The 48,560-nt window shown below is 58.2% G+C and carries 46 protein-coding genes and 1 pseudogene; 11 read left to right on the top strand and 36 right to left on the bottom strand.

Annotated elements, in window-relative coordinates:
- Positions 1 to 110 precede the first annotated feature (110 nt).
- From HY308_06920 to HY308_07000, 17 genes are all read right to left on the bottom strand, one after another.
- Entirely contained in the window at positions 111 to 248 is a 138-nt protein-coding gene (locus tag HY308_06920) for a hypothetical protein (GenBank protein MBI3898013.1), read from the bottom strand.
- Positions 249 to 892: 644 nt separating this feature from the next.
- Positions 893 to 2,767, bottom strand: a complete 1,875-nt coding sequence (locus HY308_06925) for a discoidin domain-containing protein (protein ID MBI3898014.1) — start codon at positions 2,765 to 2,767, stop codon at positions 893 to 895.
- Between the two features lie 384 nt (positions 2,768 to 3,151).
- Positions 3,152 to 3,727: a hypothetical protein gene (locus HY308_06930; GenBank protein ID MBI3898015.1), complete on the bottom strand. Its 576-nt coding sequence runs from the start codon at positions 3,725 to 3,727 to the stop codon at positions 3,152 to 3,154.
- Entirely contained in the window at positions 3,720 to 4,517 is a 798-nt protein-coding gene (locus HY308_06935) for a DUF692 domain-containing protein (GenBank protein ID MBI3898016.1), read from the bottom strand. The genes HY308_06930 and HY308_06935 overlap by 8 nt, the downstream gene beginning before the upstream one ends.
- Complete coding sequence (locus HY308_06940; protein MBI3898017.1) at positions 4,505 to 5,128, bottom strand: hypothetical protein; 624 nt, start codon at positions 5,126 to 5,128, stop codon at positions 4,505 to 4,507. Before HY308_06940 ends, HY308_06935 begins: the two co-directional genes overlap by 13 nt.
- Positions 5,107 to 5,847, bottom strand: coding sequence for a hypothetical protein (locus tag HY308_06945; protein ID MBI3898018.1), 741 nt, complete (start codon positions 5,845 to 5,847; stop codon positions 5,107 to 5,109). The genes HY308_06940 and HY308_06945 overlap by 22 nt, the downstream gene beginning before the upstream one ends.
- A gap of 214 nt (positions 5,848 to 6,061) precedes the next feature.
- Positions 6,062 to 6,847 carry a DUF4349 domain-containing protein gene (locus tag HY308_06950; protein ID MBI3898019.1) on the bottom strand — a complete coding sequence of 262 codons (786 nt, stop codon included), beginning with the start codon at positions 6,845 to 6,847 and terminating at the stop codon, positions 6,062 to 6,064.
- 225 nt (positions 6,848 to 7,072) lie between these two features.
- Positions 7,073 to 8,059: an SGNH/GDSL hydrolase family protein gene (locus HY308_06955; GenBank protein MBI3898020.1), complete on the bottom strand. Its 987-nt coding sequence runs from the start codon at positions 8,057 to 8,059 to the stop codon at positions 7,073 to 7,075.
- A gap of 49 nt (positions 8,060 to 8,108) precedes the next feature.
- The gene (locus HY308_06960) at positions 8,109 to 8,684 is read right to left on the bottom strand and encodes a DUF2959 domain-containing protein (protein ID MBI3898021.1); all 576 of its coding nucleotides are present in this window, start codon (positions 8,682 to 8,684) and stop codon (positions 8,109 to 8,111) included.
- An 80-nt stretch (positions 8,685 to 8,764) separates the two neighbouring features.
- A complete protein-coding gene (locus HY308_06965; GenBank protein MBI3898022.1) occupies positions 8,765 to 9,178 on the bottom strand; it encodes a DUF937 domain-containing protein in 414 nt (137 codons plus the stop codon).
- 163 nt (positions 9,179 to 9,341) lie between these two features.
- Complete coding sequence (locus HY308_06970; protein ID MBI3898023.1) at positions 9,342 to 9,509, bottom strand: hypothetical protein; 168 nt, start codon at positions 9,507 to 9,509, stop codon at positions 9,342 to 9,344.
- Complete coding sequence (locus tag HY308_06975) at positions 9,485 to 9,967, bottom strand: thermonuclease family protein (GenBank protein MBI3898024.1); 483 nt, start codon at positions 9,965 to 9,967, stop codon at positions 9,485 to 9,487. Before HY308_06975 ends, HY308_06970 begins: the two co-directional genes overlap by 25 nt.
- Positions 9,964 to 10,749 (bottom strand): DUF3014 domain-containing protein, encoded by a 786-nt coding sequence (locus tag HY308_06980; GenBank protein MBI3898025.1) that lies wholly within the window; start codon positions 10,747 to 10,749, stop codon positions 9,964 to 9,966. The genes HY308_06975 and HY308_06980 overlap by 4 nt, the downstream gene beginning before the upstream one ends.
- 146 nt (positions 10,750 to 10,895) lie before the next feature.
- Positions 10,896 to 11,114, bottom strand: a complete 219-nt coding sequence (locus HY308_06985; protein MBI3898026.1) for a response regulator — start codon at positions 11,112 to 11,114, stop codon at positions 10,896 to 10,898.
- Positions 11,115 to 11,459: 345 nt separating this feature from the next.
- On the bottom strand, positions 11,460 to 12,353 hold the full coding sequence (locus HY308_06990) for a GAF domain-containing protein (GenBank protein MBI3898027.1): 894 nt from the start codon (positions 12,351 to 12,353) through the stop codon (positions 11,460 to 11,462).
- A gap of 381 nt (positions 12,354 to 12,734) precedes the next feature.
- A complete protein-coding gene (locus tag HY308_06995) occupies positions 12,735 to 13,160 on the bottom strand; it encodes a hemin receptor (protein ID MBI3898028.1) in 426 nt (141 codons plus the stop codon).
- 440 nt (positions 13,161 to 13,600) lie between these two features.
- On the bottom strand, positions 13,601 to 14,437 hold the full coding sequence (locus tag HY308_07000; GenBank protein MBI3898029.1) for a hypothetical protein: 837 nt from the start codon (positions 14,435 to 14,437) through the stop codon (positions 13,601 to 13,603).
- Positions 14,438 to 14,546: 109 nt separating this feature from the next.
- On the opposite strand from HY308_07000, the gene HY308_07005 reads away from it, so the two are divergent.
- Positions 14,547 to 15,992 carry a DUF4139 domain-containing protein gene (locus HY308_07005; protein MBI3898030.1) on the top strand — a complete coding sequence of 482 codons (1,446 nt, stop codon included), beginning with the start codon at positions 14,547 to 14,549 and terminating at the stop codon, positions 15,990 to 15,992.
- A gap of 253 nt (positions 15,993 to 16,245) precedes the next feature.
- Here HY308_07005 and HY308_07010 read toward each other — a convergent pair whose 3' ends face one another.
- From HY308_07010 to hemG, 4 genes are all read right to left on the bottom strand, one after another.
- The gene (locus HY308_07010; protein ID MBI3898031.1) at positions 16,246 to 19,188 is read right to left on the bottom strand and encodes an EAL domain-containing protein; all 2,943 of its coding nucleotides are present in this window, start codon (positions 19,186 to 19,188) and stop codon (positions 16,246 to 16,248) included.
- A gap of 248 nt (positions 19,189 to 19,436) precedes the next feature.
- Positions 19,437 to 19,691 carry a SemiSWEET transporter gene (locus HY308_07015; GenBank protein MBI3898032.1) on the bottom strand — a complete coding sequence of 85 codons (255 nt, stop codon included), beginning with the start codon at positions 19,689 to 19,691 and terminating at the stop codon, positions 19,437 to 19,439.
- A gap of 10 nt (positions 19,692 to 19,701) precedes the next feature.
- Positions 19,702 to 20,778 carry a quinolinate synthase NadA gene (gene nadA, locus HY308_07020; GenBank protein ID MBI3898033.1) on the bottom strand — a complete coding sequence of 359 codons (1,077 nt, stop codon included), beginning with the start codon at positions 20,776 to 20,778 and terminating at the stop codon, positions 19,702 to 19,704.
- Between the two features lie 70 nt (positions 20,779 to 20,848).
- Positions 20,849 to 22,171: a protoporphyrinogen oxidase gene (gene hemG / locus HY308_07025; GenBank protein ID MBI3898034.1), complete on the bottom strand. Its 1,323-nt coding sequence runs from the start codon at positions 22,169 to 22,171 to the stop codon at positions 20,849 to 20,851.
- A gap of 219 nt (positions 22,172 to 22,390) precedes the next feature.
- Here hemG and HY308_07030 point away from each other — a divergent pair, with 219 nt between their 5' ends.
- Positions 22,391 to 22,975: a glycine zipper 2TM domain-containing protein gene (locus HY308_07030; protein MBI3898035.1), complete on the top strand. Its 585-nt coding sequence runs from the start codon at positions 22,391 to 22,393 to the stop codon at positions 22,973 to 22,975.
- Positions 22,976 to 23,759: 784 nt separating this feature from the next.
- On the opposite strand, the gene HY308_07035 is transcribed toward HY308_07030, so the two are convergent.
- Both HY308_07035 and HY308_07040 read right to left on the bottom strand, forming a co-directional pair.
- On the bottom strand, positions 23,760 to 25,925 hold the full coding sequence (locus HY308_07035) for an amylo-alpha-1,6-glucosidase (protein MBI3898036.1): 2,166 nt from the start codon (positions 25,923 to 25,925) through the stop codon (positions 23,760 to 23,762).
- Positions 25,925 to 26,974 (bottom strand): glycosyltransferase family 4 protein, encoded by a 1,050-nt coding sequence (locus HY308_07040; GenBank protein MBI3898037.1) that lies wholly within the window; start codon positions 26,972 to 26,974, stop codon positions 25,925 to 25,927. Before HY308_07040 ends, HY308_07035 begins: the two co-directional genes overlap by 1 nt.
- A gap of 156 nt (positions 26,975 to 27,130) precedes the next feature.
- Here HY308_07040 and HY308_07045 point away from each other — a divergent pair, with 156 nt between their 5' ends.
- Together HY308_07045 and HY308_07050 are read left to right on the top strand one after the other, a co-directional pair.
- The gene (locus tag HY308_07045) at positions 27,131 to 27,925 is read left to right on the top strand and encodes a M48 family metallopeptidase (protein MBI3898038.1); all 795 of its coding nucleotides are present in this window, start codon (positions 27,131 to 27,133) and stop codon (positions 27,923 to 27,925) included.
- A gap of 79 nt (positions 27,926 to 28,004) precedes the next feature.
- Positions 28,005 to 29,198 carry a fatty acid desaturase gene (locus HY308_07050; protein MBI3898039.1) on the top strand — a complete coding sequence of 398 codons (1,194 nt, stop codon included), beginning with the start codon at positions 28,005 to 28,007 and terminating at the stop codon, positions 29,196 to 29,198.
- A gap of 91 nt (positions 29,199 to 29,289) precedes the next feature.
- Here HY308_07050 and HY308_07055 read toward each other — a convergent pair whose 3' ends face one another.
- On the bottom strand, positions 29,290 to 29,718 hold the full coding sequence (locus tag HY308_07055) for a universal stress protein (protein ID MBI3898040.1): 429 nt from the start codon (positions 29,716 to 29,718) through the stop codon (positions 29,290 to 29,292).
- Positions 29,719 to 29,728: 10 nt separating this feature from the next.
- The gene (locus HY308_07060) at positions 29,729 to 30,460 is read right to left on the bottom strand and encodes a TerC family protein (protein ID MBI3898041.1); all 732 of its coding nucleotides are present in this window, start codon (positions 30,458 to 30,460) and stop codon (positions 29,729 to 29,731) included.
- Between the two features lie 129 nt (positions 30,461 to 30,589).
- Between HY308_07060 and HY308_07065 the strand changes: the two genes are divergently transcribed.
- The 4 genes from HY308_07065 (at position 30,590) to HY308_07080 (ending at position 33,856) form a co-directional block, all read left to right on the top strand.
- Positions 30,590 to 30,736 (top strand): hypothetical protein, encoded by a 147-nt coding sequence (locus HY308_07065; protein ID MBI3898042.1) that lies wholly within the window; start codon positions 30,590 to 30,592, stop codon positions 30,734 to 30,736.
- A 158-nt stretch (positions 30,737 to 30,894) separates the two neighbouring features.
- The gene (locus HY308_07070; GenBank protein MBI3898043.1) at positions 30,895 to 31,512 is read left to right on the top strand and encodes a hypothetical protein; all 618 of its coding nucleotides are present in this window, start codon (positions 30,895 to 30,897) and stop codon (positions 31,510 to 31,512) included.
- Between the two features lie 380 nt (positions 31,513 to 31,892).
- Complete coding sequence (locus HY308_07075; GenBank protein ID MBI3898044.1) at positions 31,893 to 32,342, top strand: peroxiredoxin; 450 nt, start codon at positions 31,893 to 31,895, stop codon at positions 32,340 to 32,342.
- A 122-nt stretch (positions 32,343 to 32,464) separates the two neighbouring features.
- A complete protein-coding gene (locus HY308_07080; GenBank protein ID MBI3898045.1) occupies positions 32,465 to 33,856 on the top strand; it encodes a PhoH family protein in 1,392 nt (463 codons plus the stop codon).
- A 14-nt stretch (positions 33,857 to 33,870) separates the two neighbouring features.
- On the opposite strand, the gene rimI is transcribed toward HY308_07080, so the two are convergent.
- The 11 genes and pseudogenes from rimI to HY308_07135 form a co-directional block, all read right to left on the bottom strand.
- Positions 33,871 to 34,374, bottom strand: a complete 504-nt coding sequence (gene rimI / locus HY308_07085; GenBank protein ID MBI3898046.1) for a ribosomal protein S18-alanine N-acetyltransferase — start codon at positions 34,372 to 34,374, stop codon at positions 33,871 to 33,873.
- On the bottom strand, positions 34,371 to 35,084 hold the full coding sequence (locus HY308_07090; protein MBI3898047.1) for a hypothetical protein: 714 nt from the start codon (positions 35,082 to 35,084) through the stop codon (positions 34,371 to 34,373). The genes rimI and HY308_07090 overlap by 4 nt, the downstream gene beginning before the upstream one ends.
- 648 nt (positions 35,085 to 35,732) lie before the next feature.
- Positions 35,733 to 36,128, bottom strand: a pseudogene (locus HY308_07095) (uracil-DNA glycosylase).
- A 116-nt stretch (positions 36,129 to 36,244) separates the two neighbouring features.
- Positions 36,245 to 37,792, bottom strand: coding sequence for a 2-isopropylmalate synthase (locus HY308_07100; protein MBI3898048.1), 1,548 nt, complete (start codon positions 37,790 to 37,792; stop codon positions 36,245 to 36,247).
- 441 nt (positions 37,793 to 38,233) lie between these two features.
- The gene (gene pssA, locus HY308_07105) at positions 38,234 to 39,034 is read right to left on the bottom strand and encodes a CDP-diacylglycerol--serine O-phosphatidyltransferase (GenBank protein ID MBI3898049.1); all 801 of its coding nucleotides are present in this window, start codon (positions 39,032 to 39,034) and stop codon (positions 38,234 to 38,236) included.
- Between the two features lie 19 nt (positions 39,035 to 39,053).
- Positions 39,054 to 39,701, bottom strand: a complete 648-nt coding sequence (locus HY308_07110; protein ID MBI3898050.1) for a phosphatidylserine decarboxylase — start codon at positions 39,699 to 39,701, stop codon at positions 39,054 to 39,056.
- A 16-nt stretch (positions 39,702 to 39,717) separates the two neighbouring features.
- On the bottom strand, positions 39,718 to 40,734 hold the full coding sequence (gene ilvC / locus HY308_07115; GenBank protein MBI3898051.1) for a ketol-acid reductoisomerase: 1,017 nt from the start codon (positions 40,732 to 40,734) through the stop codon (positions 39,718 to 39,720).
- Between the two features lie 137 nt (positions 40,735 to 40,871).
- Positions 40,872 to 41,408, bottom strand: coding sequence for an acetolactate synthase small subunit (gene ilvN / locus HY308_07120; GenBank protein ID MBI3898052.1), 537 nt, complete (start codon positions 41,406 to 41,408; stop codon positions 40,872 to 40,874).
- A complete protein-coding gene (locus HY308_07125) occupies positions 41,408 to 43,138 on the bottom strand; it encodes an acetolactate synthase 3 catalytic subunit (protein MBI3898053.1) in 1,731 nt (576 codons plus the stop codon). Before HY308_07125 ends, ilvN begins: the two co-directional genes overlap by 1 nt.
- A 187-nt stretch (positions 43,139 to 43,325) precedes the next feature.
- Positions 43,326 to 44,720 (bottom strand): cysteine--tRNA ligase, encoded by a 1,395-nt coding sequence (locus tag HY308_07130; protein MBI3898054.1) that lies wholly within the window; start codon positions 44,718 to 44,720, stop codon positions 43,326 to 43,328.
- A gap of 165 nt (positions 44,721 to 44,885) precedes the next feature.
- Positions 44,886 to 46,301 (bottom strand): glutamate--tRNA ligase, encoded by a 1,416-nt coding sequence (locus tag HY308_07135; protein MBI3898055.1) that lies wholly within the window; start codon positions 46,299 to 46,301, stop codon positions 44,886 to 44,888.
- A gap of 150 nt (positions 46,302 to 46,451) precedes the next feature.
- Between HY308_07135 and HY308_07140 the strand changes: the two genes are divergently transcribed.
- The 3 genes from HY308_07140 (at position 46,452) to HY308_07150 (ending at position 48,408) form a co-directional block, all read left to right on the top strand.
- Positions 46,452 to 46,952: a peptidyl-prolyl cis-trans isomerase gene (locus HY308_07140; protein MBI3898056.1), complete on the top strand. Its 501-nt coding sequence runs from the start codon at positions 46,452 to 46,454 to the stop codon at positions 46,950 to 46,952.
- 15 nt (positions 46,953 to 46,967) lie between these two features.
- Complete coding sequence (locus HY308_07145) at positions 46,968 to 47,699, top strand: UDP-2,3-diacylglucosamine diphosphatase (GenBank protein MBI3898057.1); 732 nt, start codon at positions 46,968 to 46,970, stop codon at positions 47,697 to 47,699.
- 259 nt (positions 47,700 to 47,958) lie between these two features.
- Positions 47,959 to 48,408 carry a hypothetical protein gene (locus HY308_07150; GenBank protein MBI3898058.1) on the top strand — a complete coding sequence of 150 codons (450 nt, stop codon included), beginning with the start codon at positions 47,959 to 47,961 and terminating at the stop codon, positions 48,406 to 48,408.
- The last annotated feature ends 152 nt before the right edge of the window (positions 48,409 to 48,560 follow it).

Here is a 48,560-nt window from a genome sequence, read left to right on the forward strand (position 1 = left end):
ACAAGAACGCGTTGCGACGACGGCGGCGCCCCTGTCGGATCCACCGTTCTAGGAAAATACCTCGTGCCGGTTTCTGTTTCCGACGAATTCGCTCAGGCGCTTGCCAGCATTTAGGCGCGGATTTGGACCGCCACTAACACGGCGTCGTAGATGAGCGTGGGCGGCGGTGCGGGAACGAACGCGTGGTACCCTTCCGGTGTTCGTACAACCGCTCCGGCGTCGCGGCAAACAAATGCTTTGGGGTCCATGTGCGGCGATCCCTCTTTTAAAGGTTTTTTAAAAGCTGTTTTAGCTTTTAAAGATATTAACAGTATTTTTTAAAAGCGTTAAACGGTCGAATACCCTATTCCGCTGAGCGCCCGGCTTCTGCTATGCAACTAGTGTCCCGAGCCGAATGACACTTACTTAAAGCAAAAACCGAGATGCATCAGTCGCCACTCACTCCCCTCAAGGGGGGTGAGTCGGAGCTTTCGCAAGTGTCCAGTGGACACTTGCGCCGCCGAACGGGCGCACGTGATTTTCGTGCGCATGGGTGGGAACAGCTGGGGTGGGGGTAGATTTTTTTATAGCGATCGCAACCCACCCCCATCCTGTCCTTCCCCCTGAAGGGGAAGGGACCTGCTAATAAGCTCGGGGTATGTCAGTTAGTTTTAGTAACATAGTCGAGTTAAGTAAGTGCCATTCTGTTCCGAGTCGTTAATTCGTTTATTAAATGTGGGGTGCGCCCTGCGCACCGATCGACAGAAAACGGTGCGCAGGGCGCACCCTACATGCATAGATGTCTTCAATGAATTAATGGCTCGGGATACTAGCTCGACGCCGCTTCCCTCTCCCCTAGCCCCTCTCCCGCTCGCGGGAGAGGGGAATACTGCTGTAGGGTTTCAACAGACGGTTATTGCAATTGGCTCGCCAAACTCTTCGTGACGCTTGTGCTCGTGGTGATGCTGTTCGTGCTCACAGCGAAGGCGCCCGGCGTTAGGCTGCCGTTCGGCGCAGCAGTCTGAACACTCGACGTAGAGGTCTGTACAACGGGGGCAGTTGCGGCACTGCTGGTAGTAGCGGTAGTAGCGACCGTGTTAACACTCGCCGTGCTACTCGCGGCAGTAACAATCTTTACCTCCGTCAGGCTGTTCCACAAGTTCAGGTTATTGCCGTTACCTACGATGCGTACATAACGTGCGGCTTGGTCGGGAACGTCGAATCGTTGGAAGCCGAGGCTCGTGCCGTTGCTTTGGCCGGTAAACACTTTCGTCTGCTGTCCGGCGGCGTTAGTGAGATAGATTTCAAACGATGCCCGGCGTTCGTTGCCTTTGAAAAAAGCCAAGTCAACGGCTTGGACGGTTTGCGATTGTCCGAGATCGTATTCAATCCATTGGCCACGTCCGTAGGCGGACCAACGAGAGTTGGGGTCAAGGCTGCCGTCTAGGGTGTTCGGCGCGACGTAGATACTATCAGCGGCGCTGGCGCGGGCGGTGATTTGGCTGGGGGTTTCGCCGCCGCCGCTGCCGCCATCGCTCGCAATGGGTGCCCACCAGTTACCGGAGATGAACAGCATCGACAGTAAATTGATGGAGTCGTCGTAGTAGCTGTCTTTCTGGGTGACCATCACGTCCCAGCCGCGGTTGACGAAGGTTTGGTGGTTACCGGTGGCGACGGTGGCCGCGGCAATGAACGGAGCGGTAAACGCCATGCTGGAATAACCCACCATCGGTGAACCGTTCAAACGGTAGCCGGCGAGGATGCCTGACGGTTGTTGGTTGGTGGTGTTTTCGAGCCAGCCAATGACTTTAGTCATGGCGGCTTTCGCTTCGGGGCGCTGGAAGTGGGCGGCATCCATGGCAATGCGCAATGGATAGCGACAGGAGTTCCAGGAGTAGTCGTCGTCGGTGGCGGCTTCGAGAAAGTTCGGTGGTGCCGGGCGTGGCGTGGAGCCGATAACGAAGTCGGAGATTAAGCCGGTACCGGGCGAGTAAGTACGAGTGAAGCTGTCGATCATGCTGTAGACGGTCGTGGCGGTATCGTTCCAGAACGGATCTTTCGTTGCCTCGAAGTAGGCGTGCATGTGGCCGGTCATCCAATCAGAAGGACGCGTGGCCCATTGGTCTGTGCTCCAGTCGCCGAGCATGGTGCGTTTGGAACTGGTGTGAACGTCGCTGCCTTTGAGGCCGAGATTGATGATGCGTTTTGCTTCGTTGAGATAGTTGATCTTGCCGGCGGAGCCCCATTGGTAGTGCGCGAGCAATAGCGCGTAAGCGATGTCCATGTCGCCGTCGGTGGCGGAGTCGGAATCGGCGCTGGTGCTTTCGCTTTGATCGATGATCCACGACATTAAATTGCGATTGATCGTCGACCGGTGCTTGTCGTACATGTTGTACATGCCGTCGAAGTATTGCTGCGCTTGCGCATCTTTCCCGCCCATCAGCGCGAACAGGATCATGCCGTAGCCGTGCGCTTCCGACGTGGTGATCTCATTGCCGGTGCCACCGGTGCCGGTCATGGCGACGTAGTAGCCGCCGCCGGGTGTTGCGCCATTAGAAGACTTGACGTATTTCTGCTTCCAGTAGCCGTAGTAGCTGGCAACGGCCGTGTTCATTTGCGTTTGGGTAACGTGGCTGGGTTTGATTTTGCCGACGTAGTTGCGTTGTTGTGGGAACGGTCGGTTGGCGGCGTAAGCGTTACCGACGTTCATCACGAACGATAGACACAACGCGAGTGCCACGGTTAACGGCGCTCGCGATTTCCCTTTTGGTGTATTCCAGACACGCATTGTCTTTTTTCCTTTTTTGAAAACGGACTCGCCGGCAGAATTTCCAAATGACGACGGGGTTCGGTCAGCGGATTTAACGAACAAATCGACGCGGTGTTCCCATGCCATGCAACGGGATTAACCCAAGACGGCAATAGGCGCAGCGAGAGGTTTGGAAGAATGAGCAAGCGGTCGAGATGGCGGAACGAACAGCGGACGTCAAAAATTCTTTGATCGAAACGCTCGATGGTCTCATTGTTGTTCCTCCCTTCTTTGTTTATCGATCCCGTGACCACCGAGATCGTCGACAGGCCGTGAACCTACGGATTACGAATGGCGATGGCAATGACACACTGACTACCGCTGGCACATGTAGGATAAGCGGCGGCGCAATGGCGCCTCGCGTTAAAGGGATGACTTATTGCAGGGTGATCGAGTCGATAACCGAGACACCATCGGCGCGAGATAGAAAATCACTTGGTTTAGTTTGCCGCCGCCGGAACGCCAGAGAATTTGAATCGCCGGGCACGAGCCGGTGCGGATCTCGGTGTGACGGCTGAAGTGAATGGAGAAGCGGCGGTTCTCGAAAGTGAACTGCAGGCGATGGTATTCGGGGAGATAGAGCGTGCCGCGGACGTGGTCGACTAGATAGCGGCCGAAGGTAACGGCGTCTTCTCGATGGCGAGTGTGGTTTTGGGGCCAGAAGGTTTGGGCGTAAGCGAAGAACAGCGACTCGGCGCGATCGGCTAATTGCCTGAAGGTTTTCGGGAGGAAGCGCCGCACCTCGCACAAGCGTTTGCGAACGAGTGTCTCGGCTTGGGCGTCGAGATGTTCCGGTGCGAGTGCGAGGAAAGCCGGCTTGTCGGATTCGCGAATCGACATCTGCCGCGTGCATTCGTCGCGGTCGCGGCGGAATAGATCGCGTAAGTCGCGGTCGGTGAGCAGCTTAGCGAGGGCGGTGGTGAAATCAATCTCAGGCATGAGCCGGCTCTAGCATGGCCTGGAGCAATTCCAAGTCGGCGGCAAATTCAACGGGCGACGGGAAGTGGTGGTCGCGCTCGACGATCACTGCCTGCACTGGCGCATAGTCGAGGACGTTGGCGATCAGCACCAGTAGGTCTTCTTGAATGGCTTCGGCGTGCAGGTCTTCCCAGCGGCCGTTGTGCTTCGAGTAGCCGACGACGTGCAGCTGCACGATGCGTTTCGGATCGATCTCGTGCAGCCATTGCTCGGGATCGAAGTTGTGGTTGCGGGCGTTGATATAAAGATTGGTTACATCCAGCAACAATCCGCAACCGGAACGGTCGCACAACCGATTCAGGAACTCGGTCTCGGGCATCGTTCCGTCGAGCCGCAAGTGCGAGGTGATGTTCTCGAGGATCAGCGGCTTGTTGCAACGCTCCAGCAACTCACGCGCATGGTCGGCGAAGATGGCCAACGTTTCTTCTGTTGGCAGGACGGGATTGAGATGGCCGAGGTCGACATCGGCAGTGCGTGTGAAGGCGACGTGCTCGCTGATCCATAACGGATCGGCTGCCTTAACGACACGTACAAACTGGGCCAACGTTTCGGCATCGAGTGGGCCGGGTGTGCCCAACGATAGTCCCAGGCCATGCACGAACAACGGATAGTCGCGGCGCAATTCCTTGAGGCGCTCCTCGCCGGCGTCGAAAAAATGCTCGGCGGTGATTTCCAGGCAACTGATCTGCGCAGGACGCGTATCGATCCAGCGCGCCAGCTCACGCCGATAACCGATGCCTAGCCGCCGCATCCGCCGCACCCCCCTCCGCAGCTACTGCTGCCGCAGCCGCCGCCACAACCGCCACTCGAATTGCCGTTGCTCGAATTCCAATTGCGGGAAATTTCGGTACGTGCCGTCAAAAAGAAAAAACCAAAGACCATGAGAACAAACAAACCGAAAAATTTGCTCATACCCTGCGAGAGCCCGTAGAGCAGGCGTTCGACGCCGATGCCTTCGAAGATCAGCAACGACAGATAATTGGGCACATCGCCTTCGCCGAAAAAGCGGAGCAGATAAGTACCCAGGAAAGAAAGCAGGAGTGCAAAAAAGTAGAACACGAGGAATTCGGGTCCGTCAAATCCCGTCTGCACGCGATAGGCAGACAACAACACGAGTACCGTCAACAATAGTCCACACACCCAGAACACGGTCTGACTAGGCGCCGCTATCGTTTCCGCGAAAGCAGCCGTTGCCGACTTTGTATCGGTTTTGAACGGAAGCGCGTTGCGAAATTCGAAGTCGCGTCTGCAACGTGGGCAACGCAGTTGATCCCAAGGCGCAGGCTTGCCAATCGTGCGTTGCTGCGCCAGACACGCCGGGCAACGGACGATGGTTCCGGCTAATGTGTCGGTCGTGGCCATTTGACCTCCATCCATTGCACGGCGCTATCGAGCAGACGGAACAGGCGGGAATGAAAATTCTCTATCTCGTCCGCTGAAAGCCGATGCGAATCCTGCTTCAGCTTCAACAGGTCATGCAATACCGACGCATCTACACCGAGATGCTGTTCTAGCGGGGCAATACGCGCATCGAAGTCGTTAGCGACCTCGATCCCTGAAAGCCGTAAGAGCTCGGACAGGTCGGTAAATATTTTAGCGATGAGACCTAACAGAAACTGCGGATAACGACGGCGGTCGTTGCCCGACACGACGAAGAAATGCACGCAGCGCAAGCGCAAGTTCCGCAGCGATTGCTCGCAGAGAAAACGCAAGATGTCTTGGCTCACGTTGATACCGTCGAACGGATCGACGCCGGCAAGAACGCGATAGTGGCGTTTGATGCTACGAAATTTTATCGGGAAGCACTCGACGGTTCGCTCCATTCCGCGACGTCCGACAATGAATGGACTAACGACGACCTTTCCGCGAACCGCTGCCGCAATCGCCGAATGCGCTTCTGGCGTGGATTCGTTCAGGACCAATAACAAATTAATGTCGGAAACTTTCGGAACGATGTCGCCACGCACTGCGCTGCCGTATAGCACACAGGAATAGAGATTTTCGCCGAGCCCTTGCGTGAGGGCGGCGGTCACCTGTTCGATCGCAGTCTGATAGTACGAAGGGACATTAGCGACTTCCACGGCGTGTGATCCTCCAAATGTTTGTTATGCGCGCCCGACCTACCGTTGTCGTTAAATTATGGTAACAGTTGCATTTTAGTACAGCGTAGTGAACCGCGCGCGAATATGAGGTAAGGCTGGAAACAACTGAAGGGAAATACCCCCTCCCTAACCCGCCCCCCGCTAACGCAGGGACGGGAATGCAAAAAATGGCGACGGCCATCGGCTCAATCAATCATATTTTTTTGCGACGCCAAAGCTTACGAACTATCACAACGAATATTAAAAGTATGATTGACCATGGCAGAATATAAGCGAGGGCCCAGACGGTGCTGGATATTCCGTTCGATAGATCGCCGGAAAAATCTGCAACGGCATTTGCAATCGGCGACCAAAATGAACGATTGATATGGGTGCCGATAGAGATTGTCAGAACCTCAAGGTTTACGCGCTCCAGCAGATAAACGCTTTGCCCCGCGGCTTGCTCAATCTCGGATTGGACAGTCGCCAGCTCCTTGGAAACCTTAATCAGTGCATCGACGTCGTTATTCGCTTTTTGCTCGAGCTTCATCAACCGCAGCTGGTATTGCTTGAGCATCTCCAGGCGTTTGTTGTTGTCGGTGATCGGTAGCGCCAAATCTTCAACGTGCGTTGCCTGATTGATCAGCTCGCCGCCGGCAGAAACGATGCCAATGATATTTTTGATGCCAGCCGGTTTCGCTTGAATCTTTATTTGTGCCGAGATACTGCGACCTGTTGTTAGATTTGAATCAAGCAATGTGCAACCGTTCGGCTTGTCGGCCTTGCACGTGGAAATTATTTTTTCGTAGAGGCTACTTGTGCCGTCTTCCGTTGTATCGACGGAGATGGAATGTTCATACGCCAGATATTTGTTTCTAGCGCCATCTGCCTCGGCGGCAACGGGACTCTCGGCAAAGCGTCCTGCTTGCGGGTTGGCTTCTTTGCCGCTGCAGCCGATCAACGTCGAAAATACAATTAAGAGAATGAATACGGGTTTCATTTTTATAACTCCCTTCTTGTAAGTATATGGGGACGTAATTTAGTACAAAAAGCGGGTGACAGGTTTAGCACCAGCATATGCCGGCGACTAGGGCGAATTATTTCTTATTTTCGCGCTCTCGGCGCTTGAGGATCGGTAGTTAAATTGAAATGCCCCCGCCCTAACCCTCCCCCGCTGTGCGAGGGAGGGAATGCTATTTATATTCTTTCAGCGGCGTGGGCAGCATCATTTTCGGAAATGGTGGTGCCTTAGTGCGTGGTGATGGTCTGGTAGTACCTCTTCGACTTGATCGGCCAACACGGCATGGCCGGCGCGCGTTGGGTGGATGCCGTCCCAGAATAAAAATTGATCGGGTTGGTCGCAGACGGGGTCGGCCGTTGTGCCGGGCGTGATGCACGGCGCTGCGACCTCGGTGAAGCCGTAGGCGTCGGGATGGGCAACGGCGTCGTTCAATATCGCGTACACATCTAATTTGTGAATCGTAATCGGGAAATGGGTTTCTAGTTGCGCCAACGTGTTGGCCAGCGCGTCGTTGAAAGCCACCGACATCGATTGCGCGGCCGCTTGCACGGGCGGGCTTTCTAGGCGGATGGCGGGCGTCAGCGCTAGGTTGGGTACGTTCGGGACTAGAAATTCGCGGGCGCCGGCGGATGTGAGGATGAGGATATTATTAGTGATCGCCTCGATCGCGTCGCCGATGATGTCGGTGCTGCTGGCGCCGGACGGATCGGTCGCGAGCGCGGCGATGGCATCGCGCGCGTCGTTGGCGCCGATGTACACAACGTAGAGCGAGTCGGCGCTGGCGGTGCCGGAATGGCCGGCCAAGAATGACAATACCTGCGACGACAAATCGAACGGATCGCCGGGACGGGCGCGGCCGGCGCCGGTGGCGTAGTTGGTGAATTTACCAGGGGCGCGCAACGCTGGGCCGACCGTGTTTTCCAGATTGACGTCCTTAGCGTATTGCTCGATCCAGGTTTCGCCGTTGCTAAAGTGATGACCGCCGATGGCGTAGGGTGCGCTCGGGATCAGGTCGTACGGCGGCACCGAAACTTCGTGGAGCACGACAAACGCATTTCCCGGGTCGGATAGGCTGTCGCCGAAGACGACCAGGCGGTCGAAGCGATCGTTCGCGTAAGCAGTGGTGGAAAAAACTAATGCAGAGAAGACTAAAGCAACTAACGCCTGGTACCGATGAGTACGATTTTTCATGGCGGTGCTCCTCCAAGTTGAGCATTTTTGTTAGTACAGTCAGGGACTTCTAACTCTTATCTGCCTCCATCTCCTTAATGAAGGTGTCTGCTTCGTTGATCGAGCGATTCATATCCGTCACTAAAGCGCCGATGTCCGATTCGATTTTCGCGCGCTCGTTGCGGAGCGAGGCAATGGCGCGGGCGTTGAGGTTGTGCTTTAGCACCAGGTAGCGATCGCGGTACGCGGCGAGTACCGGATCGAGCTTCTTCTCGGCGCGCTTCATGACGGTAATGAGTTTTTGATAGCGGCTACGCGTCGCTTCCAGCTGGCGTTCGCTGGAGTGGCGCAGGTCGGGATTCGAATATTGTTTGAGCTCTTTATTCCACTCGTCGAACAAATCACCCGCCACCCGTTCGACGTCGGCGACGCGCTTACGCACGGCGTCGGCATGCTCCTCGCTGTCTTCGTAAGCCTTCTTCAGTTTGTTGTACTGCTGCTCCAACTGGCCGCCGGAGAAATTAGTGACGCTGATGAACTGGGCGAGCGCCGATTCGAATTGTTGCTTCGCTTGTTGCTGCGATTTACGCGCGTCGTCGACACGATCGATAAGAATGTCGCGCTTCTCGTAGCCGAGTTTCTCCATCGCGCCGTAATAGGCTTGTTGGCAGCCAATGGTTATCAGCGCGGCGGCAATGAGCGCGGCGCACGCGATGTTGCGCGCGTTCAATGGCGGAGGAAACGACTGACGAGTTGCGCTAGCGCGTCGTTGGCTTTGTCGCTTTCCGGGAGCTTGCTGTCGGGCGTTAGCTTGTCGACCAGCTGCAGCAACACGTTTGCCAGACCGCGCGAGGCGTCGGGTTCGGACAGGCCGGCGGCGTTAGCGATTTGCCGTAGGCGATCTTCGCCGAGCACGGTCTGCAACTCTTGTGGTGAGATCGGCCGATTTTCGCCGGCGGAAATCCACGAAGCGATGGTGTCGCCGTGGCCCTGCTTGTTGAACAGCTGCGCCAGGCCGCTCAAGCCGCCGACGTTGTCACTGGTGATCAAATGCGCGGCGGCACCGATCAAGCTGTTCTGTTCTCTGTCGCCGGTCAGCTGGCCGATGATGCCTTTGCCGATGCTGTCGAAGAAACTCATACGCTGCCTCCTAATGCGAACCCGCTAGCGTCAGGACGAGTTGTGTTTTTTGGATGCTAGGGTATCAGGTAAGTTCGCAGCGGCGCTTCGGGGTTTGCTCGCATAACCAAACAAACAACAGGGTATTGTCCACCCGCCTCCTGCGGGAAATGCCACCTACCGTCTAACCACAAGTGCGCACACGACGCCCATATTCGCGCACCGGCATGCCGCTGGAATTCAGCTCGCGCACCCTGCGCCGGCGCCGGAAACCGTACGACAGCGGCGGGTCCTGATGAAAAGCGATGGTGAAGAAATAAATTCCCGTCAACGACGCTTGTGATATTTCCACGGCGGCACCGGTGCCGGATCCTGCCACAGGCCGATCTGTTTGGTGCGTGCCGACTCTTCGGCTTCTTGATAAGCGCGCTGATCATCGGCCGACAACTCCGATTGATTCGGCTCGGAATACCAAGCGCGGCCGGTATACAACTGGTGCATACCGAGATCGCGGCTACCAGCCAGCACCTTGCCGATGATCCGGTTGTTGTGGTCGCGCTTTTGCCATTGGACGGCGACTGTTTGGCCGACGGCGAGCAGCCCTAAGGATCGGCGCGATGCATCGCTGAATGCCTGACCGCGCTTCGGCGCCTCGATGCCGGCGAGTCGCACGCGAACTTGGCCGTGTGTCGAGTCGTCTTGCACGACCAAGATATCGCCGTCGGTGACGCGAACAACCGTGCCGGCGAAATTAGCGGCATAGCTGCTCGCTGACAGCAGCAGTAGAAGAAAGCTGGCGGTGAGTTTCATCGGCTTAGCGAAGTGATCTCGCGGCGGATCTCCTGTAACTTCGCCTTAACGCGGGCGGCATTATCGCTGCCCATGCGGAGCATAATCTTCTTGCCGGCCGAGAGTCCTTCGAGCTTGGGATCGGCGAATTCGTAAAACACCTTGGGCTGCACGAGCTTTACCGGTTGTTTGACATCGGGCGCGGCCAACAGATCGTCGATCACTTCGACCACGCGATCGTTGAAGTAGCGCTTCGGATCACCCAGGTTTTTGTACTCTTCCTGAAACAACGGATAGAAATACACATACGCCGCGATCAGCTTCTTGGTATCGACCGATTCCGCCAGCTGGATATAGGCGCTATAGCGTCGATAATTTTCCGGGCTGAGAGTGATGCCGCTGTCGCGCTTACCGCTAACGACGAATTTACCCTCGGCCGGCTTCGCCAAGTAGTAACGCTGCGGCACACTCTCGTGCGTCAGGTTGTCGATCGTTACGACAAATCGGCGGACGATACTGTCGAGATACACGAAGCGGGCGAGCGAATTTTTATCGACAAAGCCGGCCAGCGTTTCCTGCACGGCAGCGTCGCTTTCCATCAACGGCGGCAACGGCTTGGCCTGCTCGGGCTCGGCGGTTTTGATCGGATAACGAATCGGCGGCGCGGGCGCCGGCGCGGGTGCAGCGGCTGGCAGTGCCGGCGGCGGCGCGGCTCGCTGCTCGCCATGGATCCAGTAGTAATACAAACCGGCGCAGGCGCCGATCAAGACGATGACGAGAATAGCCGGCACAAATTTCTTCATCGTCGCATCGCCGCCGCGATTCGGCTCGCGATACAACAGCGACTCGTCACTCAAGCTTTCCTTCTTTGTCGGTTGCTCGGTCATGTGCCCCCTCCGAAAATCTGTTTCACCTATCTTTGTATATTAAAGAATCGCGCGCGCCAGGGTCACGACGTCGCCGGCTCACGCGCGGCGGCTTGCGCCAGTACCTCTTCGAGAATGCGCGGGTCCACCGGCTTAACCAGATGGTAGTCGAAGCCAGCCTCGCTGGCACGACGATGATCTTCTTTTTGGCCCCAGCCGGATAACGCGATGACCACGATTTCTTGCGGTGCCGATTCCTGGCGGATTCGACGCACCACTTCGTAACCATCCATATCCGGCATACCAGACGGTCAGCCAGATATGCCCGCCCTCATCGGTGAACTTGGCGGCGTTATTCAAGAGATTCGCTAACACCTGCACCAGCCGTACCGGATCTGCCTCCAGTAGCAACGGCTCGGACGGCAACGCGATATGCAACTGCTGGCGTTGCGCATCGATTAGCGGACGACTTACCTCGACCGCATGTTGCACGATCGCTGCCACCACCGTCTGCGCTTTGCGCAAATCGATCTTGCCCTCGGTAATGCGCGAGACATCGAGCAGGTCGTCCACTAACCGTACCAAGTGGTCTACCTGCCGCTCCATCAACGATTGCAATTCCCGGGTGTCGCCAGCAACACCGCCTTTTAAGCGCAGGACATACAGCGAATTGCGGATCGGCGTGAGCGGATTACGCAACTCGTGCGCCAGCGTTGCCAGAAATCGTCCTTACGCCGATGCGCCTGTTGCAATGCCTCCTCCACCTGCGTGCGCTCGATTAAATCTGCCGCCTGCCGCGCTAACAAATCGAGCAGCCGCAATTGGCGATCGTCGGGTCGATGCGGTACCCGAAAATGGGTCGACAATACGCCCAGCAATTTGCCCGATCGACTCCGCAACGGCGTCGATTGCATAGCACGCGCCCCTACCCGCAACATCAGCTCGAGCAGCTCTGGGTCGAGAGAAATCGGGCTCCGCGTCAAGTCGTCGATGATGATGCGCTCGCCTCGATACAGTGCCATACCGCAGCTAGTGCGCTGCATTGGGACCGACGCAAAATAATCGACGAATGCCTGATCGAAACCGCGATGCGTAGTAATTCGCAAATGTCCCGACAGCAGATCGTACATCTTCAGGTTTCCCAGGTCGGCGCCCATGATGGCGATCGACGCATCGAGAATCTGCTCGAACAATGCGCGCGAATCGTCTTGGCGCACCAGACAAATACTGATTTCATGCAACCGCTGCATATCGGCGAGATCGGCCGCGAGGTGCTTGCTAAGCGCGGCAAACTCCAACTCGGCACGCTTGCGCTCGGTGATGTCGGCGATCAGCAATACCACGCCGGTGGCTGACGGATAGGCGTGGATCTCGAACCATCGACTCCAACTCGGATAGAAAAATTCGAACGTTGCCGGCTTTTGCTTGGCCACAGCATCGCGCAAATCGCGCTCGAAGGCGGTGCCGATGAGATCGGGGAATACCTTCCAGATACTTTCGCCAAGCAACTCGTCGCGCGACTTGCCGGTGACGGCGATCAAGAACACTCAGCACGGTGGTCAGCAGCCCGGGGCCAAGCCCACCTAACCACGCAGCCGCCATAATTGGCGGCACAAAGATGAGCAACAATGTCGACAGCGCGAGGATCGATCCGAGCAACTGATGCAGAAGCAACGCCAGTATCGCCGCCAACACCGCGATGGCGTAACTACTCCATGTCCATGATGGGAAGGTTGTCATGCGCACAACCCCTCCGCCCAGCCTGGGGATTGATAAGCGCTAATTATGCGCTCATTGGCAACAGACGGTGCGGCATCGGCGGACTAATTATCCGGACTAACGGAGAGATTGGCCGATGAACTTGCTTAGTCAGCCGGTAGAGCCACCGACGCAACGAAGATGACCAACGGCGGCAACCGGCTTTACCCCGATGCACCGGAATGATCGTCGGCCGCGTCTTTCATCGTCCGCGCCATCACCCCATAAACGTCGGTCCAGGCATTTTTGACCGGCGCCGTAAATGCATCGCCCAGCCCTTGGGCCAATGTGATCAATAATGCGGCGCCGACGGTTTCGTAGTGAGAATCCTGAACACCGTACTGCGCATGGCGCTTCCCTAAATCTTGCAAGATTGGAACGAGTCGATCGAGATCGTTGAGTTGGTTAACGGCGGTGCCAAGCAACTGCATTAACTTCTCGCCCTGCGCGTTGATATCGCCTTTGAACATCGACTTCAAGTTCGGGTCGATGCTGAACAAATTTTTATAAAAAAGCGCTCCCGCTTGCGGGGCGATGGGGACGACCTTCGAAAAGCTATCCTGCACGAGCCTTACAGTTTCCGGTGTCACAACGGATCTCCTATGGTGTATTGAGTAAGGTCCTTTTTACGAACGTTGGATGAGACGTGAAGCCAGTGCCGCACCAAGCGATGACGGCCAGCGCGTTATCGGGACCGATAGAACAGATGAAGATTACCAAAGGCGCCGTGACAAAACCGAGCCTGTATTAACCTACCTGATTCGAATGACACTTACTTAAGCGCCATCGACAACAGATGCCACGATTGACTCCTCCCCCCTTCAGGGGGGAGGTTGGGAGGGGGGTGGGTTTTATGGCAGCGATAACCGAGTAAAAAACCCACCCCCACCCCAGCCCTCCCCCTGAGGGGGAGGGTGCTAGAACGTGCCGCGGCTTAAGTAAGTGCCATGCCTACCTGATTCTTATTGTTCCATAACGGACAACAGCACAGATCATATGCCCGGTCGGAGGAATACTGCCACTATTTTCATCAGCCGAGCGCTGGCAAAAAGGTCAGCACATCGTCCGCTGGCACACCGTCACATAAACCGGCAAGACAACGATCGATCGCAACGCGCGCCGCGGCGGACAATCGCTCGTGCGTCGCCTTACCTTCGGCACGCAGGTAAAACTCGAGCAAAATAGCGCGCAAATACTGCAGACTATGCATCACATGCGTATTCATATCGGCGGCCAGATAGGCGAATTTCTCGGCGAAAACAGGGTCGGCGACATATGTCGCAAACGTCCCCTGCTCGATGGCCCGATCGAGCCGTTGCGCGAATTGGCGCTGGGCGATGTGCTGCGTAGGATCGTGAAAAAACTGCCAGGCGTGCTCGAGATCGTGACAAACGAAAGCGAAGGCATCGGCCTTGTCATGCACCGGCGCCAACAGCCGCGGATAATCGGCGATCAGCGTTACCGGCCGCGTGCCGCGCGTTTGCATACGTAACACCTCGCGCGTATCGGGCACATGCTCGCACAAGGTCAGTTGCCAAGCACCACGCAACCAGCCGACCAAGGCGATGTTCACGCGTCGACGTACTTCGCGCAGATCGTAACGCTCGAGCAGCTCGGCCAACCGCGCCGCCGCATCGGCGCGCGGCAGCGCCTCGAGCTGCGCCCACCAAACGGCGCCATCGGGCCGAGGATCGCGATGCGAACGGCGTTGCGCCAACCGATTGCCATAACGCAAAAACTGCCAAAGCAGCACATAGCGCGCGGCATACTGCGCCGCCGGAAATTCGCCGGCGTGATAGCGGGCGGCAAGCTCGGTTAAGGCACGGTATTTATCGGGCGCACTATCGGCAGCGTTCACAGCGGTCATTCATCGATGGGTAGCGGCGAATTCTAGCAATAACCGCTCACTTAACCCCATCCCGGCAGCCGTTACGTTAACAGTCACAGTTCCGAAGAACGATGACAGGAGAAACCCCATGCTATTGAAGAAATCGCGTGTCACGGCCGCCGTCGCCTTGGCGCTTTACTCCTTGTGTGCGACCGCACTCGAGGAGCGCCGCAGCACCCTGACCGACCAGCAATCGGTGGCAATAACGATTTATAACGAGGACCTGGCGCTAGTGAAAGATACGCGCAAGTTGACGCTCGATACCGGCGTCAACCAGCTGGCACTACGTGAGGTCAGCGCGCTGTTGCGGCCGGAGACGGCGCAGTTGCGCAGCCTGTCGCACCCCGGGGCGTTCACTCTGTTAGAGCAAAACTTCGATTTCGATTTGCTGACACCGATGAAGTTGTTGGAAAAATACGTCGGCCGCAACGTGCGCATCGTCAAAACCCACCCGACCACGGGTGCGGAAACGATCGAGACGGCGCAGGTGTTGAGCGTGAACGACGGCGTCGTCCTCAAGATCGGCGACCGCATCGAGACCGGCGTGCCGGGGCGCATCGTCTACGATGAAGTGCCGAAAAATCTGCGCGACCGGCCGACACTAGTAACGCTGTTACAAAACACACAAGCCGGCGAACAGACGCTGGAACTGTCGTACCTCAGTGGCGGCTTGGCGTGGCGCGCTGACTATGTCGCCGAGCTCAACAGCAACGACACGGCACTCGATCTAAACGGTTGGGTCACGCTGACTAACAAAAGCGGCACGGCCTATCCGAATGCACGTCTGCAGTTGGTCGCCGGTGAAGTGAATCGCGTACGCGAAGAATTCCGGCTGGCAACAGCCAAGACCACGGGTGTCGCCATGGAAGCCGACGCACCGGCGCCACAGATGCAGCAAGAGCAATTGTTCGAGTACCACCTGTACACGATGAACCGGCCGACGACGATCGCCGACAATCAAACGAAACAAGTAGCGCTGCTGAGCGCCGGCAACGTACCGGTGACAAAAGAGCTGTTGCTGCAAGGAAATGATTACTACTACCTGTCGAGCGTCGGTCAGATCGGCCAAAAGCTGAAGGTCGGCGTGTATGTCGAATTCGACAACCGCGAAGCGGCGCACCTCGGCATGCCGATGCCACGCGGCGTCGTGCGGGTGTACAAAAAGGACAGCGCCGGTAACGCGCAGTTCGTCGGCGAAGATCAAATCGATCACACACCAAAGAACGAGAAGGTACGGCTACGCCTCGGCGAAGCGTTCGACATCACCGCCGACAAGAAACAAACCGATTTTCGCCGGCGCGAACGTTCCAACCCGACGAGCTACGTATACGAAAGCGCCTACGAGATCGTGCTGAAGAACGGCAAGAGCGACGCGGTCAGCGTCACCGTGCGCGAGCCGGTGCCGGGCGAGTGGAAAATGCTGGAGGAGTCACAACGACATACGAAGGTGGCGGCAGGTACGGCCGAATGGCACGTAAACGTACCAGCGAATGGGCAGACGACGCTGCGGTATCGAGTGTTGGTACGACACTAAATTTATTATTTAACCATGTCGGGTGGGCAGCACGCCCGCTCGACATTTTTATCCGTCTTACACGAATGGCACCTACTTAAGCAAAAGCCGAAACCTATCCGCCGCCACTCCCTCTCCCCTTGCGGGAGAGGGCCGGGGAGAGGGGTGATATAACGTTGCTAATGGTTCCCCCTCTCCCTGTCCCTCTCCCGCAAGGGGAGAGGGAACGCTGCTGTTATGGCGGTGAATCTCTTAAGCAAGTGTCATTGCCGTCTTACACTTTTGAACCGGCGCGTGCCCCAACATTTAACGTTTGCACGCGCTGTTCCATCCAATCTTTAAACTTGTCCGCCGGCAACGGCTTGCTAATGTAATAACCCTGGGCCGTATCGCAACCAAGCGCCGCCAACTGCTGCCAGACTGCTTCGCTCTCGATACCTTCGGCGACGACTTTGAGGTCGAGATCGTGCGCCAAACCGACGGTCGAGCGGACGATGGCGGCGGAGTCGTTGTTGGTCAGCATGTCCATGACAAACGATTTGTCGATCTTCACGGCGTCGACCGGCAGCTTTTTCAAATAGCTGAGCGACGAATAGCCGGTGCCGAAATCGTCGATGAACAGCGGGATTCCCATGCCGCTGATACGCTTCAAGATCGCCAGCGCCGCCTCCGGATCGAACATGACGGCGCCTTCGGTGATCTCGATTTCGAGCCATTCCGGGTCGGCGCGCCAAGCGGCGCATTGCTGGTCGATAAGGTATATCAGCTCTTTGTCGTGCAGCGTCCGTGCCGAGATGTTGACCGCGATCGGTAGTGGCATACCGCTTTCGCGCCAGGCGACCGACTGCCGCAAGGCCGCGCCGATCACCCAATCGGTGAGCGGCTTGATCAGGCCGGTGTGCTCGGCGAGGCCGATAAAGTCATCCGGTGGAATCATGCCGCGGCTCGGATGCATCCAGCGCACCAATGCTTCGGCGCCGCAGACGCTGTTGTCGCGCATATTGATCTTTGGCTGATAGAACAACGTCAGCTCGCTGTGCTCGATTGCACGCCGCAATTCGGCGGCCATCGACAATTGGCGCGTGCCGTCTTTGTGTTGCTCGGGTGCATAAAACACGTAGCCCTGCCCCATCCGTTTCGCCTGTTGCATGGCAACGTCGGCATAACGAATCAGCAGCATCGGCTCAGAACTATGATCCGGGAACAACGAAATACCGATGGCGGCACTGACATCGAGATTGAGACCGCTGATGGCAAACGGTGCACGCAGCGCGTCGAGGATTTGTTGGCCGACCTCGGCCGCATGTTCCTGGTCGCGTACCGGCACGAGCGTACCGAATTCGTCGCCGCGCATGCGCGCCAGTAACACGTTTTCTTTGAGCGCGCCGCGAATGCGAGCGCCGACTTGCTTCAGTAACAAGTCGCCTTGATGGAAACCCAGAGCGTCGTTGATCTCGCGCAGGTGGTTTAGGTCCATGACGTACAACGCCAACATCTGCCCGCCGGCCTCGGGCAACTCATGCCGCAAGTGCTCTTCGAAGCGTGCATGGTTCGGCAAGCCGGTGACACTGTCGAAATACGCCATGCGCGTGATCGTTGCGTTCGCTTCATCGTGTTGGCTGCGAGCCCGCAACACCGACATACCGAACGCCAGGTCGCGCGCCGCCTCTTCGAGCAGCTCCAACTCTTCGGCATCGAACGCGTCGGGCTCGCTCGAATAAATCGACAAGGCACCGATTGGCTCGTCATCGACATTGAGCGGAAAAGCGACGCAAGAACCATAGCCGACGCGGAGTGCCAGCTCGCGCCACGGCGCATAGTTAGGATCCGTTAGGATATTGCGGCCGATATAAGGCTCGCCGGTGCGGATCACCATGCCGGCCGGTCCGCGACCGCGTTCGTCGTCGGCCCAGCTCACGCGTCCGATCGCTTCCGATAGCGCCTTGCTACCGCCCTCGAAACCGAACTCCGCCATCAACCGCACGGTCTTGCGCGAATCGTGCTCGGCCAAGCCGATCCAGGCGAATCGGTAACCGCCGACCTTAACGATGATGCGGCACATCTCCGCCAACAGCGCGCGCTCGTCGGTGGCGCGTACGACGGTGCGATTGCCTTCGCTCAATGTCTTGAGCGCGCGATTGACGCGCTGCAATGCCGTCGCCATGTCGTCGAACGTGCGCGCCAGTTGGCCGAGCTCTTCGGTACCGTGCGGCAATCCGGAACGAGCGCTTAGATCGCCTTTCGCCAATCGACGCGCGGCATCGGTCAGTGCATATACGCGCCGCAGAATAAAAACATCACTTCCCACCCACGCCGCTACAATCGCCAGCACCCCGACCACGAACAACAACACCAAGCTGCGGCTGAAGTCTTCATCGGCCCTGGCATATGCCACCGCCGGTGGAATACCGATGCAGATATAAACTTTATCCAATCCGCTCTCGTACAACGGTGCAAACATTTGCAACCGTGGTACACCGTCCAAGCCGTCGAGCAGGGTCACACCGGCGCGCTGCTGCGTCAGGATCGCTTTCACCAGCGGCGCATCGACCATCGACTTTCCCATCCATCTTTCGGCGTCGGGATAACGCGTCAGCACCGTACCGTTGCTATCGACGACTACCATGGCCGAGCCGGCAGGTAGCTCGACACCGGCAACGAGCTGCTGCAACCAGTTCAAGTCGAGTGCGGCGTAAACAATATCGACCACGTTACCGTTAGTGTCGACGATCGGATAACCGAAATTAATCGCCGGCTGGCCAGTCACGCGGCCAATTTGATAATCGCCGATACCGAATTCACGCGATTGCACGGTGCGGCGGAAATAACTGCGATCGGCGATGTTGATCTTGCGCGCAAGCTTACGTGATGTGCACATGAGGTCGCCGTTCAAATCGGCGACGCCAAGATTCGTATAGTAAGGATAAGATTTCTGCAGCTGCCGCAGCGTTTCGGAACAACGCGGACTGCCGTACGCCGGTTGTCGCAACGCCGGCATCTGCGACATACCGATCAGCAGCTGGCGAGTCAATTCGATCAACCGGCCCTGCTCGCGAGCGGCCAGGCGCATCAGATTGACTGCCTCTTTTTCTGCATCCTGGGTCGCGTGCTGGCGCTGCGCGATGGCGGTATAGCCAATGACGCCGAATGCCGGAATCACGGCGAATAGCACCAACAGCAGCAGCCGCGCCCGTAGGCCGGCAGTCGAACGCCCCATGAAGGCTAAGTCCCTTTTTAAGCTGCCTTAAGTTAAGCACATACTGTGCCCAATCTTATGTTGACCCCCTCTCCCCTTGCGGGAGAGGGGTTGGGGAGAGGGGGCGACGAACGGAGAGCCCCAACTAGCACCCCCCCTGGCGCCAACGACGTCCCCACCAAAGCCCCATCGAAGCAGGTTTTACCAAGCGGCTAAGCTGTGCGCCGATTCAGCCCCCCATAACCCCGCACCGGCAATCGTTTCGCCGATTAACCAAAACGCAGCTTGAAATACAGGATGGCGAGCGACAGACCGAGGGTAACCGTATTGGCGGCAATGATCGGCCAAGAGTCTATGAAGATTCCGTAAATCAGCCAAAGCACGACGCCCGAACTGAACAAACAAAACATACCGAGCGAAACATCGCGCGCCGAGCGCGTGCGCCAGGTTTGGACGACTTGCGGGACAAAGGCGACGGTCGTGAGAGTACCGGCGGCAAGACCGAGCAGATTGGTAAATTCCACGCGAAAGGCGCTAGGCGTCGTCGTCGACGCGGCTGTTCAATCGCTTGGCGAAGTCGAGCATGCGTTGGGTAGCACGTAACGCGCGCTGGCGGATCTGCTCATCGACACGAATCTCGTTGGCGCCGGTTTCAAGCACGTGCGCCACGGTCTGTAGGTTGTCCATCGCCATCCACGGACAATGCGCACAACTCTTGCACGTTGCGCCCTTGCCGGCAGCCGGCGCTTCGAGCAGCAACTTGCCCGGTGCCGCCTGCTGCATCTTATAAAAGATGCCGCTGTCGGTGGCGACAATGAACTTCTGGTTCGGCAGTTTCTTTACTGCATCGATCAACTGGCTGGTCGAACCGACGGCATCGGCGAGCGCGATCACACCGGCCGGCGATTCCGGATGCACCAACACCGCCGCATCTGGATGCTGCTTTTTCAAATCGGCCAATTCTTGCGCCTTGAACTTGTCGTGCACGACACAGGCACCGGGCCAGAGCACCATATCGGCGCCGGTGGTCTTCTGAATATAAGCGCCGAGATGTTTATCAGGTGCCCACAGAATTTTCTTACCTTGATCGCGCAGATGCTCGACCAGCTTGACGGCGATCGACGACGTCACGACGTAATCCGCGCGCGCCTTCACGGCGGCGCTGGTATTGGAATAAACCACGACAGTGCGGTCGGGGTGCGCATCGCAGAACGGGGCGAACTGTTCAGGCGGACAGCTCAAGTCGAGCGAGCACTCGGCCTCGAGCACCGGCATGAGCACGCGCTTTTCCGGATTGAGGATCTTGGCGGTCTCGCCCATGAAGCGCACGCCGGCGACGACCAACGTCGTCGCCGGATGCTGATTGCCGAATCGGGCCATGTCGAGCGAGTCGGATACGTGCCCGCCGGTGTCCTCGGCCAGCCGCTGAATCTCGGCATCGACGTAATAGTGCGCAATCAGCACGGCATCCTGCGCCTTGAGCAGACGCTTGATATGGTCGCGCAACTGATCGCGCTCGCTGTCGCTCAGCTGGGGCGCACATGCCAATACCTCATCGGTATCGGGGACGACGATAGTGGGAATGGAAATCTTAAGGCCGGCAGCATTCATAACGACGTCTCGAAATACTCACTACCATTATTATAAGTGTGAAGCACCAGCGCTAAAACCCAAATAAGTGCTAAACACCGCGCAGAATGTTCTCGGCGACACCCTTAGCTTGACTCACACTATCGGCCAACGACACGCCGTCGCGCCAATTGCCGCCCAACTGCAGCCGCGGAAAACCCTTTAAGACGGCGTCGATGCGCGCCAGCCGCTGCTGGTGACCCAGTTCGTACTGCGGGATCGCTTGCGGCCAGAGGGTGACGTGCTGTAACGCCGGCGCCGCCGTTACCCCGAGCAATGGCCGCAAATCCGCCAACACTTGTTCGACCAGCATCGTGGCGTCACGCTTGCCGACCGAGGGATTTTGCGCACCACCGATAAAAGCCGTCAGCAACACCTGACCGACAGGGGCGCGCCCCGCGAACAGCGACGACGAAAAAATAACACCCAATGTTTGCCGCTGCGCTCGACGCGGCAATAACGCACCGAAACCGTCGAGCGGATGGCGCACCTGCGCGCGGGCGAAACCAAGGGCGACGGAAGCGACCGGCGGATAGAAAATGCCAGCAAGCTCACGCGCCAGATCGGGCGCCAGCGGTTCCATTAACGCCGCCGCTCGGTGCGCCGGCAACGCCAACACCAGCCGCTCGGCTCGATACTCTGCGGTCGCGGTACGAGCGACCCATTCGCCATTACCGGCACGAGCGATACCGGTCACCGCCGCATCGACGTGCAAAGCATCGCCCAGCTCTTGGGCAATAGCGCGCGGCAATGTCTGCATGCCGCGCTTGAACGAAATCAACCGCGCCGGCGCACCGCCTCGACACTGGAGCGCGCCGAGAAACAGCGAGCCATACTCCGCTTCCAGCGCATATAAACGCGCGGTCGCCGCCCGCGCCGACAATCGTTCGGGATCACCGGCGTATACGCCCGACACAAACGGATCCACCGCCCAATCGAGAAACGCCGCGCCCAACCGCCGCCGCACGAACTGCGCGATCGATTCCTCGACTTGGCCACGCGCCTGAAACGGCTCCGCCAACAGGCGTAACTTGGCACCGATACTGAACAGCGGCGTAGTCAGGAACGCGAGCGGTCCGAGCGGCAACGGCAACAAGCGATCGTCTTTGACGATATAGCGCGGTGCCCGGCGATCGCCGTCGATCAATTCTCCGTCGAGCGCCAACCCCTGAATCAACTCGCCGAGCGCGCCGCCACGATACTGCGTCGAATTCGGACCGCTTTCGATCAGAAAGCCATCGCGCTCAAGCGAACGAATATTGCCGCCGACTTCAGCTTCGGCCTCGAGCACAGTGACGTGCACGCCCTGGCGACGGAGAAACCAGGCGCATGAAAGACCGGAAATACCGCCACCGACGATCAGTGCACGCGTCATGAAATAAAGCTCTTCCCCATGGCGTTACTCTAACAGACCCCCCTTCACCCACACCCGCTTGTCCGACGCCGCCGACAATTAGTCGGTCTATACCCCGCATCGCAACACTGACAAACTTAGAATCGCGCCACCCTAGATCACGACCTCGCTCCAGTTGCTGTCAACCCGGCGGGGCGACAACTCGTTAATAGCAACAGCTATCCCAAGCTGGAGGTAATAATGTCCGAAGCCGTAAAACTACCGATCGTCAAAATCGCCGCCATCGCCGTCGTCATCTTCTGTGGTGTCGGCGTCGCGGCCATGACCGGCCTGCTTCCTGGCGTATCGCCCCAGGAAAAATCATCGCCAGCCGTTACCGAGACCGACAAGCCAGTGGAAGCCGAGGCTCCTGCGCCGACTAAAACGGCGCAGCCCAAACCCGTCAAGAAAGATCCGATCCGAGTTGCCAAAAAAGCCCCGCCCGCCCCGGTATGCGCAATCTGCGGCATCGTTGAATCGATCCAGACGATCGAAGTTAAAGGCCAAGGCACCGGCGTCGGCGCCGTCGCCGGCGGTGTTACCGGTCTAGTCATCGGCAACCAAATCGGCAGCGGCCGCGGCAAGAAACTCGCAAAGGTCGCCGGCGCCATCGGTGGCGCTGTCGCCGGTAATGAGATTGAAAAAAACATCCGTAAGAAGATCGAGTTTCAGATCAATGTGCGCATGAACGACGGCTCGCTGCGGACGGTCAAGCAGGAAAGCGACGGTGGGTTGATCACGGGTGAGCGGGTACGGGTTACTAACAATACGGTTGTGCGTGAGTAATGATTGAATCGCCCTCTTACGAGGGCGATGCTGGTCGAGATAATAAATGTAATCAGCGGGATGCTCCGCCCCGCACCCAGGGTTACTTTCTCTTGCTTGTGCAAGAGAAAGTAACCAAAGAGAAGCACACCCCCGGTGGCGCAAGCATGCCACTGCGCTTCTCGGGTTTAGGCCGGCGCTGTCGCACACGCCATCCTGGCGTGAGCGACAGGAACCGCCATCCCTGGCGGTTCCCCTTCGGGCTTTTGCCTAAACCCTGCGAGGCTCGGGCATGCGCCACAGGGGGATTCACCCTAACCCTCCCCCGCTTCGCAGGGGAGGGAATAAAAAAAGAAAATCTAACCCTGTCGGGTGGGCAGCGTTGCTGCCCACGCGTTATTTGAACCCGCGTGGGCAAAAAGGCGTTGCCCACCCTACAAAAGACACATTCCCTCCCCTGCAACAGCGGGGGAGGGCTAGGGTGGGGGGTGAGTGAAATAGGCAGTTGTTGTTGCAGTTGCGGTTGCGGTTAATCCCCGTGTGGCGCATTCCGAGCATCGGAGCTTTTGGCTTCGAGCGCGCAGGAGGCGCGCGTCTGGCTCAACACAGGGAGGTGTTGTGCCAGACATAGTTAGCCGCCAAAAGTGAGAAGCGCAGGATGCTTTGCGCCACCCCGGGGGGTGCTTTCTTTTGGTTCCTTTTCTTTGCACAAGCAAAGAAAAGGAACCCTGGGCTGCGGGGCGGAGCATCCCGCTGATTACATTTATTACATCGACCAGCATCGCCCCATAGGGGCGATTCAACCTCACACCACCACCGCCACCTCAATATCACCTTCTTTACGCATCACATTGATACCAACATCATGCGGATGCCGTCGAATCATAAGATCCAGCACCGCTCCACCAAACCGCAGATTCTTAATCTCCAACCAATGCAAATAATCCGGCAACAACGGATGCGCGAAACGAAGCTGCGGCTTCTCGGCTGAAAAGCTCAACCCTAGACACGCCTGCAACAAATGAAACACGGCGCCGCTCGCCCACGCCTGCGGAATACACGCCACTGGATACAACGTCGGCCCCTGCCCGGGCAACCGATCGAAACCACAAAACAACTCCGGCAAGCGATGCAGCTCAAACGCAATGCTGGCGTCAAATAGCCCCATAACCAACTTCAACACATGCTCGTGATAACCATAACGCGCGAGCCCCATGGCGACGATGCCGTTATCGTGCGGCCAGATCGAACCATTGTGATAAGACATCGGATTGTAGCGACGCTCGGTCCGCGCCAGCGTGCGCATACCCCAGCCGCTGAAAAACAACGGCGACAACAAGAGATCGGCAGTACGGCGAGCATACGCCTCGTCGGCAATGCCGGTAAAAAGCGTGTGACCGACATTCGACGACGCGACCCGACACGGGCGCTTATCGGCATCGAGTGCTAACGCATAGGTGCCGAGATCGTCTATCCAAAATACACGATTGAAATTTTCCTTGAGCGTTTGCGCTTCTCGGTCGAGCCCGTCGGCACGCGTGGCATCGTCCAGCAATCGCGCCAGCCGCGCGGCCGCGCGCTTCGCCGCGTACACGTAGCCCTGCACTTCGCACAACGCAATCGGCGGCCGCGCCAGTGTGCCGTCGGCATGGAACACCGAATCTTCGGAATCTTTCCAACCCTGATGCAGCAAACCGCGTGGATTGCGTCGCTGATACTCGACGAAACCGTCGCCATCGCAATCGCCGTACTTATCGATCCAGTTTAACGCCCGCTCGATGTGCGGCCACAACGTGGCGATAAAGGCGCGGTCGCCGGTACGGTCGTAATATTCTCCGGCAAGCATGACGAACAACGGCGTTGCATCGACACTGCCGTAGTAACGGCCGAACGGAACCTCGCCGAGCGCCGCCAGCTCACCACCGCGCATCTCGTGAAAAATCTTGCCGGGCTCGGCGTCTTTCAACGGATCGTCGTCGATCGCCTGATGCGCCGCCAGAAACGCGAGCACACCGCGCGCCAAGCCGGGATCGATCCAAAGCATTTGCAATGCTGTAATGATGCCATCGCGACCGAACGGTGTGCTGTACCACGGCACACCCGCGTACGGGTACGGGCCATGCGCGGTTTGCGACGTCAACATGCGCAAATCGGCAACCGAGCGGTTTACCCAGTCGTTGAACTGCTCATTCGACGTGAACATCCCTCCACCGGCGACACTAGCGGCGCCGATCTCGGCCTCGATGCTCTGCAGTGCCTTGCCGTAAGTCAGGCGCTCGAGCCGCGGCTGGTCGATTTCGCACAATACCGTCAGATAAAGGTCGCACTGCTCGCCCGGCACGAGCTTCAGCAGATACACCATGTCGCCGTCGCCGATTTTGTCCGGCGGCTGATCGGCAATGACGCGTGTGCGTCGGCCGATGCGATCGAGGCCTTCGTAACCGAATATAATTTCGCCGGGTTGTCGCTCGATCGGCAACAACCGACCACGCTTACTACGTTGCACCCCACGCACTTCAAAAATATCGGCAAAGTCGGTGGCAAAATATAGACCAAGCTTGAGCTCGGCGGTGGTATCGCCGTAGTTCACTAGACGTACATGCTCATGATGTGCGCCGTCGCACAACAGCTTCGAGCGAAAAATGTGTAGTGTGCTTTTGCGAATGACGAGCTCGCCGTCTCGATAGAGATCCGGCGTCGTTTGGTCGACCACCAACAGGCTGTTGTCTTCCTTGACGGTCGAATTCAACAACAACGGCCGACGGTCGTTGATCCGCAAATCGAAATGCGACAGAAAGCGTGTACCTTGGTGGTACAACCCCTGCTCGCCGGTGCCGAGATGTTGTATATCGCCGTAACGATCGAACAAGCCGAACGTCTCGCCGTGTTTCAACACGCGCGTGCGATCGTCGGCACGCGACGAGGTGGCGAGGACGTACCAGCGGTCTTCGATCTGGACGACGTCGTCCATCACGCCACCGATTGGCGCACGGCGGCGTTGATGCGCACCGTCTGATAGGCCGCGAGATAGTCGCGCGCCATGCGGCGCGCGGAGAAGCGTTCTTCGAACGTCCGCCGGCAACGTTGCCGGCTCAAGGTATGAACGCGGCCGACCGCCGCGACCGCGGCGTCGACGCTATCGACGACGAAACCGCTCTCGCCGTCGCGAATAATCTCCGGTACCGAGCCGCGGTTCCAAGCGATTACCGGCGTGCCGCAGGCCAGCGCCTCGATCATCACCAACCCGAACGGTTCTGGCCAATCGATCGGAAACAACAGCGCCGCTGCATTGCCGAGAAATTCACTCTTGTCGCGGTCGCCGATCTCGCCAATGAATGTCACTCCGCGATGGCCGAGCATCGGCCGCACACGCGTTTCAAAATAGTCGCGATCATTTTTATCGATCTTAGCGGCGATACGAAGCTCCATACCGACACGCTGCGCAATCTCGATGGCGCGATCGAGCCGCTTCTCCGGTGACACGCGTCCGAGGAACGCGAGATACTTTCCGGGCCCCGGTTGAAATTTATAAATATCTTCCGGTAGACCGTGATACATCGTCGCCACCCAGTTGGCGAACGACAACGGCACGCGCTGGTGATTGCCGATCGAAATCAACGGCACATCATCGAAGATCCGATACAGCGGCGGCAAATCGGGCATATCGAGTCGGCCGTGTAACGTGGTCACGTGCGGCGTCTCGAGCGCACGCGTCAGTGGAAAGTGAAGATAATCGGTATGAAAGTGGATGATGTCGAAGGCGCGCGCCTTGCGCAGAACTCGCTCTAGCATAATCATGTGGTACGGCAACGTATCCACACAATTGGCATCGAACCGCAGAGCATTGCAGGGTATTGGTTCCAATCGTGCGCGGGTAACGGAGTCAGCGCTGGCGAACAGCGTGACCTCATGCCCTTGGTGGATGAGTTCCTCCGTCAAATACGAAACAACGCGTTCGGTTCCTCCGTAATATTTTGGTGGCACACTCTCATACAGCGGCGCGACCTGAGCGATTCTCATAATTCCGTTTCCATGGATTCTGAATCGTTTCCTTGTCCGGGCGTTCCGGCCGAGCAAAAAAATTAGACGGCTGAATAGCTACCCCGTTCCACATCACCGTACCGACATTCATACTCCTTATTGTTTCTAAGACCAAGAATTCGTTAGAGTTCGCTCATGGATACTACTCGCAAAATTGCTTCATATGTATTGACGGCCGCGATCGCTATTGGCGTCGCCTGCACTACTGTGCCGGAAACCGGGCGCTCGCAGCTGTCGCTGGTTAATTCGGATGAAGTGTTGCAAATGAGCTTGACCGAGTTCGACAAGATCAAAGGCTCGACGCCGATCTCCAAAGATGCGCAACAAAATGCGTTGGTCAAACGCGTCGGCGAACGTATCGCCAAAGTCGTGCAGTTGCCGAACGCCAAATGGGAATTCGTCGTGTTCAATAAGCCGGATGTGCTCAACGCCTTCGCCTTACCCGGCGGCAAAGTCGGTGTCTACAGCGGCTTGTTTCAGGTAACGAAGAACGAAGCTGGCCTAGCGACCGTCTTGGGCCATGAGGTGGCGCACGCGGTCGCACGTCATGGTCAGGAGCGTGTCTCTCAAGGCTTACTACTTCAGCTCGGTGGCGCCGCACTCTCGCAAGCGGTACAGGCGCGGCCAGAGACGGTGCAACAAATCGTCCAAACGGCGTATGGTGTCGGTGCTAATGTCGGCTTCATGCTGCCACACTCGCGCCAACAAGAGCTCGAAGCCGATCATCTCGGACTCCTTTTCATGGCGCGCGCCGGTTACGATCCCCACGAGGCGGCTCAATTTTGGAAGCGGTTCCGCGATTACAACCAGCAACACGGCGGTGGTAAGGGCATCGAATTCTTGCAAACACATCCGCTCGACGGAAAGCGCATCCAGCAAATCGAAGAGTTAATGCCGAAGGCAGAGGCCGAATATCAGAAAGCGCACTGAGCGATAAATATTCAGTGCTTGCAAAAGCAGCGCCTCGCCCCTATTTTGGTTTGGGTCCATTCACCCACAGCGAGGCGCTATGACTCTCAATGGCTTAATCGATCTTCCGTGGTGGGGCTACATTCTCGTCACGCTCGTTCTGACGCACATCACTATCGCGTCGGTTACGATCTTCCAACACCGTCATCAAGCGCACCGCGCACTCGATCTGCATCCCATCGCCTCGCACTTCTTCCGCTTTTGGTTGTGGCTGACGACCGGCAACGTGACCAAAGAATGGGTCGCGGTACACCGCAAGCATCACGCGCGAGTGGAAGGCCCGGAAGATCCGCATAGCCCATGGCAGGCTGGCATCAAAAAAGTTTTGCTCGACGGCACCGATCTCTACCGCCAAGAAACCCGCAAAGCGGAAACGCTCGAGAAGTACGGTCGCGGGACGCCCGACGACTGGATCGAGCGTAATCTTTACACACCGCGTAACGTTTACGGCGTGGTATTAATGATGGCGATCGATTTGATCTGCTTCGGCCCGATCGGCTTAACGATGTGGGCGGTGCAGATGATGTGGATTCCGTTCTTCGCCGCCGGCGTCATCAACGGCCTCGGCCATTGGTGGGGCTATCGTAATTTCGAGCCCATCGACGGCAGCACCAACATTTCGCCGATCGGTTTTTTGATCGGCGGTGAGGAACTGCACAACAATCATCATGCGTTTCCGAGCTCGGCCAAGTTTTCATCCAAGTGGTGGGAGCTCGATTTCGGCTGGTACTACATCCGCGTGCTGGAAGCACTCGGGCTCGCCACGATCCGCCGAATTCCGCCGGAGTTAACGTATGACAACACCAAGCAGCATATCGACCGAGAAACGGTAAAGGCGGTGGTGCAGGCGCGCTTCATCGTGCTGTCGCATTTCGTGCGCGACGTCATGCTGCGGGTGCACCGCGAAGAACTGAAAAAAACTAAATCGGTGGATCGTGCATCGTGGGAATTGCTCAAGCATGCACGACCCGCGTTAGTGCGCGAACGCAGCCTGCTGAACGAACCGTCGCAAAAAGATCTGCGGCGGGCGCTCGAAAAGAACCAAACGCTGATGACGGTCTATGCCATGCGCGAGAAGCTGATCGACATTTGGCGCTTGTCCGCCACTAGTCAGGAACAATTAGTCGCCGCGCTCAAGCAATGGTGCCAAGACGCCGAGGCAACCGGCATCGATGCGCTCAAGCGGTTCTCGCAGAAACTGCGCACCTACCGGTTGGTAACCGTGTTGACGTAATGTCGAGAGGCTTGTCCTGCCGGATGTTATACGGCGGGACAAGTTGCTGCTGGTGTGGCACTCGCTTTATCGCCCGCCGGTAAACAGCCGGTTATTTAACGATCGTTATCGGCACGTCCGCCAAGTGAACGACCTTCATCGTCACACCGCCGAGCAACGCGCTGCCGACCATGCCTAAACCACGCGCGCCTATCACGATCTGATTGCAACGCTGCTCGCGCGCAAAATGGCCGATTAGATGCGCCGGGTCGCCGACACTGATATGAAAATCGTACGTCAGGCCGGATGCGTCCAGCGTTGCGCGCGCCGCAGTCAGTGCTTTCAAACCTTCTTCGCGATGGTAGTTTTGGATTTGCTCGCGGTTGATGAACATAGCGACATCGCCAGGCAATGACGGCTGCACATTAAGCAAGTGCACCTCCGGCTTCTCCCGGTACACTTGGCGCGCACTGTCGATTAGCCACTCTAGCGCTCGGAGCGACGGCACCGAGCCGTCGACCGGAATCAATACACGCAACATACCGCCCTCCTTAACGATCGCGCTTGGCAAGATCGACGATCGGCGCGGCCGCACATTGCCGCAATTGACGCGCCGCCAGCCATTTGCCGACGACGATCGTGAAAATGACGGCAACGAACGGCACGGCCCAGTGCAGCCAATGCGCGGTCATCGCTATCCAATCTTTGATCGCCGGATCGGTCACCCACATCTCGCCGGCGACCCAGCCGAGCAAACCACCGCCGATAGTAATAATGACCGGAAAGCGCTCCATCAGCTTCAATAGAAACGTACTACCGAAAACGACCAATGGAATGCTGATGGCCAAACCGATCGTCAGTAGCAACACGCTGCCTTTAGCGGCGGCAGCAACGGCGAACACATTGTCCAGACTCATGACGACGTCGGCGATAAGAATGGTGCGAATGGCGGCGAACAGCGTCGCATTCGAACCCGCGCTCGTGCCGCCCTCGTGTTCTTCTTCCGGCAACAGCAACTTGATGCCGATCCATAGCAACAACACACCGCCGGCAATCTTGAGATACGGCAACTTCAACAGCTCGATCGCCGCCAGCGCCAGCACAATACGCATCACGACGGCGGCACCGCTGCCCCACAAGATGGCTTGCCGCTGCTGCTGCGGCGGCAACGAACGCGCCGCCAAGGCGATGACAACGGCGTTGTCGCCGGACAAGATAAGATCGAGACCGATGATTTGCAGAAAACCGATCCAGAACTGCTGAGAAAAAATTTCTTGTGCCATACCGGCTTGCGCCCGCCCCTTAAAGAATGCCAGCGATCTTAAAGACGGCGGTGATCACAGGCAATGACGTAGGCGCTGAGGCATTTGTCGGGTGTCGCGGTGATACGCGTTCGTGCATGATTTATCGGCATGCCGATCGCTAACGCTGACATTGCCAAGGTTTTCGATGAGGTCGCCGATCTGCTCGAGATCAGCACCCCCGAGCAACTGCACGCGGCCGCGCACGAAGCTAAGATTCGCGAGCTAGTACTCCGTCAGATAAGTTTTTCTCGATGACGACGGCACGAACTGACCCCCTCTCCCTCCGGGAGAGGGCTGGGGTGAGGGAAAACATCGGTGATCGTAGCCACGCCGTCCCTCACCCCTTCCCCTCTCCCGGAGGGAGAGGGGTTTACGCACGGTGGCATGCGGAAAAAGTATTCGGCAGCGTCGACTTGCCATTCATTCCGCCGGAGCTGCGCGAGAACCGCGGCGAAATCGAAGCGGCGCACGCCGGGCAACTGCCGACGCTGATCGAACTCGCCGACATCAAAGGCGATCTCCATGCGCCTACGAACGCGACCGATGGCCGTGACACGCTCGCCGCCATGGCCAGGGCGGCACAAGCACGTGGACTGCAATATCTCGCCGTCACCGAGCACTCACCACGGCTCAACGGCCTCGACGTCGACCGGCTACGCCGGCAAATGGGCGAAATCGACCAGCTGAATGACACGCTCAACGGCTTTACCCTCCTCAAAGGCATCGAAGTGGACATTCTGGAAAACGGCGCCATCGACAACCCTTATGTCACCATCTTGGCGCACCCTGCCGACCGGATCCTGCAGGAGCGCCCGGCGCTCGACATCGACCTGCCCGATAGGTACTGCCGCATGGCCAAAGAGGAAGGCGTGCCGATTGTCATTTGCACCGATGCCCATAGCAGCGGCGATCTGGCGCACGTGCGTTATGGCGTCGGCTATGCACGCCGCCGCTGGCTGGCCGCCAATGACGTGGTAAATACGTGGCCACTGGCGGACCTGCGTGCACTCATTAAAACGACGCGCGGCTGACGACAGCGCACGTGAGGATTGTGAATCTGCTTTTGAGTGCTCGATACTGCGGCTACAATGCGGCATCTCTATAAGGAGTAAATTCCGTGGCAAAAAAGAAGGCGCGCGTCAAAGCGAAAGTTAAATCGAAGTTGAAGACCAAGACCAAAACAAAAACCAAGAAAGCCGCCGTTAAGGCACGCGGCCGGGTGGTCGCGAAAAAAGCCAAGCCGGCAGCTAAACCCAAGCCAGCGAAAGTAAAAGCAAAAGCGAAGGTTAAGGCGAAAGCCAAGCCGAAGACGAAAGCGAAGGCCAAACCGGCCAAAGTAGCTCCTGTCGCCGCCGTCGCTCCCACCGTAGCTCCGGCTCCGGCTCCAGCAACGGCCCCGGCAACACCGACGATCGACACCTTGCCGGACGTCGAGGTCGCAACCACCAACGGCGGACGGCTGCAGCTGTCCAGCCTCAAAGGTAAAAACGTCGTTCTGTATTTCTACCCGAAGGACGATACCCCGGGCTGCACCACTGAAGGCTGCGACATCCGCGACCGTTACACCGATTTCCAGAATCTCGAAACCGTTGTACTCGGTGTGTCGCGCGACGACCTCGATTCGCACGAGCGCTTCAAGGCCAAGTTCGGCTTTCCGTTCGAGCTGGTTACCGATCCGGAAGAGAAACTGTGTCAGTTACTGGGTGTCATCCAGGAAAAGCAAAACTACGGCCGTACCTACATGGGCATCGACCGTTCGACCTTTGTCTTCGACAAGGAAGGAAAACTGCGCAAAGAATGGCGCGGCGTGAAGGTCCCGGGCCATGCCGAGGAGCTGCTCGAGGAAATTCGTAAGCTCTAGCATCGGTCGGTAGAACGTATGACAACCAGCGGGCGGCACAGGATGTGCCGCCTCGTTTTTGAAATAGCAGTCGAAAGAGCAAGTCCAAGGTGGGACTCTTTCAGCACCTGCAAGGTTAGCTAATGACGAAAAAGCGGAAGATTTTCGTACTCGATACCAACGTCCTCATTCACGATCCCACAGCAATTCTTCGGTTTCAGGAACACGATGTTTACCTGCCGATCGTCGTGCTCGAAGAGCTTGACCGAGCCAAAGTCGGCATGTCCGAGGTCGCGCGCAACGTCCGCCAAGTCAGCCGTTTTCTCGATGAATTGATCGAAAACGCGAACGGCGATATCGGCGGCGGCATCAAGATCCCGGCGGCATCGCCGAGCATCGAGAAGGGTCGTTTGCACTTCCACATGGAAGCGGTGCACAGCGTGCTGCCGAACGGTATGCGCGCCGAATCGGCCGACAACATGCTGCTCGGCATCACCCTCGACCTCGCCAAGAGCCATGCCGGCCGCGACGTGATGTTGGTAACGAAAGACATCAACCTGCGCATCAAAGCGCATGCGCTCAACGTGCACGCCGAGGACTACACCACCGATCAGGTACTCGACGACGCCAACCTGCTGTACACCGGCACCGAGCGCATGACCGCCGATTTCTGGGAACAGCACGGCCGCAACATGGAGTCGTGGAAGCAGGACGGGCGTACGTATTACCGCATCAGCAACCCGCATGTGCGTTCCTGGCAACCGAACCAGTTCATCTACACCGAAGACTCGCATCCGTTCGAAGCGGTCGTGCGCCGCGTCGAGAACGAGACGGCGACCATCGAAGTGTTGCGCGACTTCCGCCACGAGAAGCACAAGGTGTGGGGCATCAACGCCCGCAACCGCGAGCAAAATTTCGCGCTCAATCTGCTGATGGACCCGGATATCGATTTCGTGACGCTGCTCGGCCATGCCGGCACCGGCAAGACGCTGATGACGCTGGCGGCGGCGCTGGCACAGACGCTCGAAACCCGACGCTACGCCGAGATCATCATGACCCGGCAAACGGTGCCGGTCGGTGAAGACATCGGCTTCCTGCCCGGTACCGAGGAAGAGAAGATGGGTCCGTGGATGGGCGCGCTCGAAGACAACCTCGACGTGCTACACGACACCGGCGGCCAAGCGCAAGGCGCCTGGGGTCGTGCCGCGACCAACGACTTGCTGCGCTCGCGTATCCGCATCAAGTCGCTCAACTTCATGCGCGGGCGCACATTCTTGCGCAAGTTCTTGATCATCGACGAAGCGCAGAACCTGAGCCCGCATCAGATGAAGACACTGATCACGCGCGCCGGCCCCGGCAGCAAGATCGTCTGTCTCGGCAACATCGCCCAAATCGATACGCCGTACCTCACGGAAACGACCTCGGGCCTGACGTACGTGGTCGATCGCTTCAAACCGTGGGACCACAGCGGTCACGTCACGCTGCAACGCGGCGAGCGTTCGCGCTTGGCGGATTTCGCGTCGGAAAGCTTGTAAAGCGCTACTGCTGGCTAGCGGCGTTCGAGGGAAGACGGATCGCGATCGAGGGTTAAATCGCGCGCGAGAATGATGGCGTCTTCACGACCATCGCGCGCCGGGTAGTAATCTTTACGAATACCGATTTCGTCGAAACCGAGGCTGGTATACAGCTTATAGGCCGCGGTGTTGGACACGCGCACCTCCAACAACGCCACGCGCGCGCCTTGGCGACGCGCCAGCTTGACCAAGTAGTTAACCATGGCCCGGCCGAGACCGCGCCGCTGGTAATCGGGGCGCACACAGATGTTGAGTAAGTGACACTCACCGGCACCGATCGACATGAGGCCGTGGCCAATCACACCGGCCGGTGTTTCGTAGACATAACAAAAATAACCGACTCGCAGACAATCGCGAAAAATCGATCGCGTCCAGGGGAATTCGTAAGACGCGCGCTCCACATCCATGACCGCCGTCAAATCCGCTTCGCGCATCGGCCGTAGCCGCGCGCGTTCGGGGGCGACGACGGCGGCGCTCACGTCGGCGCCTCCGCAATCTTGCGGGCGATACACAAATCATCCCAAGCGCGGCGCTTGTCGCCCGGCGTGCGCAATAAATACGCCGGATGATACGTCACCACCAACGGCGTTCCTTGATACGACAACCGTTGACCGCGCAGCCGCGACAACGGTGCATCGGTCTTGAGCAGGCTATGCGCGGCGTGACGGCCGAGAGCGACGATCAGGCGCGGTTGTATCAACGCGATCTGGCGGATGAGGTAAGGCTCGCAGCAAGCGACTTCGTTCGGTTGCGGATCGCGATTACCGGGTGGACGGCAATTGTGCACGACGCCGCCGGCGGTGACGAAATTGTGCGTTTCATCGACGTCGATACAAAAGAACGTTGTATCGGTGCGCGGCTGGTCGGTGATATCGGAAATCTCAAAATCGTCATACAAAACTTCGACTGGCGCAGGATCGAAACGACTGGGATCGAACGATATTGCATCCGCCACCTGCGGATGCAACTTGTAGCGCATTACCGGAGGTACGTAGGGAGCGATGCACTCAGACAACGCTTTCGTCGCTTCAACATCGAAATGCAGCCGACCCCTCGCGGCCTTTGCCCGAAGCCCCAATCGCGCAAGTGCTTGCAGCAGAATCGGGAAATCCGCTTCCGGAAATCCATGCGCCGCAATTTCAGACAACGGCTGACGCCCGTCGCGGATGCGGGTATACCCGTCATCCATGAACCAAAACGCAAGCATTCGATCATTGAGTCGATCGGCAATCCAAGAGGGTACCCGCTTTGTCGGCCGATAAAAGTCTTTGCGCAGAATACGCAGGGCGCGATTGGCACGGGTGCGCACCTGCACCGCCGGATACGCCCGTGGCCCGCCCGCTACGGCCGCAACCGTCAACTCATCTATCTGCGGACACAACTCTCGGAGCAAATCGGCTTTGAATAACGCGTACGCGCGTTGAGCGGCCGAGTGGCTGAATGAAAGCAAGGTTCTGGTCGAGGCGATATAACCGTCACCCAAGACGGTGCCACACACGACATCAAACGCCAGCGGACTCAACCCTTGTCCGGTCGCGACTTGATCGCCAGATTGAAGCGCTTCGACAGGCACAAACCCGCGCCGCGTTAATACCTCGTGATCTCCAGTCAGCTGGACACTTACCCGTCCGCTGCCAGCATTTTTTGATGATTGATACGTCAAACGAAAAACGCGTCGCCCCCCAAGCGGGGATTCATGCCATCCGGTAACGCGACGTGGCACGAGCCTGCCGGCAGCATCAACCGACATCACCTCACCGCTATAACGCTGGCGAACTAAACGACCAATACGCTCCCATGAACCGTCGGCAAGCTGAACCAGTGCGTTATATCTCAAACATTTTAAAACGTTCGCTATGTACACCTCTTCGCGCTTCAGACCGAGCGCCTGGATCATGGCGTTCAGCAGCTGACCGGCACGGCCAACGAAGGGCTCGCCCTGACGATCCTCGTCCGCGCCCGGCGCTTCGCCGACGAACAACCATTGCGCCGAACGATTACCGACACCGAATACCGTTTGCTTGCGGGTTTTGTGCAAGTCGCAGCGGGTACAACCGGCGACCGCCTGCTGCAGGGGTCCCCACTCGGTGAGCGTGGGCGCGTCAATCGCTACCGTCGGCGCGGCGACAGTACCAACCGCCGCTGGATCGGCGGCGGCAGACGCACGCGGTTGCCATAGCGTAACCCCCAGGGCTTCAAGATAGGCGCGGCGGATTGATTCAGGAGTCGACATATAAGCTAACGATATCAGATCGCTACGGGTCTACCATCGTCGATTTGCAGACGAACAGCGACGCGCGCGGATAGACAGCGGCGATGCTTGCGGGTAATTCCCACCGCGACTTAATGCTATATCGACGGACCAACCTGCGGGTGGGTACGCGCAACCGGCACGATTAACTTATTCAGCGCGTTCAAATACGCCTTGGCCGAAGCGATGACGATATCGGTATCGGCACCGTGGCCATTGACGATGCGCCCACCCCTTTCCAGCCGCACCGTCACCTCGCCCTGCGAGTCGGTACCGCTGGTGATGTTGTTGACCGAGTAGAGCTGCAACTGCGAACCGCTATTGAGAATGCTGTCGATCGCTTTGAACGACGCATCCACCGGCCCGCCGCCGGCGGCGCCGGCCTGATGCTCGACACCCTCAATCTCGACCGTCACTTCGGCAAATGGCGTGGTGCCGGTCTGCGAGCACACCTTGAGCGAGACCAAGCGGAACCGTTCGTTCTCGCTCTCGAGCCCTTTTTCGGTAACGAGCGCCTGCAAATCGTCGTCGAAGATCTCGTGCTTCTTGTCGGCCAGTTCCTTGAAGCGATCAAACGCCGAGTTAAGCTCGGCATCGTTCTGGAACTCGATGTTCAATTCCTTCAAGCGCTGGCGGAAAGCATTACGGCCGGAGTGCTTTCCCAACACCATGCGGTTGGCGGTCCAGCCCACATCTTCGGCGCGCATGATCTCGTAGGTTTCGCGCATCTTGATGACACCGTCCTGATGAATGCCGGACTCGTGGGCAAAGGCGTTGGCGCCGACGATCGCCTTGTTCGGCTGCACCGGAAAGCCGGTAATGCTCGACACCAAGCGCGACGCTGGCACGATGTGCGCGGTATCGAGCGAGCTATCGCACGGAAACACATCTTGGCGGGTGCGCACGCCCATGACGATCTCTTCCAGCGATGCATTACCGGCGCGCTCGCCGAGACCGTTGATGGTGCATTCGACCTGACGCGCACCGTTCAACACCGCCGACAACGAATTGGCCACGGCTAATCCGAGATCGTTGTGACAGTGCACCGAGAAGACCGCCTTGTCCGAATTCGGCACGCGCTCGCGCAGTATACGAATCAACTCACCGAACTGATGCGGCAGGTTGTAACCGACGGTGTCGGGAATATTCACTGTGCGCGCGCCGGCGGCGATTACCGCCTCGAGTACGCGGCAGAGAAAATCGGTTTCGGAACGGCCGGCATCTTCCGGCGAGAATTCGACATCGTCGGTGTAATTGCGCGCCCGTTTCACCGCCCATACGGCCCGCTCCAACACTTGATCGGGCGTCATCCGCAATTTGTTCTGCATGTGGATCGGCGAGGTAGCGATGAAGGTATGGATGCGGCCGCGCTTGGCCGGTTTAATCGCCTCGGCCGCTCGATCGATATCGTGCTCGACCGCCCGCGCCAGACCGCAAACGGTGCTGTCGCTGACAGCTCTGGCGACCGCTTCGACCGACTCGAAATCGCCTTTGCTAGCGGCCGGAAACCCGGCCTCGATAATGTCGACGCGCATACGTTCCAGTACGCGAGCTATGCGGACCTTCTCATCGCGCGTCATCGACGCCCCCGGACTCTGCTCGCCGTCGCGGAGGGTGGTATCGAAGATAATCAATTTTTCTTTCATAACGCTCTCTACCTAAGAGGTTGCGCCCGACCTTCACGGAAGGTCACGGCTGGGTTCGTATCATTTTAGGTGCGTATTGTTTCCTCGCCAGGAATTGATGGTTGCGCTTAACGGCGCAGCAGCAGAGCAAGCAGGCTGGGAGCGGCCAAACGGCCGGCAGCGAGGGCAAGCGAAGGATCTATTTGGGGTCGGCGGAACGACATGATCAAAGCATAATTCAACATTTGCCGAATTTGAACACCCGGTCATTCAACGCGCCGCGACCCTACTCCCCCACCCCCCTCGCGGGGGGGTGAGGCGGGGATTTCGCGAGCACACTTAACGTGTGTTCGCGCCGCCGAACGGGTGCGCGCGGTTCTGGCGCACCCTGGGCGGGAATGGCTAGGGGAGAGGGGGCGCGAAACAGAGCCAAAGCTGGTTCAAGGACAGAATTCTTCCCGGCTACGGATGCGGCGACTTGTCCACCGGCGCCGTCGGCGCCGGCCGTAGCAACCGCACCGCCCACGATGCCGGGCCAGAAATGGCATAGCCCAAGAAAATCGCGAACAACACCTGCGGCGGATCGAGAAAAACCAACACGAACACCAGCGGCACAATGATCACCGCCACAAACGGCATACGCCCGCGCATGTCGAGATCTTTGAAGGTACGGTAACGAATATTGCTGACCATCAATAGGCCGGAAACCACTGTTACCACCAGCGCCAAAATACTAATGTCTCGGCCCGGCACACCGGTCGTGTACAGCACCCAAACGAAGCCGACGACCAATGCCGCGGCCGATGGGCTCGGCAAGCCACGAAAGTAGCGCTTGTCGCTCGCTGGCTTGCTGGCGAGCGCGTTGAAACGCGCCAAGCGCAAACCGGCGCCGGCGGCGTAAATAAAAGCGGCGAGCCAACCGAGCTTACCCATACCGGCCAACGCCCATTGATACATGATCAACGCCGGCGCCAGCCCGAATGAAACCATGTCGACCAAGCTGTCGTAGTGAAAACCGAATTCGCTTTCGGTATGCGTCAGGCGCGCCACCCGACCGTCGATGGTGTCGAGCAGCATGGCAACGAAGATGGCGAGTGGCGCCAACTCGAAATTGCCATTCATCGATTGGGCAATCGCGTAAAAACCGGCGAATAAATTAGCGGTGGTGAAAAGACTGGGGAGAATGTAGATCCCTTTCGGTCGGGTTCGCCCTTCTTCGACTGTTACGGTATCTGTCTCGCGGGGAAGGCGGGCGCGGCTCATCGGATCTACCTCCGAAACACTACTGTTTGAAGTGGGCGATGATGTCGGATCCGCCGGTCACTTTGTCGCCCAACGAAACGCGAAAGTCGACATTCAACGGCAGATAGACTTCGACGCGCGAACCGAAACGGATGAAACCGTAACGCTGGCCCAACTCGACGCGATCGCCCGGCTTGATGTAACAAAGTATACGCCGGGCGACGAAGCCGGCAACTTGGACCACGACGACGTCGTGACCCTCGTCGGTCCGCAGCCAGACCGCATTGCGCTCATTCGCGTGCGATGCCTTTTCGAGCGCGGCATTGACGAATTGACCCGGGTGATACCAAGCGTCTTTCACCTGCCCGGCCAATGGCATGCGATTCGAATGCACATTGAATGGGCTCATGAAAATGCAGAGACGCTTGGCCGGACGCTTTAGATAGGGATCTTCCCCTTCGCCGACGGCGATAACCAAACCGTCGGCCGGACAAATGACCGCGCCGACAACATTAGGAAGACGCCGCGGCGGATCGCGGAAAAACTGCACGACAAGAATAGCTATCAACCAGGCGGGAATCGCCGCAAGCCATCCGAAAAAATGAGTGACCACCCACGCCGCTGTCAGTACGACAACGACGTGGACCCAACCCTCACGCGCGAGGAGCGGATATCTGACGTTTGCCACGATAGGCGTGGACTTCTTAGTTCTTGCTGCGATCGACGGCGCGATTCGCCTTGATCCACGGCATCATATCGCGCAGCTTGGCACCTACCTCTTCAATCGGGTGCTTCGCGCCTTTGGCGCGCAGCTCGTTGAAGTGCTTGGTGCCGTTTTCGTTCTCGGCCATCCATTCGCGCGCAAACTCGCCGGATTGGATTTCTTGCAGGATCTTCTTCATCTCCGCCTTGGTCTGCGAATTGACGATACGCGGACCGCGGGTGTAATCGCCGTACTCGGCGGTGTTCGAGATCGAGTAACGCATGTTGGCGATGCCGCCTTCGTACATCAGGTCGACGATCAGTTTGAGCTCATGCAAGCACTCGAAGTACGCCATCTCCGGCGGATAGCCCGCTTCGACTAGCGTCTCGAAGCCGGCCTGCACCAAATGGCTGGCGCCGCCGCAGAGCACCGCTTGCTCGCCGAATAAATCGGTCTCGCATTCGTCTTTGAAGTTGGTCTCGATAACGCCGGAACGGCCGCCGCCGACAGCGGAGGCATAGGACAAGGCAATGTCACGCGCTTTGCCGGAGGCGTCCTGCTGCACGGCGATCAAGCACGGCACACCGCCGCCTTGGGTAAAGGTCGTGCGCACTAAATGGCCCGGGCCCTTCGGCGCGATCATGATGACGTCGAGGTCGGCGCGCGGCTTGATGAAGCCGAAGTGCACGCTGAAGCCGTGGGCGACGGCGAGCACCGCGCCTTTCTTCAGGTTCGGTTCGATGTCCTTCTCGTAGATTTTCTTGTGATGCTCATCCGGCGCAACGATCATGACGACGTCCGCTTCGCGCACGGCGTCGGCGACGCTTCGCACGACGACGTTGGCCTTCTTCGCCTTCTCGACCGTGGCCGAGCCCTCACGCAAGCCGACGGTAACCTTCACACCGCTGTCCATCAGGTTCAGCGCATGCGCATGACCCTGCGAGCCATAACCGACGATGGTGACTTTCTTGCCACGAATCAGGGAAAGATCGGCGTCTTTGTCGTAATAAACTTTCATGATGGTCCTCGTAAAGTTAATCTCTGAATTCATTTAAAATCGCTTTCCCTCATCCCCGACCCTTCTTCCGAAGGGAGAAGGGAGTTAGAACCCCTCTCCCTCCGGGAGAGGGGTTGGGGTGAGGAAATCAGTTGCGTTCAGGAATTTGCTGCGGCCTTAGGTGTTACCGTCGCCAGCTTCTCATCCACGCGCAAACTACGTTCGCCGCGAGCAATGCCGGAGACGCCGGAGCGCACCACTTCGATAATGCCGGCCGGGCGCACGGCTTGGACGAAGGCGTCGAGCTTTTCGCCGTTACCGGTGAGCTCGATGATGTACGTGGTGTCGGTGACGTCGACGATGCGGCCGCGAAAAATATCGACTAAGCGCTTCACTTCATCGCGCATGTCACCGGTGGCGTTGGTCTTGATCAACATCATCTCGCGCTCGATATGTGCGCCTTCGGTCAGGTCGGTCAGCTTGACGACTTCGATCAGCTTGTTCAATTGCTTCGTGATCTGCTCGATGATCTCGTCACTGCCGCTGGTAACGAGCGTCAGGCGCGACAGCGTCGGGTCCTCGGTGCGCGCCACGGTGAGCGACTCGATATTGTAGCCGCGCGCCGAAAACAGTCCGGCCACGCGCGACAGCGCGCCCGGTTGATCTTCCAACAAGATTGAAATGATATGGCGCATCAGGCGAGCTCCCGGTCGGCAACGTTCTTCTGGTTCGGCGACAAATGCATTTCATTGTGCGCCTTACCGCTGGCGATCATCGGGAAAACGTTTTCAGCTTGATCAGTAATGAAGTCCATAAACACCAACCGATCTTTCAGACGCAACGCTTCTTTCAACGCATTTTCCACGTCACCCGGCTTGTCGATGCTCAGGCCGACATGGCCATAGGCTTCGGCAAGCTTCACGAAATCGGGCAATGCGTCCATGTAGGAATGCGAATAACGGCGATCGTAAAAGAACTCCTGCCACTGCCGAACCATGCCCATATAACGGTTGTTCAGGTTGACGATCTTGATCGGCAAGTCGTATTGCTTGCAGGTCGACAACTCCTGAATGCACATTTGGATCGACGCCTCGCCGGTGACGCAGGCGACCGTGGCGTCCGGATGCGCGAACTGCACGCCCATGGCCGACGGCAGGCCGAAGCCCATGGTGCCGAGGCCGCCGGAATTGATCCAGCGCAGCGGCTTGTCGAATTTATAGAACTGCGCCGCCCACATCTGATGCTGGCCGACATCGGATGTCACGTACGCGTCGCCGCCAGTCAGCTCGTACAGTTTTTCCAGCACGAATTGCGGCTTGATCAACGGGCTCTTGCGGTCGTACGCCAGGCAATCGAGGCCGCGCCATTCGTTGATCTGCTTCCACCAGGCGGCCAGCGCCGTGGCATCGGGCTGGGTCTTGGCCGCTTTAAGCAGCTTGAGCATGTCTTGCAGCACCGACTTGGCGCTGCCAACGATCGGCACCTCGACCTTGACGGTCTTAGAGATCGACGATGGATCGATATCGACATGGATAATGTGCGCTTGCGGGCAGAACTTGGCGGGATCGCCGGTAACGCGGTCGTCGAAGCGGGCGCCGATGGCGATCAACACATCGCATTGATGCATCGCCAAATTGGCTTCGTAGGTGCCGTGCATGCCGAGCATGCCGACAAACAACGGATCGGGCGACGGATAACCCCCCAAGCCCATCAACGTATTGGTACACGGATAGCCCAGCAGCCGCACGAACTCGGTGAGCTCGGCCGAGGCGTTATCGAGAATGATGCCGCCACCGGTGTAGATCATCGGCCGTTTGGCCGACAGGATCAGGTCGACCGCCTTCTTGATCTGACCCGGGTGACCCTTGGTCACCGGCGCGTACGAGCGCATCTGCACGCTCTTCGGATAGGAATATTCGGTCTTGTGCGCGGTCACATCCTTCGGAATATCGACCAGCACCGGACCGGGACGGCCGGTGGTGGCGATATAGAAGGCTTTTTTAATGGTGGTCGCCAGATCTTTGACGTCCTTCACCAGGAAATTGTGCTTCACGCACGGCCGGGTAATACCGACGGCGTCGCATTCCTGGAACGCATCTTGACCGATCAGGTGGCTTGGCACCTGACCGCTGATGATGACCATCGGAATCGAATCCATGTACGCGGTGGCGATACCGGTAACGGTATTCGTGACGCCCGGACCGGAAGTCACCAGTACGACGCCTGGCTTGCCGGTCGAACGGGCGTAGCCGTCGGCGGCATGGGTCGCGCCCTGTTCATGGCGCACCAGGATGTGCTTTACCTTGTCCTGTCGGTAGAGCGCATCATAGATGTGCAACGCTGCCCCACCGGGGTAGCCGAAGATGTATTCGACCCCCTCGTCTTGCAGGCAGCGCGTGAGAATATCAGCGCCGGATAACTCCACGGTTTTCCTCACGAGAATAAGAAAGGCCCACTCTTGCCCAATAACCGGGCACTGCGGGCCTAGGTAATTTGCCGGGTTTGCCGAGAGAAGTTACTTATAAGTATAAGCAGGGTCAATAGTAGTGCCGGAAAAAGTCGGGAAACGACTCTTTTAAAACAGGTAATGCGAAAATGTCCGGCGTTTCTGCCTAGCCCCGGCGCCAAGTCGTGTTGCCGGCGCTGTCTTCGATAATGATCCCGGCGTTGACCAATACCCCCCGAATACGATCCGCTTCCGCAAAATTCTTAGACTGACGGGCCGCCATACGTTCGCCAATCAGCCGCTCGACCTCGGCCGCGGTCATCTCGCCGGCTGACGCCGTGTCCGCGCCGCGCAGATAAGCGTCGGGATCCTGCTGGAAGAGTCCCAATATCGCCCCGAGCCGACGCAACATGCCGGCCAACCGCGCTGCTTTGGCGGTATCGCCGTCGGCCTTGGCACGGTTGACCTCGCTGACCAACGCCGACAACTGCGCGAACGCCTTGGGCGTGTTGAAATCGTCTTCCATGGCGTTGTGAAAGCGCGCCTCGAATTCGTCGCCTTCTAATTGCGGTCCGACCGGCAACCCGCGCAGGCCGATGTAAAACCCGTCGAGCGCTGCCTTGGCGGCGCGCAGGTTTTCCTCGGAATAGTCGAGTGGGCTGCGGTAGTGGCTCGCGAGCAGGAAGTAGCGCACGACCTCCGGCACGAACTTGGCCAATACGTCGCGCAGCGTGAAGAAGTTGCCGAGCGACTTCGACATCTTCTCGTCGTCGACCCGCACGAACCCGACGTGCATCCAGACGTTGGCGAATCTCTCGCCGGTCGCGCCTTCGCTTTGGGCGATCTCGTTCTCGTGATGCGGGAACGTCAGGTCCATGCCGCCGCCGTGGATATCGAAGTGATTGCCGAGGCAGCTGGTCGACATCGCCGAGCATTCGATGTGCCAGCCCGGCCGACCTTCGCCCCAGGGCGACGGCCACTGCGGCTCGCCCGGCTTGGCGCTCTTCCACAACACGAAGTCGAGCGGGTCTTCCTTGCCTTCGTCGATCTCGACGCGTGCGCCGGAGCGCAGATCGTCGACCGATTTTCCGGAGAGCGCGCCGTAGTGATCGAACTTGCGCACGCGATAGTAAACATCGCCGTTGGCCGCGCGGTAGGCGTAACCGCGCTCGATCAGCCGCGAGATCATCGCCTCGATCTGCGGGATATGCGCCGTCGCTCGCGGCTCGGCATTCGGCGGCGCCACACCGAGCGCGGCCGCGTCTTCGTGCATCGCCTGAATGAAGCGCGCCGTCAGCGTGTCCACGTCCTCGCGATTTTCGGCGGCGCGCTTGATGATCTTGTCGTCGATGTCGGTGATATTGCGGACGTAGGTGACGTCGTAGCCGCGCGCGCGCAGATAACGCGCAATCATGTCGAATACCACCATCACCGAGCGCGCATGGCCAATGTGGCAATAGTCATAGACGGTGACGCCGCACACGTACATGCGTACCTTGCCCGGCACCAGCGGCTGAAACGGTTCTTTTTTACGGGTAAGGCTGTTGTAGATCGTTAGCATTGCATTTCTCAAAACACCGTCGCGTGCTTATTCCGGCGTCTCCCTCCCCCCTTGCGGGGGAGGGAACAAGGGAGAGGGGGATTAATGACACCCCTCTCTCCTGTCCTCTCTCCCGCAAGGGGAGAGAGGGACCCTTCGATTAAATGGCGTGGCGACTGAACTAAATTAATTTAATTGTTGACCGGCCCGGGCAAAGCGCTGGCGGGCACGATCGACGCCGAGCAGCGGCAGCAGCTTCGCCATCTCCGGGCCGTCGAGCTCGCCGGTAAGCGCCGCGCGCAACGGTTGGAACAGTGCCTTACCCGAACGGCCGCTCGCTTGCTTCAGCGATTCGCTCAATCCCTTGAACTCAGCACCATGAGTCACGAGCGCCGCCGCCGCTTGCGCATAGAAGCTTTCGCCGGCAGCCTGCATGGCATCACGTGCCGCATGTGTCGGCGTGAAATCTTGACCGAACAGAATCTGTGCCCAATGCAAGGCATCAGCAGCAAACAACAAGTTACCGCGCACGCAATCGATAAACGCCTGGCGCCGATCGGCCGGAACGAGCGCGTGCACCGACGCATCCATCCAGGTCCATATATCGTCGGCCGGCAAATGCAATACCGCTTCGCGCTGCCAATGCAACAACTGCGCTTCGTCATAACGCGCCGGCGACTTGTGCAACCGCGCAAGATCGAAATGTTGCGCGAGCTCGGCAAGGCTTAAGAACGCGTTACTCTCGAACGTATGACCGAGGCGCGCCAAATAATTATTGATAGCGAGCGGCAAAAAACCACCAGCACGCAACTCCTGCACCGATTTGCTGCCGGTGCGCTTCGACAGCGGCGCGCCATCGTTGCCCATCACCAAGGCGATGTGCGCATAACGCGGCACCGGCAAGCCAAGCGCTTCGAGCAACAACACTTGCCGCGGTGTGTTGGTCAGATGATCTTCGCCACGGACGGCGAGCGTTACGTTCATCAACGCGTCGTCGACCGCGTTGCAAAAGAAAAACGCCGGTGTGCCGTCGGAACGGCGAATCACGAAATCGCCGATGTCATCGGTCTTGAACGATTGCGGCCCATGCACGCCGTCGTCGAACTCGATGGTGCGACCATCAGGCACGTGAAAACGCAACGTCGCCGGCAATCCGCTGGCGCGCCGCTGCTCGACCTCGGCGGCTGCTAACCCGCGGCATTTACCCGAATACCGTGGCGGCTTGCTGGCGGCGATTTGGGTTTTACGTTCCACTTTCAGCTCATGCTCACTACAAAAGCAGGGATATGCCAGCTTGCGGTCGGCGAGTTGCGCAAAATACGTGGCGTACACCGCCCCGCGTTGCGACTGCTCGTAAGGTCCCAGCGTGCCACCCGCTTCCGGTCCTTCGTCCCACATCAGGCCCAGCCAACGCATATCTTCCATGAGCGCGGCAGTGTATTTCTCCTGGCCGCGCATGGCATCGGTATCTTCGATGCGCAGCAAGTAAATACCGCCGGCGTGCTTCGCCAGCAAGTAATTGAACAAGGCGGTGCGGATGTTACCGAGATGGAGTAGCCCGGTGGGGCTCGGCGCAAAGCGCGTCTTAGTCAGCGAGTTCATGCGGCCGAATGGTAGCGGAATCATGCGAAACAGCGAAGCCTCTGATGTTGCGCGCAAAACCACAGCCGGTCACAATGCGCCCGTCCGTCGCGTCACGCCGGCAGAAAACCCACGGACGGTGCCGGCCGAAAACCTTTAGAGAGCCACTTCATGATCCACATACAGACCAATCACGGTGTCATCATTGTCGACCTGTACGAGGACAAAGCACCGAAAACCGTCGCCAACTTTCTCGCCTATGCGCGCGAGGGCTTCTACGACGGCACCATTTTTCACCGCGTCATCAACAGCTTCATGGTCCAGGGCGGCGGCTTCAATCCCGGCATGACGCAGAAAGTGGGCCGGCCGCCGATCGAGAACGAAGCCAAGAACGGCCTGCGCAACGAGCGCGGCACCCTGGCCATGGCGCGCACCAGCGACCCACACTCGGCCACCAGCCAGTTCTTCATCAACGTGGTCGATAACGATTTCCTGAATTACACCGCGCCGACGCCGAGCGGCTGGGGCTATTGCGTGTTCGGCAAAGTGATCGAGGGCCTGCAAGTGGTCGACACAATCAAAGGCATACCGACCGGCTCGAAGCTTGGCTTCAAAGACGTACCGTTGACCGACGCCATTATCGAGAAGGTGCAGGTCGTCGGCGTTAAGTAAATCGCCTCGCCGCCGATGACGACGCTGTTCATCTCCGACCTGCATCTCACCGCCGACCGGCCGAAAATCACCGCGCTGTTCCTCGATTTCCTTAAAGGCGAAGCGCGCACCGCCGAGGCGCTCTACATCCTCGGCGATTTTTTCGAGTACTGGATCGGCGACGAAGCCGTCGCCCAGGCTGAGTTCCAACCGATCATCGACGGCCTGCGAGCGTTGACTGCCAGCGGCGTGCCGACTTACTTCATGCACGGCAATCGCGATTTTTTAGTGGGCGAAGGTTTCGAACGTGCCACTGGTTGCCGCGTCATCGCTGACCCGACCGTCGTCGATCTCTACGGCACACCAGTGCTGCTGATGCACGGCGATTCGCTCTGTACCGACGACGTCGAACACCAAAAATTCCGCGCGATCGTGCGCGACGAACAATGGCAGCAAGCATTCCTTACTAAGAGCGTCGCCGAACGCGTCGCGATCGCTCGCAGTTATCGAGAAATGAGCCGCGAAGCGACCTCGCAGAAAGCGGCCGAGATCATGGACGTCACCCAAACCGCCGTCGCCACCGCTCTTAAGCAACACAACGTGCGCCTACTCATCCACGGCCATACTCACCGTCCCGCTGTACACACGCTCGACATCGACGACGCACCCGCGCGCCGTATCGTTCTTGGGGATTGGTACGAACAAGGCAGCGTACTGCGCTGCGATGCCAACGGCTGCGAGCTCAGCGCGTTGCCGTTGGCGAGATAAGGCGTCGCAGTATCGTTGACTAAACTTTTATTACCTTTGGCCCGAATGGCACTTACTTAAGCCGCGGCACGCACTAGCTCCCTCCCCCTCAGGGGGAGGGCTGGGGTGGGGGTGGGTTTTTTAAAAACAGGGATCTCGGTTATCGCTGCCATAAAACCCACCCCCTCAGATCGACGGAGTCAATGGCGGAGACTTAAGTTTACTCCAACTCAACAGAGACCTATGTCTATGGTGAAAAATCATGAGGCCCGTCTCGTTCATGCATGTCGTTACGGCCGCCCTACTATCAATTTTTAGTATGTTGACCGGCTGCTCCCATGCAGACGAGGCGACCAGCGCCTTTGTTCGGGATTTACAGAGCGCATCAGCAGCATTGAAGGTAGATCAAGAGTTAAGAATGGACGTCGTTAACAAAGGGGAGTGGAGCCAAATGTTTATCTTTTCGCCCTACACACCGCTGTCAGAAATAGAGGCTTCAATCAAATTAAAAGCCTCCTCAGCTATTGAAAGCGCCAGGATAAGTGAGCGAGACGACATCAACCTACTCGTCTTCCTAAAAGGAAATAACATACAAGTCGTTGCAGCGGTTCCGCGTTACGTCGTCGATCTTTCTGTTACTAAGAATGCCCAACCGCTCAGTCGAAACTCAGCCGTGTTCAAAAAAGTGGGTCCTGGCAGCTTGTTTGCTTGGACGGGCAACCGAAAATAGGAGGGAACCATTGGGTAGCGTCCCCAATGGCACTGCTTTAAGCCCACCGCTTACGTCGCTGTTGCCGTCGGCGTAGCTGCGCCTGCAAGACGTGTCGCGGCTTCGTCAGTAGCCAATGCTGTTTCGGTCGTCGCTTAACGACACGCGGCTCC

Source organism: Gammaproteobacteria bacterium, from assembly GCA_016199745.1.
Classification (GTDB): Bacteria; Pseudomonadota; Gammaproteobacteria; order Acidiferrobacterales; family Sulfurifustaceae; genus JACQFZ01.

Coding starts and splice junctions, on each gene's coding strand:
- HY308_06960 (MBI3898021.1), bottom strand. CDS start 8,684: ATGGAGAAACTCGGCTACGAGAAGCGCGACATTCTTATCGATCGTGTC.
- HY308_06930 (MBI3898015.1), bottom strand. CDS start 3,727: ATGCCTGAGATTGATTTCACCACCGCCCTCGCTAAGCTGCTCACCGAC.
- HY308_07000 (MBI3898029.1), bottom strand. CDS start 14,437: ATGACCGCTGTGAACGCTGCCGATAGTGCGCCCGATAAATACCGTGCC.
- HY308_07030 (MBI3898035.1), top strand. CDS start 22,391: ATGTCCGAAGCCGTAAAACTACCGATCGTCAAAATCGCCGCCATCGCC.
- HY308_07040 (MBI3898037.1), bottom strand. CDS start 26,974: ATGAGAATCGCTCAGGTCGCGCCGCTGTATGAGAGTGTGCCACCAAAA.
- HY308_06950 (MBI3898019.1), bottom strand. CDS start 6,847: ATGAAACCCGTATTCATTCTCTTAATTGTATTTTCGACGTTGATCGGC.
- HY308_06980 (MBI3898025.1), bottom strand. CDS start 10,749: ATGAAGAAATTTGTGCCGGCTATTCTCGTCATCGTCTTGATCGGCGCC.
- HY308_07035 (MBI3898036.1), bottom strand. CDS start 25,925: ATGGACGACGTCGTCCAGATCGAAGACCGCTGGTACGTCCTCGCCACC.
- HY308_07090 (MBI3898047.1), bottom strand. CDS start 35,084: ATGGATGACGGGTATACCCGCATCCGCGACGGGCGTCAGCCGTTGTCT.
- HY308_06940 (MBI3898017.1), bottom strand. CDS start 5,128: ATGGCCACGACCGACACATTAGCCGGAACCATCGTCCGTTGCCCGGCG.
- HY308_06975 (MBI3898024.1), bottom strand. CDS start 9,967: ATGAAACTCACCGCCAGCTTTCTTCTACTGCTGCTGTCAGCGAGCAGC.
- HY308_06965 (MBI3898022.1), bottom strand. CDS start 9,178: ATGAGTTTCTTCGACAGCATCGGCAAAGGCATCATCGGCCAGCTGACC.
- HY308_06985 (MBI3898026.1), bottom strand. CDS start 11,114: ATGCCGGATATGGATGGTTACGAAGTGGTGCGTCGAATCCGCCAGGAA.
- HY308_07050 (MBI3898039.1), top strand. CDS start 28,005: ATGACTCTCAATGGCTTAATCGATCTTCCGTGGTGGGGCTACATTCTC.
- HY308_07080 (MBI3898045.1), top strand. CDS start 32,465: ATGACGAAAAAGCGGAAGATTTTCGTACTCGATACCAACGTCCTCATT.
- HY308_07145 (MBI3898057.1), top strand. CDS start 46,968: ATGACGACGCTGTTCATCTCCGACCTGCATCTCACCGCCGACCGGCCG.
- HY308_07060 (MBI3898041.1), bottom strand. CDS start 30,460: ATGGCACAAGAAATTTTTTCTCAGCAGTTCTGGATCGGTTTTCTGCAA.
- HY308_07150 (MBI3898058.1), top strand. CDS start 47,959: ATGCATGTCGTTACGGCCGCCCTACTATCAATTTTTAGTATGTTGACC.
- nadA (MBI3898033.1), bottom strand. CDS start 20,778: ATGAATGCTGCCGGCCTTAAGATTTCCATTCCCACTATCGTCGTCCCC.
- HY308_07100 (MBI3898048.1), bottom strand. CDS start 37,792: ATGAAAGAAAAATTGATTATCTTCGATACCACCCTCCGCGACGGCGAG.
- pssA (MBI3898049.1), bottom strand. CDS start 39,034: ATGAGCCGCGCCCGCCTTCCCCGCGAGACAGATACCGTAACAGTCGAA.
- HY308_07065 (MBI3898042.1), top strand. CDS start 30,590: ATGCCGATCGCTAACGCTGACATTGCCAAGGTTTTCGATGAGGTCGCC.
- HY308_07130 (MBI3898054.1), bottom strand. CDS start 44,720: ATGCTAACGATCTACAACAGCCTTACCCGTAAAAAAGAACCGTTTCAG.
- hemG (MBI3898034.1), bottom strand. CDS start 22,171: ATGACGCGTGCACTGATCGTCGGTGGCGGTATTTCCGGTCTTTCATGC.
- ilvC (MBI3898051.1), bottom strand. CDS start 40,734: ATGAAAGTTTATTACGACAAAGACGCCGATCTTTCCCTGATTCGTGGC.
- HY308_06920 (MBI3898013.1), bottom strand. CDS start 248: ATGGACCCCAAAGCATTTGTTTGCCGCGACGCCGGAGCGGTTGTACGA.
- HY308_07005 (MBI3898030.1), top strand. CDS start 14,547: ATGCTATTGAAGAAATCGCGTGTCACGGCCGCCGTCGCCTTGGCGCTT.
- HY308_06955 (MBI3898020.1), bottom strand. CDS start 8,059: ATGAAAAATCGTACTCATCGGTACCAGGCGTTAGTTGCTTTAGTCTTC.
- HY308_07140 (MBI3898056.1), top strand. CDS start 46,452: ATGATCCACATACAGACCAATCACGGTGTCATCATTGTCGACCTGTAC.
- ilvN (MBI3898052.1), bottom strand. CDS start 41,408: ATGCGCCATATCATTTCAATCTTGTTGGAAGATCAACCGGGCGCGCTG.
- HY308_07135 (MBI3898055.1), bottom strand. CDS start 46,301: ATGAACTCGCTGACTAAGACGCGCTTTGCGCCGAGCCCCACCGGGCTA.
- HY308_06925 (MBI3898014.1), bottom strand. CDS start 2,767: ATGCGTGTCTGGAATACACCAAAAGGGAAATCGCGAGCGCCGTTAACC.
- HY308_06935 (MBI3898016.1), bottom strand. CDS start 4,517: ATGCGGCGGCTAGGCATCGGTTATCGGCGTGAGCTGGCGCGCTGGATC.
- HY308_07010 (MBI3898031.1), bottom strand. CDS start 19,188: ATGGGGCGTTCGACTGCCGGCCTACGGGCGCGGCTGCTGCTGTTGGTG.
- HY308_07045 (MBI3898038.1), top strand. CDS start 27,131: ATGGATACTACTCGCAAAATTGCTTCATATGTATTGACGGCCGCGATC.
- HY308_07055 (MBI3898040.1), bottom strand. CDS start 29,718: ATGTTGCGTGTATTGATTCCGGTCGACGGCTCGGTGCCGTCGCTCCGA.